The sequence below is a fragment of the Roseovarius lutimaris genome, from assembly GCF_900115165.1.
GTDB lineage: Bacteria > Pseudomonadota > Alphaproteobacteria > Rhodobacterales > Rhodobacteraceae > Roseovarius > Roseovarius lutimaris.
In genome coordinates this window covers 57,353-112,169 of record NZ_FOVP01000014.1, presented here as the reverse complement: position 1 = coordinate 112,169, position 54,817 = coordinate 57,353, and the positions used below count along the sequence as shown (strand labels likewise).

The following is a 54,817-nucleotide window of genomic DNA, read 5'->3' as shown; positions in this document are numbered from 1 at the left end:
CATCGTGGGCTATATGCGGAATATAACCTTGTCTATGACCGTGGCACCAAGTTTGGCCTTGCCACCGGACATGATGCCAATGCGGTTCTGATGAGTCTGCCGCCTTTGGCGAAATGGCTTTGAGCGGGTAAAACGGGGGACGCTGTCCCCCCACCCCCCCTGGGATATTTAGAGCCAGAAGAAACTGCGCTCAGTCTTTTTGCCGATCTGGCAGCTTTTTGGCCCCGCGATCGGCCATCGGCCCGGTGCCATCTTTCCAGCGGCGGTGAATCCAGAACCACTGATCCATGCGGTCGCGCACCTGACGCTCTAACCGGCGGTTGACCTCTTGGGTCATGGTGACCGGATTACTCGGTGGTATCGGCTCTTCAACCAGAATTTCAAAATCAAGCCCGTTTTCCGAGCGTATGCCCCATATGGGCACCAGCGGCGCGTTGAATTTCAGGGCCAGTCCGGCCGTGGCGAGGGACGAGAGCGCCGGTTTGCCGAAGAAATCGAGCGGCACGCCGTCATGGGCGTTGAGATCGGTGAGAATGGCCAGAACCCCGCCGCCGCGCAGGTGCTTGACCATTTGCACCTTGCCGCGCCGCCCCTGTTTGAACATCGGTTGGCTCAGCGCCCCCATCGCCGCAGTGTAGCGGGTGTTGAACCATGTGTTTTTCATTGGGCGGTAAAACACGCCCATTTCGAACCCCTGTTCGATCAGGGCGATGCGGGCGGCGTTGAAGCTTCCGAAATGGCCGGTGACAAAGATGATCGGCTGGCCTTTGGCCCGGGCCGTGCGGATCATGGCAAGGCCGGGACCATAGACCCGTGATTTTCGTGCGCGGGCGATAAACTCTGGGGTGGAAAAAAGCTCTGCCATGTTGCGCCCGGCAGTGTCGGGTACCGCACGCATCAGCCGCCGCACGTCTGCTTCGGCAAGCGCGGGCAGGACATGCGCAAGGTTGTCACGCACACGTTTGTCATAGCCTGCGATCGGTGCGACCATGCGCGCGGTCAGCCAGCCCATGACGGGAATGCGCAGGTGGTACGGCAGAAGTTTTGTCAGCGCGATGGGCGCGTACATGGCTAAGCCGCCAGCGGTATCGGTGATGCGGTCGAGGGTGTCGCTCATGCCGGGGCGCCTTGATGTTGCGGGTCCTGCGTATACCCCTGCGCCCCAAGCATAAGCCGGTCAGGGGGTGCGCGCCAGACCTGTACCGATCATCGCATCGCGGGTGACAAGGTCGGCCAATTCAGCCTCGGTCATCTTGTCGGTGCCAGCCGGGCGGGCGGGAAGCACGATATAGCGCATATCGGCGGTACTGTCGTGTACGCGAATGCGAGTGCTTTCGGGCAGATCAACGCCAAACTCACGCAACACGGCGCGCGGTTCGCGGACGGCGCGGCTTCGGTATTCGCGGGTTTTGTACCAATCGGGTGGCAGGCCCAAAAGATTGCGCGGATAGCAAGAGCACAACGTGCAGACGATAAGGTTATGAACGCTGTCGGTGTTTTCCACTGCAATCAGGTTGAGCGGCCCGATATCGAACCCCATCTCGCGACTGGCCGCGCCGGCATCGGCCAAAAGCCGCGTCTTGAACGCCGGATCGCTCCAGGCGCGGGCAACGACGGCGGCACCATTGGCAGGGCTGCGGGCATCCATCACCTCGATCTGGGCAGTGATTTCCGCCGGGCTAACCCTGGCCTTTTCGATCAAAAGCTCGCGCACCGCAATTTCCATGCGCTGCCAATAGGTGAGCGGTTCATCATTGTCGGCGCGGTAGGGGTGACCAGAAGGGCTTAGGCCGTGGTCGTGATCATGCGCATGGTCGGGATGGTCATGGGGCATCGCTCAGAGCCTTTCGAGCCAGTGTTCGTAAATTTCGGCATCAAGCGTATCGTTGGGGTTTTCCGCCGTTTCACCCCAAAGCTCAGCCATGCGAAAGCGCACCCGGTAAAGCGGCTTTTTTTCGGCGGACAGGCCATAGGCCAGTTGCTCGGGGTTGTGAAAGGCACCAAGCGGGCGCTCGATGACACCCTCCTTGCCGCGCAGATAGACGGGCGCACGCACATGGCCCGGCGGCATCATCGCCCTGACACGCACCCGCTCAGCCATTTTGCGCCTCGCCATATGTCGGTCCGCGCGCGGCGATCTCTTCCATCCGGGTGCCAAGCTCTTCCAGGGTGTAAATCCCGGCCTCGATAAGGTTCTGATTTACCGCCGCGATCCAGCGTTCGTAATAGCTGTGCTTTTCAAAGGCGTCCTCACCCATGTCCTCAAGCGCGCGGCGCAACCCGTCCACGGTGAAGAGCCCCTTGGAGCCGCACAAAACCATCAGCGCATCGACGCGCTTTTCCCAGAGGGCAAAATCATGCCCCTCCATCGGAACAGGCCCTGCGTCCTGTCCGCCCATATCATGCCAGCGGCGTCCATCTGTATCACTCATGGGATGGATCGTAGAGGCCATGTGCGCGCCTGTCCAGCGTGTTTGATCTGATCTAATCCTCCTCCTCATCGCTGTCCTCATCCGCCACCACGAGGGAAATTTCGCCCCCGGCTTCCAGGGTGCGAATGGCGTTGACCACCGCTATCATCGCCTCTTCTCCGTCACGCCCTTTTACGCGGCCAAGCTCTTGCATTTCTTCGCGGATCGCTTCGGCCATGCGCTTGCTCATATTCTCCAGAATGAAATCGGCGACAGCCGCCAGATCCCCTGCCGAGGCCGCCGCAAGCGCCGTCACCAGAACCGGCTGATCAACCTCGCGCATCACACGTGGGATATCGACGGCTTTGACCCTCTCGGGGATATGGACAAAGGTAAAGATGGCGCGCCGCACAAGGGTGGCAAAATCCTGATCGGTCTCATCGAGCCCGACCAGCACATCGTCGCGCGTGGCCGCAGGCGACGAATTCAAGATCGCGCCAACCCGCTCGACCGCGCCCTGATCAAAGGCGGTTTCGGGGGCATCATGCAACTGTGCCGCAAGCGCCAGCCCGATTCGATCCACCGCCGCCGGGCTGACCGATCCGGTTTGCGACACCGCATAGGTAATCCGGCGCGCCTTGTCGCCCGGCAGCTTGCCAAGCAATTCGGCGGCGCGGGCCACATCCAGTTTCGACAATATCACCGCCGCCACCTCGGCGCTTTCACTTTCGATCATCGGAATCAATGCTTTCAACTCGGCCTGCCGGATCAATTCCCACGGGTCGCCGTATTGGCGCACGCCGGCCTCCTTGCGCAGCCTCGCGGCGGTCTGCGGACTGATTCTCCCATCAAGGGCCGTCAGAGCCCCGGCCATGCCGCGCGGAAAGGTAAGGCCCATGCCTTCCAGTTCCTGTGCAAACTCGGCCACAACATCGGCCAGGGTCGATCGGTCAACATAGCGCATCGACCCCAATTGCGTCGTAAGCTGCGCCTGCAAAGCTTCCGGCAAATCGGTCAAGGGCACATCCGCGCCTTCGTTCAATAAAAACCGTACGATAATCGCGGCCTTCTGACGGCGCGACAGATGGGCGCTTGCACCTGCCTGCGGTGACACGGATATGCGCGCCAATGGTGTGGAATTGCTCATGCCGCCCCCTTATCCAAAGCCTTTCCGGATCATAGGGCGGCAAGAGTGAAGAAATATCTAAGCGTCCAAGGTTTTTGCAGGCCTGTTTCTTCTGGCCCTAAATATCCCCGCGCGGAGCGCATCCCGGACCACCCAAAGGCGCGCGGGCAAACAGAAAACGCTGCCGTTTCTCCATGCGCCAATCCTGAAAACAGCGCGCGCGTCAGCGCGCACCGCTTTTTCAAACGGATCAGACGCGGGGTTACCGCTTGCGGTCGCGGCGGCTGCTCATCGGTTGAAAGGCAACGCCGACATGGGCTTCGCAATAGGGCTTTCCCGCTTGCACCGGCAGGCCGCAGAACCAGAAATCCGGCGTTGCAGGGTCGCCCACCGGCCACTTGCAGGTCCGCTCGGTCAGCTCCATCAAGCTCAGGCGCTTGGCCTTCTTTTCGACTTCGCTCACCTTGGCAAGGGCCGCAGGGTCGATCTCATTGGCCGAGGGTTGTGGCGGCAGGGGCTGACCTGCGGGAATAATCGCCTTGATCCGGCTCACCGGCGCGGGCGCAGGGGCTGCTTCGGCGACGGTTTCGGGTTTCGGCGCGGGCTTTGGCGCCGGTTTCGGGGCGGCGGGTTTGGCCTTGGCCTCGGGCGCGGCTTTCGCCTTGGCGTCAGAGGCGGCACTTGCGGTGGTGGCGGCTGCCCCACCCGACCCGTTGCGGTTCGACAGGCCCAGACGATGTACCTTGCCGATCACCGCATTTCGGGTCACGCCGCCTAGCTCTTTTGCGATCTGGCTGGCCGACTGACCCTCCCCCCACATCTTTTTCAACACTTCAACGCGTTCGTCGTTCCAGGACATCGGGGCTTCCTCATGTCAAAAGGCGGCCCGGGTCAATGGCCCGCCGCCTTGCAAATTCGATCAAGGGCCTATTCTAATCACTGGCGGCTGAGTTACAAGGCATCGAATCGATCCGCAGGCCGTCAATTTCGGCCTGTGCAGGCCGAAAGCGGGGTCGCCCCGGAAGGATCGGCCGCACGCGCCGCCAGAAATGAGGAGACCGAGATGACGCAGGCACGCGACCAGAACCACCCAGCAGAGCCTTTGACAATGGGCACACGGCGCTTTGGCCGGGTCAACTGGCTTGGGCTGGCAACATTGGCCGAACGCGAGGTGCGCCGCTTTCTGGCGGTCTGGACCCAGACCTTGCTGGCGCCGCTGGTCACCGCCGGTCTGTTCCTGCTGATCTTCAGCATCGCCATCGGCCCGCGCCGGGGCGATGTGATGGGGGTAAGCTTTACCACCTTCATCGCGCCGGGCATCCTGATGATGACCGTCATTCAGAACGCGTTTGCCAATGCCTCATCCTCGATCGTGATTTCCAAGGTGCAGGGCAATATCGTCGACACCCTGATGCCACCGCTGAGCGGCGGCGAACTTGTGCTGGGCTATCTTGCGGGCGGCACCGGGCGGGGCCTGTTGGTGGCCTTTGCCATAGGGCTTGGCCTGCTGGTGTTTCTTGGCATCGGGGTCGAGCATCCACTCTGGGCCCTGGCCTTTGTCTTTCTTGGCGCGGCCTTCATGAGCGGCGTGGGCATTATTGCGGGCATCTACGCGGACAAGTTCGATCAGATGGCGGCGATCACCAATTTCATCGTCACGCCGCTCGCGTTCCTGTCGGGTACATTCTACTCGGTCGATGCCTTGCCGCCGGTGCTTAACACCGTCACCCATTTCAACCCGATCTTCTATCTGATCGACGGCGCGCGTTATGGGGTGATCGGCGTTTCTGACAGCTCACCTGTGCTTGGCCTTGCCGTTGGCGTCGCATCCACGTTGGCGGTCTGCCTTGTGGCCTGGCGGATGCTGGCGACCGGCTATCGCCTCAAGGCCTGAGCCTAGCGACAGATCTGTTCGGCACGCTTTGCATAGGCCGCATAGGAACGCCAGAATCGCTCGTCGCCCGGGCGATCCGATTGGCGGACTTCCTGGGCCGAGTGCGGATCGCGATAAAATTTCACCGCACGGCGCTGCTGCGAGCCGGTCAGCGTGTCATTCGCCACCGCCTGAATACAGCCACAGAGCGCGCGCGAGCGGGCCTTGCGGTCTGATTGCTCACAGGCCGTGCTGATTGGACCAAAGGCCATAGGCGCGACGCGCGGCACGCTGCGGGTGTCGCCCTTGAATCCGTTTGCGCCGCCGCAGCCCGTCAACAAGAGGATCATGCCAAGGGTTGGAAGTCGTGTCATCGCCTGTGCCTCTTGTCTGCCCGTGGCCCTGATGGCCTTTGAGTCTTTGAAAGGGATCAATGCCGCATCGGGCGGGGTTTTTCAATTCACAACATGACCGCAGTCTGCGACAGATGTATCATTCGACCGTTCAACCTAGCCCATGCAACAAAGAAGTGCCTGCCCGATGGATTTCAACCTCTCGACTGTTTTCTTTCTGTTTTTTCTGGTGATGATCCTGCAACCGATCCTGACCGGGCGGGTGTTCGCGCTGCGCCGGGCGCAGGCGATCCGCACAATCGAGCGCAAGCGGGGATCGCGGGTGATCACCATGATTCACCGACAGGAAAGGCGAAGCCTGTTCGGCTTCAGCATGTCCAGCCAGATCGGGCTTGAGGATGCGCAAAGCATCATCTCTGCGATCAAGGCCACCCCGGACGAGACACCGATTGATATTGTGCTGCACACGCCCGGTGGGCTTGTGATCGCCTCGATGCAAATCGCCCGCGCGATTGAGGCGCATCCCGCCAAGGTCACGGTTTTCGTGCCGATCTATGCGATGTCGGGCGGCACGCTGATGGCTCTGGCCGCCGATGAAATCGTGATGGGCGAGTTTTCGATGCTGGGCCCGATTGACCCACAGATCATGGGGATTTCCGCCGCCTCGATCATCGCCGCGCGCGATGCCAAGCCGATTGAACACGTCTCGGATGTCGCCCTTGTGCTGGCCGATGTGAGCGACAAGGCCACCGCCCAGGTGAAACGCGGCGCAGTCGAGATCATGACCCCACGCATGGAGCGCAACAAGGCCGAGGCTCTGGCCGACACGCTGACCTCTGGCCAATGGACCCATGATTATGCGCTGACCCCGACCGAAGCCACTGATCTCGGCCTGCCGATCACTGTTGGCCTGCCGCAAAGCGTGCTTGATCTGATGACGCTTTACCCCTCGCCGGTCAAACAGTCTGCGGTGGAATTCCTGCCGTTTGATCCGCCGGGGCGGCGGATGGGCTAGGGCGGGGGGGCAAAATGCGTAGGGTGGGTGAAACCCACGCTCTTGCCCTTGGCCGCCTTGACGGGCGTGGGTTTCACCCACCCTACGAAACCACATCAGATCGCTATGGTCCGCTTTAAGGTTGAAACCGGATCACTTCGCGGCCTTGCGCCGTGGTGCTGCGATAGACGATCTGGGCGGGCAGGCGTAGGCTCAGGGCCTTGCTTGCATGCTGCGCTGTCCAGGGGGCTCCGGTGTCGAGACAGGTTGCATCCACGCCGGTATAATCCGCGCGCGCCCGCACGCGGCGCAATCCGCTCAGATCCTTCAACACGGTCTTGCCGCCTTGCCGGGCGCTGCTCCGGCGCAGGATTTCGTGGCCCAGCGGCGCAGTCCTGTCCACCTGTCCCGGAAGGTCAGACCATACCCCACAGAGATGCGCGTTCCCGTTCACCGAGACCATTTCGGCGGCCAGGCGAACCCCTCCACCAGAGCTATAGCGCCCCTCGGCCACAGTCGGCCCCGGCGCAAGGCGCAGAAGGTGGCTGTTGCGCGTCAGGAACGGCACCAGTTCGAGCCCCTGGCCCATGGCTCCTGCGCCGGTCTGGCGAAAGGTAATGTTGCGATCGCTGCCGCCGCCAGCGCTATGGCTGATCTGCTGGCGCGGCAAGAAGACCTCGGGGACACGCCCCGCGCGCCATGGCAGGTCGGTCAGCACACAGCGCGCGGGCGCGCCAGCATAATCCAGTCGCGGCGCGGTTTGTGGCATGAAGCCAAGATCCTGGTAGATCCGCTGCCCTTTGACATAGACGCTGGCGAGCTGCACGATGTTGCGGGCGGTGCCCGAGGTATAGCTCGACTGGCGTTCACTTTGCGCCCATGTGCCGCAAAGCGCGGTGCGGCCGTCCTTGGGCCGCAACTCGGCGGCGATGGTGAGGCCGCCGCCCGAAGAATAGCTGCCATGGCTGAGCGTGACCCGGTCGCTCAGGGTGTTCTGGGCCTGCGCCGCACCGGCAAGGCCAAGGATCAGAGATAAAGCAAACGGGCGTAGCATGGCGGGTCTCCGGGGCTGTATGGGCATAGCCTAACAGGCCCCGGAGCAAGGCTCAATTCACGGCTGCGCGCAGTGGCATGGGATTGCCATCAGACGGCCACCTGCAAAAGCTGATCTTCAATCATCCGGTCGGCAATCGGCGCGGGGCTGAGGCCCTCGCCTTTGGCACGGTTCAGGATCTGCGTCATGGTGGCTTGCATCGCGTCAAGGCGTTCGGCGACCCAAGGCCCGCTGTCGGTGATCCGCAGGATCTCGGCTGCGACATTGATGATCCCGCCGCCATTGGCCACGTAATCGGGCAGATAGAGAATGCCGCGCGCATGCAGGGCATCGCCGTCCTCGGGCATCGCAAGCTGATTATTGGCGGCGCCGACCACGAGGCGCGCGCGAATCTCGGGAATGGTGCGGGCGTTCAGAATGCCACCAACCGCGCAGGGGGCGAAAATATCAGCCTCGGTGGCGTGTATCTGTTCAGGAGCCACGGCGCATGCCCCGAACTCGCTGACGGCGTTGGCCACGCGCCCCGCATTCATGTCCGCCACGCTCAGGTGCGCGCCAGCCTCGTGCAAAAGCCGACACAAATGCCAGCCGACATGGCCAAGCCCCTGAACCGCCACATGGCGACTGCGCAAATCATCGCTGCCAAACACCTCTGCGGCACCGGCGCGCATGGCGTTGAACACGCCCTTTGCTGTGATCGGCGAGGGATCGCCGCTGGCGTGCTGACCGTGATCAAGACCGGCGACAAAGCGCGTCTCGCGGGCAATTTCCGCCATATCGTCGGGCGCCATGCCCATATCCTCGGCAGTCCAGTAACGGCCCTGCAAGGCCTCGATCGCCCGGCCCATGGCGCGCAGCAATGCGGGGGTCTTGTCGCGGGCCGGATCGCCCATGATCACCGCCTTGCCACCGCCCAAGGGCAGGCCCGCAGCGGCATTCTTGTAACTCATCCCGCGCGACAGATTGAGAACATCGTCAATCGCCGCAGCGTCCCCGTCATAGACCCGCATCCGCAGGCCCCCCGCCGCCGGCCCAAGCCGGGTGGAATGCAGCGCGATAAACCCGCGCAGGCCGGTTTCAGGATCGTCGACCCGGTACAGTTCTTCGTGGCTTGTTGACGCAAGGCGTGTGAGCATGGTGGTATCCTCCTGCGATATAACGTAAGGGCTGGCCTGCGCGAAAAAACAGCAAAATCAGGTCACATCTGGGTGACCTTTAGGTGAAACCCCTAACGAGAGCCGAGGTTTTAGGGAAATGGACAAGATTGACCGCCAGATCATCGCCGCCCTGCAACGCGATGGACGACTCAAACTGGCCGATCTGTCGGCGCAGGTGGGGCTTTCGACGACACCATTGGCCCGGCGTATTGCCCGGCTTGAATCCTCTGGGATGATCACCGGTTATGCAGCGCGCGTCGATCAGGACAAGCTTGGCCTGCCGCTCAACGTGTTTATCTTTGTCGAGCTGGAGAATCACACCCGCGACGCCATTTCCAAGTTCGAAACCTGGTTGCGCCGCTTTGATGAGGTGATGGAATGCTATCTGATGACCGGCACGCGGGATGTTCTTATCCGGGTGGTGGCCGCCGACCTTGCCGGGTTTGACCGGTTTCTGGAGGATGGCTTGATGCAGACGCCGGGAATCCGATCAATGCGGTCAAGTTTTGCCTTGCGCACGATGATCCGCCGCGATGCCTTGCCCGAGGTCTGAGATCATGGCGCAGACATTTGATATCGTGGTCATCGGCGCGGGCCCGGCCGGCGGGGCGGCAGCCTTTACGGCGGCAAGGGCGGGCTTGCGCGTGGCGCTGATTGATCGCAAGGCCTTTCCGCGCGACAAGCTCTGTGGCGGATTGGTCACCGGGCGCGCGCGCCGCCATTATGCCGAGATTTTCGGCCATGAGATGCCGTTTGGGCCCGAGGACCGCAAGACCACTGTCGATTTCCGGTTTCGCGGCGCGCCGATGGGCGTGATCAGCGATGCGCCCGCGCTTTGCGCGACAATGCGGCGCGATATGGATGCGATGATCTGCGCGCAGGCGCTTGGCACGGGGGCGGTAGATTTCACCGGGGTGAGCGTCGCCGAGATTGACGTGAAGGCCAAGGCCCTGACCCTCAAGGATGGGCGGCGGATCGGGTTTGACGTGCTGATCGGGGCCGATGGCGCCAATAGCCAGGTGGCCAAGGCGCTGTTCGGGCAGGCGTTTGATCGCGCCGAGGTCGGTTTTGGCCTTGAGATCGAGGCCGGGGGCGACCACGTGGACCCAAGCGCGCCCATTCGCATCGACCTTGCCGCGGCGAAATGGGGCTATGGCTGGTCTTTTCCCAAGCGCTGTTCGACCACCATCGGGGTGGGCGGATTGCTGGCGAAAAATCCGGATATGAAGGTTGCCATGGCCGAGTATTGCGCGCTCTTGGGGGTTGAGGCCGAGACCCGCAGCTTTAAGGGGCAGTTCCTGCCATTCGGCGATTTCCGCAAGGTGCCGGGGCAGGGGGCGGTATTGCTGGCAGGCGATGCGGCCGGGCTTGTCGACCCGATCACCGGCGAGGGCATCGGCTATGCGTTGCACAGCGGCCAGCTTGCGGCAGAGGCCGGGATCGAGGCGCTGAAGCGCGCGCGCCCTGAGACAGCACTGGCGCTCTATCGCCGTCACCTGCGCCCCATTCACCGCGCGCTGCGCATGGCGCGGATGATCCGGCCGGTGATCTTTTTACCCGCCATGGAGGCCGGATTTGCCCGCGCCTTTCGGCGATCCTCGACGCTTCGGATGCAATACCTGCGTCTGATGGCGGGCGAGGTAGAATATGGCGATATCCTTGCGCGGGTCATCCTGCGTTTGCCGCGTCTTACGGTGCTGGCGATCCGCGCCAGGTTTTGAGGGCAGCGTTGCGAGGCAAGGACAGGATGGGAGACGCTGTCCCCCAAACCGCGTTATAAATGGGGGAAGCTGTCCCCCAAACCCCCTGGGATTATGTGTTTGTCATTGCCCCTGATTCCTTGTGTGGGATGGTGAGGGCGGTCGGTTTTCCGGGTGGCCATCCGGTGAGCTGGTGGCGGGCGGGCGCCCCCTAGGAAGACCTGAAGCTGGTGGCTTTACGGTCGTAAAATATCTCGCCACTCGCCGCGCCATATGTCCGGCCATCCGAACGGTAGAAGGGCCTTCGCGGCCGCACATAATCAAGGATCAGGATACTAACATGAGCATTTCAACTCAATACGCGCCAAAGCGCATCATTGCATTCGAAGTTTCCAAAGCCAGTCTGACGGTGCATTTGATGCCGGAAGATCAGAAAATAGTGATCGCCAACACCCCAAAAACGATCAACAAGCTGCTTCGAAAATTCGACAATCAGGAAACACCCTTCGCCATTTGCGAAGCCTCGGGTGGCTACGAGCGGCATGTCCTGGCCTGCTGCGCTGCCGCCAACTTGCCGGTGCATCGCGCGCATGGCACCAGGACGCGCAATTTCGCGCGGTTTCCGGGCCTGGTATCGAAGACAGATTCCATCGACGCGCGGATGCTGGCTCTGTTCGCGCAGAAGTCGGATGGGCTGCCTCTCTGGGAGCCAACCGATCCGCAAGCTGAAGAACTCCGAGCTTTGCGCCGCCGTCGCGATGATCTGGCGAAGATCACGCGGATTGAGCAGAACCGGCTTGAACATGCGGCAGTCAAAACGGTGCGTCTTTCGCTGCAACGGCATGTCCGGTCCATGACGTGAGAGATGACAGGGCTGGACAAACAGATCGCGGAGCTGGTTGCCGCCACCCCCGCATTCAAACGCAAGGCCGAGCTGATGCAATCTATCAAGGGGATCGGTCCCAAGACAGCATCGGCCTGTCTGGCCTACCTGCCGGAACTTGGGTCGTTAACCAAAGGCGAGGCCGCAGCGATTGTTGGGCTGTCCCCATATGCAAAGGATTCTGGCACCTATCAGGGTCGTCGCCATGTCGCAGGCGGTCGAAAGGATGTGCGAGCCAGTCTTTACATGGCAGCACTGTCGGCTCTACGCAGCAACCCGGCGATCCGTGACTTAGCCGCCAAACTGAAAGCGCGCGGAAAGCCGTCAAAGGTGATCCTCACCGCCATCATGCGCAAGCTCATCGTGATCATGAACGCGGTTCTCAAGGAAGGGCGGGCGTCAAATCGCTACGGCGCAGCATAAATCAACCGCCGCCATTCGCTGCGGGCTCGATGAACTGGTAAGATGCGGACAATGCTGACCTTGGGTTTTTCTTCTTCGCTGACGCAGCATCGCTTTGCAAACGCGGCGAGATCGTCGCTGCGTCGCAGCTCAAATCGCGGAAGCGGTCATTTAAGTTGGCACAATGAAGTCAAATCCAAACCGTACTTCGCTAGCGCGGTTTTAATGGTATCGATAGACAGGACGAAGCGGACCTATGCAATCGCAGCTATTGCTTACGCAGCATCCGCCCGCGCCGAGCGGTTGAAGCTGCAGTACCGCTTGCGATGCCAGACAGGTCATTCAATGCGATGGAAAGGCTTCACGGCAGAAAGTTAACATCACTGCCGAAAAACGCCACGCTCTGTTTCTCGGGTACTTACGCTCTTCAGGATCGCACACTTTGCAGAATACTGGTCGCCAAAAATACGAGTGCTGCGACGCAGACGATGGATGGTCCCGCTGGCGTGTCGAGCGCATAGGCTGCGTGCAAGCCGATCACAGCAGACGCACTTCCGATACCCGCCGCGGTGAAGGCCATCTGCTCAGGTGTGCGCGATAGAGGGCGGGCGGCGGCTGCGGGAATGATCAGCATGGCGGCGATCAGCAACACGCCCACCACCTTGATTGCTACAGCCACAGTGATGGCGAGCGATAATGTCAGGATCAATTGTTCGCGCTTCGGGTCGATCCCGCTGGCATAGGCAAGTTCCGCGCTGATGGTGGAGGTGAGCAGCGCAGACCAGCGCCAGCCGATCAATCCGACGACGAGCGCCGCACCGCCCCAAATCACGGCCAGATCGCCGCGTGACACGGCCAGGATATCTCCGAAGAGGTAGGCCATGAGGTCAATACGAATGCCGGACAGGAAAGAGACTGCGACCAGCCCGAAGGCCAGCGCGGAATGCGCCAGCACGCCCAGAAGCGTGTCCATTGCATAGCCCCGCCCGGTCAGCAACGTGACGGTCAGCGCCATCGCCAACGCAACGGCCACCGCACCAGCAAAGACGGATATCTGAAGCGCCAGTGACAAGGCCACCCCAAGAATGGCGGCATGGGCTGTGGCGTCGCCGAAATAGGCCATACGCCGCCAGACCACGAAACTGCCCAAGGGGGCCGCCGCAAGGGCCACGCCGACACCTGCCAGCGCAGCGCGTGTCATGAAATCATCCAGCATTATTCGGCCGCCTCAGTCTCTTTGTCCTGCGGCGCATGGTTGTGCGTGCAGGTTTCATCATGTGTATGGTTATGCTCGTGCCGATACAGGGCCAGCGCGCCCCCGGTACCTGTGCCGAAAAGCGCGCGGTATTCCGGCGCGGCAGAGACGATTTCGGGCGCGCCTTCGCAACAGACGTGACCATTGAGGCAGATCACCCGGTCCGAAGCGGCCATAACCACATGCAATTCGTGGCTGATCATCAGGATGGCGCATCCGGTTTTTTGACGAACCTCCTCGATCTGAAGGTAGAAGGCGGCGGAACCGGGCTGGTCCAGCCCTTGTGTCGCCTCGTCCAGCAATAGCAGGTCCGGCTCGTTGATGAGCGCGCGCGCCAGAAGCACCCGTTGGAACTGCCCCCCCGACAATGCGGACATCTGGCGGTGGGACAGGCCAGGCACACCAGCCTTTTCTAACGCAGTCGCGCAGGCCGCGCGCGTGGTGCCGCCAGGAAGGCGGAGAAACCGTTCTACCGTGATTGGCAGGGTCGGATCAATGTGAAGCTTCTGCGGGACATAACCGATACGCAGCCCGGATTTGCGCGTGATCAGCCCTGATTGCGGTCGTTCCGCGCCGATGAGCAATTTCAAAAGTGTGGTCTTGCCGGATCCGTTCGGCCCGACGATGGTCACGATCTCGCCCGGCTCTACCGCCAGGGACACGTCACGCAAAACCATGTTCGCGCCATAGCTGACACTGATATTCTCCGCCGCGATCAGGCTCATGCGTCAGCCTTATCCACACAAACGGGACAGATGCCTTCAGCCTCGACAACGGTCCGCTCTATCTTGAAACCTGTGGCGCGCGCCGCCTCTCCAAGGGCTCCGCGCGCTGGCGAAGATTGTGCCTCGGCCACCGAATCGCAAAGTCGGCAGATCATGAACGCAGGGGAGTGCTTGGCCCCAGGGTGGGCGCAGGCGATAAAGGCATTAAGGCGTTCGATCTTGTGCGCAAAACCGTTGGCGACGAGGAATTCAAGTGCCCGGTAAGCCACGGGCGGTTGCGAGCCGAACCCTGCATCGCGCAACCTGTCGAGCATTTCATAGGCCCCAAGGGCGCGATGCTCTTGCAAGAGGATTTCCAGTGCCTTGCGGCGGACCGGTGTGAAACGCAGACCTTCCGCCAAACAATGCGCTTCGGCGGCTGAAAGACCCGCAGTCATGCAGGACCCATGATCGTGTTTTTCGAACCCGATCGGATCGCTGGGCACAGGTTTTCCTGCTTGGGCAGCACTTGTCATGTTATCTCATTTCCTATACCCAAAATGTAACGTTATATAATCACATGGAGTAAGATATGTCCAGAAACCTCATTCCCTTGTCTGTTGCCGCAACCCTGCTTGGCGGTACAGCTATGGCCGATGTACCAAGCGTGGCTGCAGATATCGCCCCTGTGCATTCGCTCGTGGCGCGCGTGATGCAGGGGGTGGGCGAGCCATCCTTGATCGTGGCGCCTGGGGCAAGCCCGCACGAATATAGCCTTCGCCCATCAGAGGCGGCCGCGTTGCAGGAGGCCGATCTGGTGTTCTGGATCGGCCCCGACCTGACGCCCTGGATGGCAGATGCGATCGACACATTGACCAGCGACGCGAACGTTACGGAACTGCTAGAGGTTGACGGCGCAACGGTGCTTCCGTTCCGGGAAAATGCCTTGTTTGAAGCACATGCTCATGACGATCATGCGGATGGCGATGATCATGACGACCACGACGATCATGACCATGAAGAACACGCTGACGGCGATGACCATGATGAGCATGACCACGAGGAACATGCCGAAGAAGCGGGGCATGATGATCACGACCACGAAGACCATGCCGAAGCTGACGGGCATGAAGGGCACGACCATGGCGAGCACGACTCACACGCCTGGTTGTCGCCTGACAATGGCGCAGTCTGGCTGAATGCCATTGCGGCACAACTTTCCGCTGCTGACCCGGACAATGCGGGCGCTTACTTCGCCAATGCAGCCGCAGGCCGTGAGGAGCTGGCCACGCTGAGTGCCGAAATCAACGCAATCCTCGATCCGGTGAGGGACCGCAACTTTATTGTCTTCCATGACGCCTATCAGTATTTTGAGACAGCGTTCGATTTTCCCGCCTCGGGCGCGATTTCTGTGTCCGACGCCTCCGACCCCAGCCCGGCCCGTATTGCCGAGATTCAGGCACGAGTGGCAGAACAGGGTGTGACTTGTGTTTTGTCGGAGCCACAATTCAGTCCGGGCATCGTGGCCGCGGTGATGGAAGGCTCTGAAGCAAACACCGGGGTTCTCGATCCCTTGGGCTCTGACCTGGAACCGGGGCAGGACCTTTATGGCAACGTCCTGCGTAGCCTTGCCACGGCGCTTGCCGACTGTCTCTAGACGCTTTGACCGCGTGCCGCCGAGTTTCTTTTGTGGCACGCGGACGGCCATTTGTTCTGTGTTGTGAGGCCTGGCCGGGCCAAGCCGCGATTGGCGGCCCTAGGCGCTGATCGCGGCAAGATCGGCCTCGGTGATCGCCGCGACCGGCACATGGATCACAAACCCGCGCCGGACCATATCGAGACCAAGGATCGTGATCTGGGTCGCTGGACCCGGACAAGCGGGGTCATCACAGGGAACCTCGGCAACTGAAACAAGCGCATGGTTTCCAAGGGGCATCCGTTCGCGAACCATGCGTTTGACGCGCTGGACGTGCCACAGCATCGCTGCCCTGTCGCGCATACCCGCAGCGAGGCTCACAGTAGCGTTGGATTGGGCGCATCGCCATAGACGGCGACTGGATCAAACGTTTTCGCGCTTTCCGTGAACATCAACGGGTCTCCCGCGTTTTCTACGGTTGGGATCGCTCTGTAGAAACATGACCGATAGCCGACATGGCAGGACGCACCCGCGCCCCCAATCTCGACCCGAAGCCAGATCGCGTCCTGGTCATCGTCGATCCGCGCCTCTACCACATTTTGGACAAGACCCGAGGTGGCTCCCTTGCGCCACATCACTTGTCGTGAGCGGCTGAAGTAATGCGCTTCGCCGGTTTCCAGCGTTCGGCGCAGCGCTTCGGCGTTCATCCAGCCCAGCATCAGAACCTCGTGGCTGGTTGCATCGGTGGTGACGCAGGGAACGAGCCCGTCCACACCGAATTTCGGTGCAAGCATGCATCCCTCTTCGACCTGTTCGAGCGATTGGCGCGGGTGAAAAGAGATGCTCGACATGATTTGATCCTCTTGCGGAATATTATGATATAACGTAACAAACATAAATTGCTGATCGGATCAAGATCGAACAGAGGGGACGTCTTTATGGAGCGCGAAGATGACAGGGTGCCTGTTACCTTGCTGACCGGTTTTTTAGGTGCTGGCAAGACGACTCTCTTGAACCATTTGATCCGCGATCCGGACGCGGGGCGCATTGCCGTTGTGATGAACGAATTCGGGGATGTCGGTCTTGATCATGACCTGATCGAGGAGGCGACCGAGGAAACCGTGCTCATGCAGTCGGGTTGCCTGTGCTGCTCGATCCGCGGCGATCTGGCGAAAACGATGGCATCGCTCATGGCGCGTCGCAAGCGCGGGGAGTTGGCGTTTGATCGTGTCGTGATCGAGACCACCGGGATCGCGGATCCGGGGCCGATCCATCATACCCTGATCGTCGATGACCTGATCGCGCCCCATTACCGGATGGACGGGATCGTGACGCTGGCCGATGCCGCAAACGGCCCGCGCACGCTTGATGCGCAATTCGAGGCGGTGAACCAAGTGGCCATGGCTGATTTGCTGGTCATCACAAAAACCGATCTTGTCTCAACCTCGCAGCTTGATCGCCTCACGGACCGACTGCACGGTATCAATAGCACGGCGCGGGTCGTGCTTGGTGATCAGGGGCGGATCGCCCCTGGTAGCCTTTTCAACCTTACGGCCATGCGCGAGGGCGTGACATCAGATGAGCTTTCGGATTGGCTTGGTGTGTCCAGTTCCAAGCCTGACCCATTGGCGGGCCTTTCAGGCCTGGCCCCCAAAACGCCTGCGGCTCAACCCATGGCCAGCCTTGGAGCCCATGCGCATCACGACAGCCGCATCGGCTCTGCCTCCATCGAAGTGGCCGAGCCAATCCCGGCTGACGTCTTTGACTTCTGGCTTGATACGCTGATCGCACTCAAGGGTCCGGATATATTGAGAATAAAGGGTATCGTTCACGTAGAGGGCATCGACTGGCCCTTCGTGTTTCACGGTGTACAACATATTTTCGACGCCCCTGTGCCGCTGAAATCCTGGTCTGGCAAAGACACGACAAGCCGCGTCGTGGTCATTGCGCGCGATATCGACAAAAGCCACCTGAGGGGCAGTCTGGAGACGTTGCGGATGCGACCGCAAGAAACGCGCGCCGACGGTAGTCTTGTGCACACCACAGAGATGCCATTCTGACTCATGCAGCGTGCATTCAACTCCATGATCCGCCCAATGCTCTGGCTGCTCCCGCCCAGTACCAGTGCCCATTTGGCCCGAGCCAGGCTGGTCAAGTCGCTGGGGGCGCAGTCATGATTGCGCATAGGGACTTAGAGAAATGCGGGTTCTGCGAACCGAATTCGATGTTCCCACCTACCCAAAACCATTGATGAATGAGGTCCCCATGAAAGATACAGACTCCCGCCTTCCCGTAACTGTCCTGTCCGGCTTCCTTGGGGCTGGCAAGACCACGCTTCTCAATCGCGTTCTCAACAACAGGGACGGACGGCGGGTCGCAGTGATCGTCAACGACATGTCTGAGGTGAACATCGATGCGGATCTGGTCCGCGCTGACACCGAACTAAGTCGCAGGGACGAAACACTGGTGGAGATGTCGAACGGCTGCATCTGCTGCACCCTGCGCGATGACCTGCTTGATGAGGTGCGCAAGCTGGCTGGCGAGGGGCGGTTTGACTATCTGTTGATCGAATCCACCGGGATCTCCGAGCCGCTGCCCGTCGCCGCCACCTTCGATTTCCGCGATGAATTCGGCGACAGCCTGTCGGATGTGGCCCGTCTCGATACGATGGTCACGGTGGTGGATGCCGTGAACCTTCTGAACGATTACGCCAGCCACGATTTCCTGCGCGACCGCGGCGAAACGATGGGCGAGGAAGACGAACGCACCCTTGTGCATCTGCTGACTGACCAGATCGAATTTGCCGATGTCGTGATCCTGAACAAAGTCGATGATGCAGGCCCCGATAAGGTCGACGCAGCGCGCAAGATTATCAGAAGCCTAAATGCGGATGCACAGGTCATCGAGACCAACCAGTCGCGCGTCGCGGCCGAAAAGATCCTCGACACAGGCCTCTTTGATTTCGATCAGGCCCATGAGCACCCGATGTGGGCAAAGGAACTCTACGGCTTTGCCGACCACGTGCCCGAGACCGAGGAATACGGCGTGGCCTCCTATGTGTATCGCGCCAAGGCCCCGTTTATCCCCGAGAAAATCCTCGCCGTACTGAACGGAGACATGCCCAGCGTTATCAGGGCCAAGGGGCATTTCTGGATCGCAACCCGACCCGAATGGGTGGCGGAATTTTCGCTTGCGGGATCGTTGTCGAGCGTCAAACCTATCGGGACCTGGTGGGCGAACGTACCCCGGGAACGGTGGCCCGAACATGTCACGGCATCCGATTACATCAAACAACACTGGGCGGAGCCTTGGGGCGACCGGCGGCAGGAACTGGTCTTTATCGGCGCGGGCATTGACTGGGCGGTTCTCAAGGCAAAACTGGATACCTGCGTGGTGCCCGCTGTCCTGGCGGCCGGACCGGACGCCTTGCCGCTAGACCTGCCCGATCCGTTCCCAGGTTGGCGCCATGTCGAGGACGCTGCATGAATTTGGTCAGAAGAACCGTCAAGGATGCGGCTATCGGGGTTGGCATGGCAGATGATCCAGCTGACCTGGGCACTTTCGTGCAGCCCGGATGTGCCGCTGCAATCTGGCGTCGGAAAATGCCCCCTGACGTGGAAGTCTGGTTGGATGGCATTGACAGCGAAGGTTTACCACGGGCGCGGGTTATCCTCCCGCTGCACGCCGTTGGTGAGGCCGTGCAGCACCTCTTTGATATGGCCAATCTGCCTGACGGGTCAGAACGTGACTGGCTTCAGCAGGACATTGTCGGGTTGGCCGACATGTTTTCGGACCTGATGAAGGCAAGGTTCTTGCGGCTTCGGTTGGACGTGGTAACCACCAATGCCTGCCGCAAGTTCCACGTCGACGCCATTACCGCGCGGCTTGTGTGCACCTATCGGGGCACCGGAACGCAATACGGGATATCGTCCGACGGGGCTGACCCGCAACGCTTCTTCACGGTTCAGACTGGCTCACCCATCCTGTTGCGCGGAACGCTTTGGCCCGCTGAGCCGTCCTCCGGTTTGCTGCATCGCTCACCGCCCATCGAAGGCACGGGCGAAACCCGGCTGGTCCTCGTGCTCGATCCCGTGACTGATCCGGAAGATGAAATATGAGCGGAAATCTTGGACAAAGCAGTCTGCGTCACAAACGTCGGTCTGGTGATCCCATGTCGGCCTATGATGGCTTGCCCGCCCCGCTGAGACAGTGGCTATCAGTCGCCGCCTTACCCTGGTCGCCTGCATCGGCGCGACGCTTGTGGTCGACATTGCGCTCCAAGGGCCTGACGCAAGAGGAAATACTTAAGTCGCTGAACAAGGCCGAGGTTAAAACACTTGCCCGAGATCGGCACTCGACACTCTTTGATTTCAATCTGCAGAACTGAAACGCTTATGAAGAGTTGCCATCGGTGCAGCCGCAACGAAGGTCGAGTTTTTCCGCGACCTGAAAGTTGATCACGTGAATTTCGCCGCGCGGAGCATTAGCGTCCATTTCCCCGCTGCCACGCAGCGTTCAAACTTGCGCAGATGCAAAGAAATTTGTGTCGCGAGCGCGCGCAGCGAGGAATTAAGACTTCTGCTGTGGGCTCTCTCGTTGAATCCGCCGCGCGAAAGACGAACGACTGCTCTGCTGAAATCGCATGGGCAAAAAGCGTTCCGATTTTTGGCGTTTACACGCTTTTTGCCCATGCTTTCGTTGCTACCAGGTGTCGACCGAAGCAACACGGTAGATATTTAGAGCCAGAAGAAACACAAGTGCGCGTCTTCGGGCCCTTTGGGCCGGGTTACAGGGCGGCGTGGAAGAGAGCGGTCAGGTTCTCTTCGGTCAAGGTGACAGGGTTGCCGCCACAGCTTGGGTCGGTAATTGCGCCGGCCACCAGATCGGGGATCGCTTCGGCGGTGACGCCAAGATCAGAGAGGTGGCGCGGGATGCCAAGGCTGTCGTTGAATTCCTGCACGAAGCTGCGAAAGCCATCGAAGCCGCCGGAAATGCCAAGATAACCCGTCGCGCGGTCAAACCGTTCGGCGATTACATCGGCGTTGAGGTCAAGCACCGCAGGCATGCAGACCGCATTGGTGGTGCCGTGGTGGGTGTTGAAGACGGCGCCGATGGGGTGGCTCATGGCGTGGATCGCGCCAAGGCCTTTCTGAAACGCGGTGGCGCCCATGGCGGCGGCGCTCATCATTTGGGCGCGGGCCTCGATATCGGTACCATCACTATAGGCGCGCGGCAGGTAGTTGATGACAAGGCGCATGCCCTCAAGCGCAATGCCTTGGCTCATCGGGTGGTAATGCGGGCTTGAAAATGCCTCGACGCAATGGGCGAAGGCGTCAAGCCCGGTGCCGGCGGTGATGAATTTCGGCATGCCGACGGTTAGTTCGGGATCGCAGATCACCACGGCGGGCAGGACCTTGGGGTGAAAGATGATCTTTTTCACATGGGTCACGGAATTGGTGATCACCGATGCGCGCCCGACCTCTGATCCGGTGCCCGCAGTGGTGGGCACGGCGATGATTGGCGCGATGGCATCGCTGTTGGCGCGGGTCCACCAATCGCCGACATCCTCGTAATCCCAGACCGGCCGGGTTTGTCCGGCCATGAAAGCGACCATCTTGCCCAGATCGAGCCCCGAACCGCCGCCAAAGGCGATTACCCCGTCATGGTCGCCCGCCTTATAGGCGGCGACACCGGCGGCAAGGTTGATCTCGTTCGGGTTTGGATCGACCTCGGAAAATATCGCGCGGCCAAGGTCGGCGGCCTCCATGATGTCAAGCGTGGCCTGGGTGACGGGCAGGTTGGCCAAGCCTTTGTCTGTCACCAGCAGCGGGCGTTTGATCCCAGCCTGCGCACAGGCAGCGGGCAGTTCCTTGATCCGGCCAGCGCCGAATTTCATTGTGGTCGGATAGGACCAGTTTCCTGTCAGGCTCATTGTGTCACCTTCTTGAGATGGTAGGATTTGGGACGTGTCAGATTGTGATAGCCGATCACCGACAGGCCACCGCCGCGACCGGTATTCTTGCAACCCGTCCAGCACAGGCCCGGATCAAGGTAATCGGCGCGATTGAGAAAAATGGTGCCGGTCTCGATCTGATCACCCACCCTCTGTGCGCGCGCAACATCGGCGGTCCAGAGGCTGGCGGTCAGGCCGAATTCGCTATCGTTCATCAGGGCAATGGCCTCGGTGTCGTCTTTGACCGGCATGATCCCCACAACCGGGCCAAAGCTTTCGTCGCGCATGACGCGCATGTCGTGGTTCACATCGGTCAAAATCTGCGGCGTGAGATAGGCGGCGCCATCATCGCCCGGCATCGCCGGGATATGCGCCACAGCCCCCATTTTCAGCGCCTCGGCGATCTGCCCGCGCACCTCGGTTGCAAAGCGCACATTGGCCATCGGGCCGATTGTGGTTTCTGCGTCCAGAGGGTTGCCAAGGGTATAGCCCTTCACAATCGCCACGGCCTTTTCGACAAAGGCGTCATAAAGACTCTCGTGGACATAAATCCGCTCGATCCCGCAACAGCATTGCCCCGAATTGAACATCGCCCCGTCAATCAGCGTGTCGACAGCGGCGTCAAGATCGGCGTCCTGCATGACATAGCCGGGATCCTTGCCACCCAGCTCCAGCCCAAGACCGGTAAAGGTGCCTGCCGCCGCACGCTCCATCGCGCGCCCGCCACCAACCGAGCCGGTGAAATTGACGAAATCAAAGGCGCGGGCGGCGATCAGGGTGGATGTGGTGTCGTGATCCAGAAACACGTTCTGAAAGACATCCTCTGGCACCCCTGCGGCGTGAAAGGCGCGTGCCATCCGCTCGCCCGCCAACAGCGTTTGCGTGGCGTGCTTGAGGATCATCGTATTCCCGGCAATAAGCGCCGGCGCCACGGTATTGATCGCGGTCATATAGGGGTAATTCCACGGCGCTACGACAAACACCACGCCATGCGGGACGCGTTTGATATAACGCAAAAACGTCTCATCCTCGCCCACGGCGATATCGGCCAGCGCGTCCCTGGCAATGGCGGCCATATGGCTGGCGCGCTCGTTGAAGCCGCCAAATTCGCCGCCATAGCGGATCGGCCGCCCCATCATATGCGCCAGTTCCGGCACGATCTCGTCGTTCATCTCGCCAACGGCGGCGACGCCTGCCATCACCAGATCTATCCGCTCCTGCAAGGGGCGCGCGGCCCATGCGACCTGTGCCGCGCGGGCGCGCGTGGCGACTTCCTGCGCCGCCTCAACACTCAAAACCTCGCGGGTGGCAAAGACCGATCCGTCGATGGGTGAGATACATTTCAATGTCTGCATGATTGCATCCTTGGTCACGGGCAAGCGCACTCGCCCTGTTTCTTCTTGGCAAAAATACTCAAGTCCAACGGCGTGGCTGTTACGCCCGTTCAAACCCGCGCGCCACCTCGTAATCGGTCACAACGCGGTCAAAATCCTCGATCTCGACTTCGGCGGCACGGGCGTAGTGGTCGATCACATCGTCGCCAAAGGCCGCGCGCAGCATGTCAGACCCTTTGAGCGTCACATAGGCGTCGCGCAGCGTTTGCGGGATCAGCCCGGTATCGCCCGCATAGGCGTCGCCCACCGTGGGCGGGGCCAGGTCAAGCGCATCCTCGATGCCCTTGATGCCGGCCGCCAATTGCGCCGCCATCGCGAGGTAGGGGTTCAGGTCAGACCCACCAACCCGGCACTCGACGCGCACCGCCTTGCTGCCTTCACCGCAGAGGCGGAAACCGGCGGTGCGATTGTCCACTGACCAGATCGTGCGTGTCGGCGCGAATGTGCCCTTTTGAAAGCGCTTGTAGCTGTTGATATAGGGCGCAAGAAAATAGGTGTAATCGGGCGCGTATTTCAGCAATCCGGCCATGTAATGCTTCATCAGTTGGCTCATGCCAAGGCTGTCGTTCGGGTCATGAAACGCCGGTTTTCCGTCTTTCCACAAAGACTGATGCACGTGGCTGGACGAACCGACGCGGCTGTGATCCCATTTTGGCAGAAAACTTGCCGCGTGCCCTTGCTGCCAGGCGATTTCCTTGATCGCGTGCTTGGCGATGGTGTGATAATCGGCGGTATCGAGGGCGGGCGCGTATTTGATGTTAAGCTCTTCCTGACCGGCCTCGGCCTCGCCCTTGGAATTCTCGATCGGCAGGCCCGCGTTCCAGAGATGATTGCGCACCGGGCGCATCACGTGTTCTTCCTTGGTGGTCTGGAAGATGTTGTAATCCTCGTTATAACCCGAGATCGGCACCAGATCGCGATAGCCCGATTTGCGCAACTCATCAAAGCTTTGCTCGAAGAGGAAAAACTCCAGCTCGGTCGCCATCATCGCGTCAAAGCCAAGCGCCTCAAGCCGCTTGAGCTGTGTCTTGAGCATGGCGCGCGGCGAATGCGGCACGTCCTCTTGGGTGTGGTGATCAAGCACATCGCAAAGCACCAGAACCGTGCCCTCAAGCCAGGGCATCGGGCGCAGGGTGCTCAGATCCGGCTTCATCACGTAATCGCCATAACCCTTTTCCCAGCTGGTCGAGGCAAAGCCCTCGGGGGTGGTCATCTCAAGATCGGTGGCCAACAGGTAGTTGCAGCAATGGGTTTCTTCCCAGGCGCTGGCAATGAAATGGCCCGCGTGAAACCGCTTGCCCATCAGGCGGCCCTGCATATCGACAAGGCAGGCCAGAACGGTATCCACTTCGCCGGCGGCAACTTGGGTTTTTAGGGTCTCGAAACTCAGCGGGCCTGACATGGGGAATTTCCTGTGTGATTGAAGGCATAACAATTGGTGCGCCCCGGCACGGCACCGCGCCGGGGCAAGGGGCTTAGCCGAAGGTATAGGGCGGGCCAGCCTTGCTTGTAACGTCGTTATAGTCGCGGAAGATCTTGACGATTTTCGCGTGGACTTCGCCTTCTTGGGCGATTTCATCCCAGAACGTGACGGCTGCCTCTTCGACGGTCTTCCATTCTTCCTGCGGGATCGAGCGCAGCTTGAGCTGATCCCCAGTCGAGCGCAGGCGCGCCTCACCGCCCCAGTACCACTGGTTGCGATAGGTGTGGCTGGCCTCGATCCCGGCCATGACAACGGCCTTGAGATGCTCTGGCAAGTCGGCCCACATTTTCTGGTTCACATAGAACGACCCGATCCAGGCGCCCGAGATGTTGTTGGTCAGGAAATAGTCGGTCACATTGGCCCAGCCGACGGTATAATCCTCTGTGATGCCCGACCATGCCATGCCGTCAAGCTCGCCGGTTTGCACCGCGACTTCGGCATCCTCATAGGGGATCGACACCGGCACCACGCCGAATTGCGACAGGAACCGCCCCGCAGTGGGGAAGGTGTAAAGCTTGAGCCCATCAAGATCGGCCAGCGATGTGATCTCTTTCTTGGTGTTGAAGTTACAGGGGTCTTGCCCCGCAGCCGAGAGCCATGTCACGCCGACTTTCTCGTATTCCGAGCGCCAGATATCGGCCAGCCCGTATTGGTCAAACAGCACCGGCACATCAAGTGCGTGCTTGGTGGCCAGCGGGAAGTAGCCGCCAAAGACCTGAAGCGGCGTCGGGGACGCCATTGAATCGTCGTCTGAGTGGACCCCGTCGATGGTGCCGCGCTGAAGCGCCTGGAAAAGCTCACCGGTGGGCACGATCTGATCGGCATAATAAAGCTCGATCTCCATCTCGCCATTGGCGGCGTTGTTGATGAAGTCGATGGCCGGTTTGGTCACAAACTCACCCAAGGCCGCACCGGCATAGGTTTGAAAGCGCCATTTGATCGGGGCCTGGGCGTGGACAATGGCCGGGCTGGCCAATGTTGCGGCGCCGCCCAGTGTCGCGGCGCGAAGGAATGAACGTCTGGTGGTGGTCATTGATCTCTCCTTGGTTGGTTATCTTCATGCTCCGTTGGCGGAGTTCTTGGGGTTATTTCCCGTACACGTAATTCGGCAGCCAGAGCGCGATCTGCGGGAAGATGATCACCATCGCCAGCGCAAAGGTCATCACAAGCACAAAGGGTATGATCGAGCGATAGATATCCCGGATCGAAATCTCGGGCGGGGCCATCGCGCGCATCAAAAACAGGTTATAGCCAAACGGCGGCGTCATATAAGCAATCTGACAGGTGATCGTATAGAGTACACCATACCACACCAGATCGAACCCCATCGAACCGACCAGCGGCACGTAAAGCGGCGCCACGATGACAAGCATTGCAGTGTCATCGAGAAAGGTGCCCATCAGGATAAAGCTAAGCTGCATCAGGATCAGGATCGTCCAGGGGCCAAACCCGAGTTGTTCGGTAAAGAGATGATCAATCGCCTTGACCGCGCCAAGCCCGTCAAAAATCGCGCCAAAGCCCAAGGCGGCAAGAATAATCCACATGAACATGCAGGAAATCGCCAGGGTCGAGCGCACCGAGGTCTCGAAAACCTCGCGGGTCATCCGCCCCTTGATCACCGCCGCGACAAAGGCCGCCATCGCGCCAATCGCCGAGCTTTCGACAAGCGAGGTATAGCCTTTGACAAAGGGCACCATCATCACCGCGAAAATCACGAGCGGCAAAAGCCCGGCGCGCAGCAGGCGCAGCTTTTCGGCCAAGGGCACGTCGCGTTCTTCGGGCGGCAGGACCGGGCCAAGCTCTGGCTGTATCCGGCAGCGTACATAGATATAGATGATGAACATCGTCGCCATCATCAGCCCCGGAATGACACCCGCGAGCCAGAGTTGCCCAACCGGTTGGCGTGCGATCATCGCGTAAAGCACCAGCACCACCGAGGGTGGCACAAGGATGCCGAGGCTTGATCCCGCCTGAATTACGCCGGTCACCATGATCTTGTCATAGCCGCGTTTCAAAAGCTCGGGCAGGGCAATGGTCGCGCCAATCGCCATGCCCGCCACCGACAGGCCGTTCATCGCTGAAATAAGCACCATCAACCCGATGGTGCCGATGGCCAGACCGCCGCGCACCGGGCCCATCCAGACGTGAAACATCTTGTAAAGGTCATCAGCGATTTTGCTTTCCGACAGCACATAGCCCATGAAAATGAACATCGGCAGCGTCAGAAGCGGATACCATTTCATCAGCTTCATAGCGGCGGAAAACGGCATATCCGCCCCGCCCGTCCCCCAGAGCATCAGCCCGGCAAAGGCCCCGACAAAGCCGATGGCGCCAAATACCCGCTGGCCGGTCAGAAGCATCAGCATCATCGAGCTGAACATCAAAATGGCGATCATTTCATAGGACATCAGAGCGCCTCTTCACGGATACGGCCGATGTCGCGGAAAAATTCGGCTAGGGATTGCAGCAGCATCAGGAAAACCCCGATGCACAGGATGGTCTTGACCGGCCAGATATATGGGCGCCAGGCGGTCGGGCTGCGCTCCATAAAGCCGATTTTCTCGGTGGCGGCGCTTGGGCCTTGGGTGACAAAGGTCACGAAAAGATCCCAGAAAAAGGCAAAGGGTTCGGTGCCAAAATAGCCAAGGGAATAGGCGGTCGAGCTAATCGCGCCGTATAAAAGCATGCCGAGATAAAACAGCAGAAACAACACGGTAAAGGCGTCAAACCAAGCCCGTTGCCGGACCGACCAGCCGCCATAGAACAAATCCATCCGCACGTTCGATCCTAGCTGAATCGAATAGGGGCCGCCAAGCACGTAATAGGCGACCATCACGAATTGTGCGGTTTCAAGCGTCCAGTGCGACGGCGTGAAAAACGCCTTGGAAAACGACGACCAGAGCAACACCCCGATCAGCGCAAAGATGAGGTACATCGCAAAGCGCCCGATAAAGCGGTTCATCGCGTCAATCGAGCGGATATAGGACAGGATAAATCTAGGCATGCGTCCCTCCGGGGGCTTGCTGATCAAGCGTTGCCATCGCCGGGCGCAAGAGCGTCAAAAGCTCGTCGATCATTGCGTGTTGCGCCTCTGCGCCAACCAAAAGTTCGTTGCGGATTTCGATCATCACATTCGCCAGGCCCTGCGCAATTCCGTGCAGCTTGAGCGAATGGGTCACACCATCCTCTGGCCCATAAGGATCGTTGCGCCGGATCACGCGGGTGGGCAATCTGTGTGCCTCGCTCAGCATCGCATCGGCCAGACGGCTATCGCTGTCGTGCAAGATCCCGATCTCGCAATCACGCGGCTTGCCGTAATAAAGCGGCGTAAAGCTGTGGATGGTGATCAGATGCGTAACAAGACCGGCCGCCTTGCGCGTGGCGGTCAGGGCGCTGACGGCATTACAAAACGGGGTATAGACGGCGTCCACACGCTCACGTCGGGCGGCCTCGCTCAGATCGCGATTGCCGGGCACCTCGATCACTTCGGATCGCTCGGGCATCGCGCTTGGCGCCTCGGGCGGGCGGTTACAGTCGTAGACCAGCCGCGACACGGTCGAGGCGATCAGCGGCGCATCAAGCGCGCGCATCAGGCCAAGCGCCACATCGCGCGCGCCCGGATCCCAGGCCGCATGGCTTGTCCGGTCACTCTCTTTTAGGCCAAGGCCATGATAACGCGCGGGAATATGGTTTGAGGCATGTTCGCACAGGATCAGGGCCGCACCGCGACCTTGTGGGTTCAATACCTCAACAGCGTCAGAATCATCCCTTTCCGGATTGGCTTGCATTTTGTCCCCACTGGCATTTGTAAAGATGTTTTCACGAGGCAATATTTATGTCAATATGTTTTCAGCCTCGCTGCGGTGATTGTCTTGCCGCGCCGCGCTATGATGAACAACCTGCCTCAAAGGACGGCATCCAAAACAGGATTTGTGATGTGACCACGACACCGGCCCAGCCCACAGCAACGGTGCGCGAACTGATCCGTGATCATTACAGCGCGCTCACCCAATCCGAGCGTAAATTTGCGCAGGCCTTGCTTGACAGCTATCCGGCGGCGGGGCTGGCCTCGATCACTATCGTGGCGGCGAATGCAGGTGTTTCGACCCCGACCGTGGCGCGGATGGTGCAAAAGCTGGGCTTCAAGGGCTATCCGCAATTTCATCAGGCCTTGCTGAAAGAGCTTGAGGCCAAGGTTTCGGGGCCCACCCAACGCCGCGCCAATTGGGCAAGCGAGGCGCCGGCCACGCATCACCTCAACCGGTTTGCCCAGGCGGTGACCCAGAACATCGAACAGACCTTTGCCAATATCGACAGCGACCGCTTTGATCGGGCGGCGCGCGATCTCGCCGATACATCGGGGCGGCTTTACGTGGTGGGCGGGCGCATCACGCGGGCGCTTGCCGATTATGCATTTACCCATTTTCAGGCGGTGCGCGAGCGGGTTACGCATATGACGGCCTCATCGGCGACATGGCCGCACTATGTGCTCGATATGGCCGAGGGCGACACGCTTTTGATGTTCGATATCCGGCGCTATGAAACCAACCTCTTGCGGCTGGCCGAGCTTGCGACGGCGCGCGGTGTGCGGGTTATCCTGATCACCGATCAATGGGTCAGCCCGATTGCCGATCTGGCACGCCATACCTTCAATTGCTGGGTCGAAATCCCCTCGGCGTGGGATTCGAATGTTTCGACGATGATGTTGCTTGAGGCGTTGATCGCCGCCGCACAGGAAGAACGCTGGCCCGCCACGCGTGAGCGTTACGAGCGACTTGACGAGCTGTTCAACGCGACCCGTCTGTTTCAGAAATAGCGGCCAGACCGGCCTGCATATCCGCCTGAAGCGCGCTGACATGGCCTGCCAGATGCGCACAAAACGCCGCCGCGATCACCGATTGCGGGCTGTGCGCGGGCGTCAGGATCGACACTTTGCTGGTGATTTTTGGCGCAAAGCGGCGAAACCGGATCGTGCCCGCGCTGTTGCTTTGAAGATGGGTGTGGGCGGTGATCATATCGCAGATCATGGCGCATAACCCGGCCTCGACAAAGCGAAGCCCGGGTAGAAATGTCTGCAACTCAAAGCGCCGTTGAAAGGTGCAATCGGCCGCCTCGAAGGCGCGACAGGTCTGGGCATAGGTGGTGTGCTCGGCAAACAACGTGGCGAGCGCGGCGCCATCAAGATCGCGCGCGGTTACGCAATCGCGCGCCGCCAATGGATCGCCCGCAGGCAGGGCACAGACGCATTCCATATCGAAATCCTGTTGCCTGATCGAGGCGCGCGGCATCGGCGCCTCGGCAAAGCCCACATCGAATTGCTGCGAGGCGATCAGATCTTCGATCACGGTCGACGAGCGCATCATCAGCGATACTTCGATCCCCGGCTTGTAACGCAGGAAATCGGTCAGGACCATCGGCATGAAAAAACCCGACGCCGCCGGATGACAGGCAATCCGCAATCGCCCGGCCGACAGATTGCCGATGCCGCCGAGGGTGCGTTTGGTCTGATCCAGCCGGTCGAGAATATCCTCGCATTCCTCAAGGAAAAACTGCGCCTCGGGCGTCGGGGTAAGCTTGCCATGCTCGCGCAAGAATAGGGCAAAGCCCAACTCATCCTCTAGCCCGGCGATCATGGAACTGACGGCGGGTTGCGTGCGCCCCAGTGTGCGCGCCGCGCCGCTGATTGACCCCGAACGGATCACCTCGCGGAAGGTATGAAGCTGGCGAAAAGTGAGGTTCATGGCAGGGGTATAAGCCTAATCTATGGATTGAACGTTTTTTCCAATTTGATTTTATATGCCGCCGGGCGTCAAGCTATTGCTGAATGACCGGTCGAGTCGTCGGGGGAATTATGGACAGGTTTTCGAAATATCTGCTGACCGCATTGATCTGCGTGGTGGCCCTTGGCCAGTTCGTGCAGGTGATCACGCGCTATGTGCTGCAAATTCCGGTGATGGGGCTTGAGGAAACCATGCTTTATCCGACGCTTTGGCTTTATATTCTGGGCGCGGTCAATGCCTCGCGTGAAAACACCCATATCCGCGCCAATGTTCTGGAAATATTCGTCAAGACGGCTCGCGGCCATACCATTCTGGCGATTGTCGGCGAGATCATAAGCCTTGTTGTCGGGCTTTGGTTGCTAAGCTGGGCCTGGGATTACACGCGCTATGCCTGGCGGGTCTGGCGCGAAAGCCCGACGCTTTATATTCCGACGTTTTATTCCGACGTGGCGCTGTTTGTCGGGTTGGCGCTGATGATGGTCTATACCGCCTGGCACCTTCTGACCCATATCCGCGCATTGACCAAAGGATCGGCCCAATGATCGAAGTTGCTCTTCTGGCCATCGCCGTTCTGGTGCTGTTCCTGACGCTTGGCGTGCCGCTGCCCTATTGTTTTGGCGGCGCGTTGATGGCGATGTATTTCATCGGCGACGTGACCATGAAGGGCAATATGCTCTGGGGGTTTCAGCAGCTTAGCAACCCGGTCCTGCTTGCCATCCCTCTGTTTGTTCTTGCCGGTACGATCATGTCGGAAAGCGGCATCGCCGCCTCTTTGCTGCGCTTCGTGAGCGCCTTTATCGGTCATGTTCGCGGCGGGCTTGGCGTGGTGGCGGCAGTGTCTTGCGCGGTGATCGGTGCGATTTCCGGCTCTGGTCTGACCGGGATCGCGGCGATTGGTCCGCTGCTCATTCCCGAGATGGAAAAGCGCGGCTATCCGCGTGAATATGCCACTGCGCTGATCGCCAATTCGTCGATCCTTGGCCTGTTGATCCCGCCATCGGTGACGATGATCGTCTATGGCTGGGTCACCGATACTTCGATCCTGGCCTGTTTTCTGGCGACGCTTGGGCCGGGCCTTTTGATCATGTTCAATTTCTCGGTCGTGAATCTCTGGATGAGCCGCAAGTTCAACCTTATCCTGGACGACAAGCCGAGCTTTTCCGAGCTGAGCACCCAGGTGGCGCAACGCGGCTTTCACGCCTTTCCGGCGCTTTTGATGCCAGTGATCATTCTTGGCGGCATCTATGGCGGCATCATGACCCCGACCGAGGCTGCCGCCGTGTCGGTGATCTATGCGGTGCCGGTTGGCTTTTTGATCTACAAGGGTCTGAGGTGGGAGAATTTCCTGAGTGCAGGCCAGGAGGCCGCGACCGCCGTGGGCGCAATCATGCTGATGATCCTGTTCTCGATGATCCTGAGCCAGATTTTCGTGATGGAGGCGATCCCGCAGGCGCTTGTAAGTTCGATCTTCTCGCTGACCGACGACAAGGTTTTGCTGCTGATCCTGATCAACATCCTGCTGTTTCTGGTCGGCATGGTGGTCAATGACGTCACCGCCATCATCCTGATCGCGCCGCTTTTGTTGCCGCTGATGAATGCGATTGGCGTCAGCCCGGTACAGTTCGCCGCGATCATGGGCGTCAATACCGCCATGGGTGGGGTCACGCCGCCCTATGCCTCGATCCTTTATCTCGGGGCGCGGATCGGCAAGGTCAAGGTGACCAAGGTGATCCCGCCTGCCATGCTCTTGATCGTGACGGGCTATGTGCCGGTCGTCTTTCTCACGTCGCTTTGGCCGGACCTGTCGCTCTACCTGCCGCGACTGTTTGGCTATGCCCCGTAATCACAAAAAACCCTGAACACCCAACAAGGAGATACTGAAATGAAACACTTTATGCTTGGCACGGCGACCGCCGCCCTTCTGGCCCTTGGCAGCATCGCCTCGGCGGCCGACCTTAAGATGAGCCACGTGCGCCCGCAGGACACCACCATCGACGTCGAGTTGCGCGCATTTGCCGATAAGGTCGCTGCGGCCACCGGCGGTGACGTCAAGATCAGCCTGTTCCCGGCCTCTGCGCTTGGCGATTATACCTCGGTGCAGGAACGCATCAGCGTCGGCGCCATCGACATGGCCACCCAGCCCGCCGCAACGGCGGCTGATCGCAAGATGCAGATCAGTTCTTTTCCGTTTCTGGCCGCCAACTGGGCGCAGGCGCGTGAGATTTACGGCCCCGGCGGCGTTGTGCGCAACGTCATGGGCGAGCTTTATGCCAAGCAGGACATCACCATGCTGGCGGCCTATCCGGTTTATTTCGGCGGTATTGCCCTCAACACCGACGCGGTGCATCCCGGCGATCCCTCGCCCAACGGCATCAAGGTACGCGTGCCCGGCATCAAGTCGTTCCAGCTGACCGGTGAGGCGCTTGGCTATATCCCGTCGCCAATCCCGTTCTCCGAGGCCTTCACCGCCATTCAGACCGGCGTTGTCGATGGCGTTATCGGGTCGGGTGCCGAGGGCTATTACGCCTCGTTCCGTGATGTGACCAAAACCTATATCCCCGCCAATACCCATTTCGAGGTCTGGTATATGATCATCTCGAACGAAAGCCTGGCCGAGCTTGACGCCGAGGATCAGGCCGCGCTCAAGGCCGAGGCCGAAGCGTTCGAGGCGACCCGCTGGACCGTGGCCGAGGCCGATCAGGGCAAGAACGAACAGCGCCTTGCCGATGATCTTGGCACCACTGTGGTCGAACTGTCCGATGAACAGCTTGCCGCCATGGCCGCCAAGGTACGTGCCGATGTCTGGCCGGTTGTGCTTGAGGATGTCGGCGTTGAATGGGGCCAGGGCATTCTTGATCAAATCGGCAAGTAAGGCCGCTGTCACGACAGTAAAACAGAGCTATCCGGGGGATTTCCCCCGGACCACCCCCCGAGCCAAAGGACATCAGTATGGAGGCGGATTATACCATCATCGGCGGCGGCGTTGTCGGCCTGTCGGTGGCCTGGGGCCTTTTGAACAAGGGCCGCCGGGTGATTGTTCTGGATGGCGATGACGGATCGTTTCGTGCCAGCCGGGGTAATTTCGGCCTTGTCTGGGTGCAATCCAAAGGCATGGCACAACCCCGCTACGCCCGCTGGTCACAGACCTCTGCCGCCGCATGGCGCGGGTTTGCCGACACGCTTGGCGATGCAACCGGGCGCGATGTCGGGCTGGAACAGAACGGCGGTTATGACCTGCATTTCTCGGAAGAGACCCTTGCGGCGCGGGTCAGGGATTACGAGGGGTTGAAGTCCAAACTTGGCGGCGATTACCCCTACGAGGTGCTGGGTCATAACGCCCTGCGCAAGCAAGAACCGGCCATTGGCCCCAAGGTGGTCGGCGCGATCCTGCATCATCAAGACGGGCATGCCAATCCGCTGCGCCTTTTGAAGGCGTTGGCCGATGACGTGCGCCGCCGGGGCGGGCAGGTTTTGACCGGCAAGATGGTCACCGATGTGACCAAGGCCGATATCTTTACCGTAACCTGCGCCGATGGCACGGTGGTGAAATCCGCCAAGGTGATCCTCTCCGCCGGGCTTGGCGCGATGACGCTTGGCCCCAAACTTGGGTTTATCGCCCCGATCCGGGCACAGCGCGGGCAGGTTCTGATCACCGAAAAACTTCCAAAAATGATCAACCGCCCCTCGCTTGTCGCGCGGCAGGTCGATGAGGGCGGTATTCAGATCGGCGCCACCAATGAAGAGGTGGGCCTTGATGACCGCGTGACGCAGCCGGGCCTGTCGGGCCTTGCCGCCGAAGCGATTGCCGCCTTTCCCGCCCTTGCGCGCGCCCAGCTTGTGCGCAGCTGGGGGGCGCTTCGGGTGTTGTCGCCGGATGGTTTGCCGATTTATCAGCAAAGTGAAACCATGCCGGGGGCGTACCTTGTCACCTGTCACAGCGGCATCACCCTTGCCGCAGCACATGCGACGCTTTTGCCGGAATGGCTTGAGGGCACTGAAAAGGCCCCTGATCTGGAGGTGTTCAGTGAACAACGCTTTGCCGTTTGAGGATCTTGAGGCGGGCCGCGCGCGTGTCGCGGTGAGCTTTGGAGGACAGGACCTGCACCTGCCCGAGGGGGCCAACCTTGCCGCTGCCCTGCTTGGGGCCGGGATCACGACCTTTCGCCATACGCCTGCGTCTGGTGCGCCGCGCGGCCCGTTTTGCATGATGGGGGCCTGCTTCGACTGTCTTGTCGAGGTCGATGGCGTGACCCGTCAGGCCTGCATGATGGAGGTCAGTGACGGGCTGGTTCTGGACATGCCGCAAGCGGGGGAAAGGTGATGGCGCGGGTCGATCTTGCGATTATCGGGGCTGGTCCTGCGGGCATGGCGGCGGCGCAATTGGCGGCGGGCAAGGGCCTGTCGGTCTGCATTCTGGATGAACAGCCACGCGCCGGCGGACAGATTTACCGCGATGTTGACCGGGTTGCGCCGCTGCGCGGTGACCTTCTGGGCAAGGAGTACATCGAAGGGCGTGCCCTGACCGCCGGGCTTGGCGCGCCGGGGATCACCCATCTGGCGGGGGCCGTGGTCTGGGCCATCGAGGAGGGCCCGCGCCTTGCCTACACGCAGGATGGCAAGGGCGCGCTGATTGACGCACGTCATGTGTTGCTGGCCACTGGCGCGCTTGAGCGACCGATGCCGCTGCCGGGTTGGACCTTGCCGGGGGTGATGACGGCGGGCGCGGGGCAGATCCTGCTCAAGCAATCGGGGGTTATGGCGCGGCGCGCAGTGCTGGTCGGCTCTGGCCCTCTGCTTTATCTGATCGCGGCCCAGATGGTGCGTGCGGGCACGCCGCCGCTGGCCATGGTCGAGACCCAGACACGCGGCGATTTCACGGGGGCGTTGCGCCATATTGGCGGGGCGCTGCGCGGCTGGCGCTATCTGCTCAAGGGGCTTGGGTTGCTCAACGAAATCCGCCGCGCCGGGGTGGTGCGCCATACGGGGGCGCATGGCATTGCGATCACCGGCGAGGGGCGTGCCGAAGCGGTCGAATTTACCGCCTTTGGCAGGGCGCATCGCATCGCTTGCGACACGGTATTTCTGCACCACGGGGTGGTGCCCAATACCCAGGCTGCGCGGTCTGTCGGGGTGGCGCATTGCTGGAACACGCAGCAACGGTGTTTCGTGCCAGAGCTTGATGGCTGGGGCGCCACCTCGGTCGGATGTCTTCATATCGCGGGGGATGGCGCGGGGATCGGCGGCGCAAAGGTGGCGGCGCTTGCCGGGCGTCTGGCGGCGCTCGATATTGCCGCTCGTCTTGAGGCGATCGACGCGACTGCGCGCGATACCGAAGGCGCGTCATTGCGCCGCGCGATGCTATCCGAGCTTGCGGCGCGCCCGTTTCTTGATGCAGCCTATCCGCCGCTGCCAGAAGCGCTTGCGCCGGCCGACAAGACAATCATATGTCGGTGTGAAGAGGTGACGGCAGGGGATATTCGCGGCTATGCAAGGCTTGGCTGTATCGGCCCGAATCAGACCAAGGCCTTTGGCCGTGCGGGGATGGGCCCCTGTCAGGGGCGTTATTGCGGGCTAAGCGTGACGCAGATTTTGGCCAAGGAAAATAGCCAGAGCCACGACGCGACCGGATACTATCGCATTCGCCCGCCGCTCAAGCCGGTGACGCTTGGCGAATTGGCGGCGATGGACGATGCGCCGGAGGCGGCAGAATAACCTAGCCGGTCGTGTCAACCGATTGCCCGGCGATCAGATGGGTGATCTCTGCCGCGGCCTGCGCCACCGCCGCGCCGAACTCGGCGATCTGGGCGTCGGAAAACCGACTGCTGGGGCCCGAGATCGAGACCCCGGCGCAAGGCTCGCCCCGGTCATTGAAAATCGCGCTGCCGATGCAGGACATGCCGTCGTAGCGCTCATTGCGATCAAACGACCAGCCCCGCGCGCGGGTTTTTGCCAGATCGTCAAACAGAGCCTTTGGGGTGACATGGGTCTGCTCGGTAAACCCCTTTAGGCCGGCGCCCTTGAGCAGGGACAAAAGCCGATCCTTGGGCAGGGCGGCCATAATCGCCTTGCCGGTGCCCGAGGCATGCATTGGCGTGCGCGATCCGGGCGGAAAGAACGCGCGGATCGGGTTCTGGGTCTCGACCTGGCCGATAAACACCACCTCGGCGCCATCGCGTACCGCAAGATTGGCGGTTTCGCCGGTCTGTTCCATCAGGCGGCGCATCACCGGGCGCCCGACATCCGACAGGTTGGTGCGCTTGAGAAAGGCAACCCCGGTGCGATAGGCCTCGATGCCGATGCTCCAATCCTGACGCTCGTCGTCAAAGCGCACGAAATCGCGCTTTTGCAGGGTGGTCAGAATGCGGTGCGTGGTGGCGGTCGGAATGCCAAGCGCCAGCGACAGATCGGTCAGCGTCGCGCGGTCCTCGCGCGCAACGGCAACCAGCACGCTGAGCGCGCGATCCAGCGATTGCATGGTTCCGGCCGAGCTTTCGCCAAACTGGGATTTGGGGCGACCACGGGCGCGTTTGGGGGGTGTCATGGCGCGGGTTCCTTCGGTAGACATTTGCATGCAATTAAAAAATATTTTCATTAATAATAATAGGGGAAATGTGGAAAAAGAAAAATGACCGTAAAACAAAGGATTGCGTATTTTATTTTAATAATGAAAAATGCTTTCAAGAAAATTGCAGAAAATCGAATCCTGCGGCACTATAGGTCATCACCGAAAAAGGATGACGGCTATGTCAGATCAAAATCCAGTCTTTATTCCGGGCCCCACCAACATGCCCGACCGGCTGCGCCGTGCGATGCAGGTGCAGACCCAGGATCACCGCTCGCCCGCGTTTGTCGAGACGCTGACGCCTGTGCTTGAGGGCTGTAAAACGGTTTTTCGCACGACAACCGGCACCATCATCACCTTTCCCGCCAGCGGCACCGGCGGCTGGGAGGCGGCGATTTCCAACACGCTCAGCCCCGGCGATACGGTTCTTGTGGCGCGCTATGGCATGTTCAGCCATCGCTGGATTGATATGTGCCAACGGCACGGGTTGAACGTGCAAATCATCGAATGCCCCTGGGGGAGCGGTGCGCCCGCCGACAAGTTTCAGGAGGCGTTGAGCGCCGACGCCGATCACGCCATCAAGGCGGTTCTGGTCACCCATAACGAGACCGCAACCGGCGTGAAATCCGATATTGCCGCCGTGCGCCGCGCGATGAACACCGCCAACCACCCGGCGATGATGTTTGTCGATTGCGTCAGCTCGCTTGGCTCGATGGAATTCCGCATGGATGACTGGGGCGTGGATATCGCGGTATCGGGCTCGCAAAAGGGGTTCATGCTGGCCACCGGCATGGCAATCCTTGCCGTCAGCCCCAAGGCGATTGCTGCGATGGACACCGCCAAACTGCCGCGCACCTTCTTTGATTTCCGCGACATGATGAGCGCCAACGCAGGCGGCGGATACCCCTATACGCCGCCGTTGCAGTTGATCTATGGCATGGCTGAAAGCCTCAAGATGCTGTTCGAGGAAGGGCTTGAAAACGTCTATGCCCGCCATCACCGTCTGGCGACCGGCGTGCGCCGTGCGGTTGATGCCTGGGGGCTCAGGCTGGTGGCGCAAAGCCCTGAGCTTTACTCTGATACGGTCAGCGCGGTGTTCGTGCCCGAGGGCTTTGACAGCAACGCCCTGATCGAGCATGTTTTTGCCACCTATGGTGTCAGCTTTGGCATCGGCATGGGCGAGATGAACGGCCGGGCGTTTCGGATCGGCCATCTTGGAAGCCTGACCGACACGATGGTTCTGTCGGGTCTTGCAACCATTGAAATGGCGATGGCCGATCTAGGCTACCCCGTTAAGCTTGGCAGTGGGGTTGTCGCCGCGCAGGAGTATTTCCGCGCCACCACCAAACCCGCCCTGGCCAAGGCGGCCTGAAGGAGAGACCGGAATGCTTGATATCAAAACGGCCAGCGAATTGACGATCGGCGACATGCTGGCGGCGCGCGAGCGGATCGCGCCCTATGTTCACCGCACGCCGGTTCTGACCTCGTCCTATCTCAATGATCTGACCGGGGCAGAGCTGTTCTTCAAATGCGAGAACTTTCAAAAGGCCGGAGCGTTCAAGGTGCGCGGCGCGTCGAACGCGGTCTTTGGTCTTAGCGACGAGATGGCCAAACGCGGCGTCGCCACCCATAGTTCGGGCAATCACGCGCTTAGCCTGAGCTATGCCGCCGGGCGTCGTGGTATCCCGTGCCATGTGGTGATGCCACGCACCGCGCCCGAGGCGAAAAAGGCCGCCGTGCGCGGCTATGGCGGCATCATCACCGAATGCGAACCCTCGACCACAAGCCGCGAAGAGGTGTTTGCCCGGGTTCAGGCCGAAACCGGCGCCGAATTCGTGCATCCCTATAACGATGTGCGGGTGATCGCGGGGCAGGCGACCTGTTCGGCGGAACTTCTGGAACAGACCGAGGGCCTAGACGCGGTGGTCGCGCCGATTGGCGGCGGTGGCATGGTGTCGGGCACCTGTCTGACGCTGTCGAACCTCGCGCCGGGCGTGAGAATCTATGCCGCAGAGCCCGAACAGGCCGATGACGCCTATCGCAGCTTCAAGGCCGGTCATATCATCGCCGATGATGCGCCGGTGACGGTGGCCGATGGGCTCAAGGTGCCGCTCAAGGAAAACACCTGGCATTTCGTGTCCCATGACGTGACCGATATCCTGACCGCCAGCGAGCAGGAAATCATCGACGCGATGAAGCTGACCTGGCAGCGCATGAAGATCGTGATCGAGGCAAGCTGCGCCGTGCCGCTGGCCACGATCCTGAAGAACCGCGAGACCTTTGCCGGCAAACGTGTCGGCGTGATTATCACCGGTGGCAATGTCGATCTCGACACGCTTCCCTGGATCAAGTGAGGATACTGAAATGAACAAGCCTGTGACATTTGACGATCTCGAAGTCGGCTTTGACGTGCCTGCCCTGCCGGGCATGGACGAGGCCGATATCCAGACCCCCTGCCTTGTGCTGGATCTGGACGCGCTTGAGCGCAACATCAAGAAAATGGGCGATTTCGCCAAATCCCACGGTATGCGCCACCGGGTGCATGGCAAGATGCACAAATCGGTCGATGTGGCCCTGTTGCAGGAACGCCTTGGCGGGTCGTGCGGGGTCTGCTGTCAGAAGGTGTCAGAGGCCGAGGTGTTCGCCCGTGGCGGCATCAAGGATGTGCTGGTCTCCAACCAGGTGACGCAACCAGAAAAGATCGACCGGCTTGCCCGCATGCCCAAACTGGGCGCGCGCACCATTTGCTGTGTCGATGATCTCGACAATGTCGCCGACCTTTCGGCGGCGGCGCAAAAGCATGGCACGCAAATCGAATGCCTTGTCGAGATCGACGTTGGCGCGGGGCGCTGTGGCGTGCAATACGGGCAGCCAGTGGTTGAGCTTGCCAAAGCGATCGAGGCCGCGCCGGGCCTGAAATATGCCGGCATCCAAGCCTATCAGGGCGCGATGCAGCATATGGACAGCTACGAGGATCGCAAAGCCAAGACCGATATCGCCATTCAGCAAGTGTCCGATACGCTTGACCTTCTAAAGGCCGAAGGAATCGAGAGCGATATCGTTGGCGGCGGCGGCACCGGGTCGTATTACTTCGAGAGCGCTTCGAATGTGTTCAACGAATTGCAATGCGGGTCCTATGCCTTCATGGATGCCGATTACGGTCGTATCCTCGACAAGGACGGCAACCGGATTGACCGTGGCGAGTGGGAAAATGCGTTGTTCATCCTGACCTCTGTCATGAGCCATGCCAAACCCGACAAGGCGATTGTCGATGCTGGCCTCAAGGCACAGTCGGTCGATAGCGGCCTGCCGACCGTTTATGGCCGGACGGACGTGGAATATGTCAAATGCTCGGATGAGCATGGCGTTGTCGCCGACCCCAAGGGCGTGCTCAAGGTCAATGACAAGCTCAAACTGGTGCCGGGTCACTGCGATCCGACCTGCAACGTGCATGACTGGTATGTCGGTGTGCGGGGTGGCAAGGTTGAAACCCTCTGGCCGGTCTCGGCGCGCGGCAAGGCGTACTAAGTCCTCGACCGCAGACTACAAGGGCGGCCCGCTTGGTGTGGGCCGCCCCTTTCAAACCATAAGACTGTTGGAGATGAACGAGATGAGCGCCAATACCGATGACGGGCTGCTGATTGTCAGCGAAGAGATTTGCGAACAGGTCATTCGCCGGCCCGATGCCTTTTCGGCCGTCGAGGCCGTGTTCGGCGCCATGGCGCGCGGTGATGCCTATAACTTTCCGGTGGTCCGCGAGGCGATTGGCCATGCCGATGCGTTGTACGGCTTCAAGTCGGGCTTTGATCGCGCGGGCATGGTTCTTGGCGTCAAGGCGGGCGGCTATTGGCCGGGCAATATGGCCAAGGGGCTGACCAATCATCAATCGACGGTCTGTCTGTTTGATCCTGACACCGGGCGGCTTGTGGCGCTTGTCGGCGGCAACTACCTGACGGCGCTGCGCACGGCGGCCTCCTCTGCGGTGTCGATCGCCCATCTGGCGCGCAAGGATGCGAAGGTTTTGGGCATGGTCGGCGCCGGCCATCAATCGACGTTTCAGTTGCGTGCCGCCGTTGAGCAGCGCGATTTCGAGCGTGTCGTCGCCTGGAATCCGCATCCCGACATGCTGCCGCGTCTGGCGGCGGTGGCCGAAGAACTTGGCCTTGCCTTCGAGGCGGTCACGCCCGAGGGCCTTGGCGCGCAGGCCGATGTGATCATCACAATCACAAGCGCGTTTGAGCCGCTGATCATGGCCGATTGGATCAAGCCGGGCACACATATCGCCTGTATGGGCACCGATACCAAAGGCAAGCAGGAGGTCGATCCGGCGCTGTTCAAATCGGCCACGGTCTTTGCCGATGAGATCGCGCAATCCATCACCATCGGCGAGGCCCAGCATGCGGTGGCCAGCGGGCTTATCGGCGAGGGTGACCTGACGGCGATTGGCGAGGTGATCAACGCCACCCATCCGGGCCGCAGCAGCGATGACGAGATCACGCTTTTTGACGGCACCGGCGTCGGCCTACAGGATCTGGCGGTGGCCTCGGTCGCGGCGCGGCTTGCGCGCGAACAGGGGCTGGTCACTCCGGTCGCGCTTTGACGGTCAGGGGGGCGCTGTGCCGCCCCCCTGTGCCGGTCCCGTGGCCAGCTCAAACGCGCGCAGGCTGTCGCGGAAGATTTCCATGAATTCCAGCGTGATCATCGAGGGATGCTTGTGCAACGGGCGCACCAATGCCAGACGGTGCGGCACTGCGGGCGCAAAGGCACGAAACGCCAGTCCGCGCCCGGCGTAACCGGCGGCATCCAGCTCGCTGATGATCGACAGGCCGACACGGCGCAAAACCAGCTCGCAGGCGGCGGTGAACTGTCGCGTCTCGACAATCGAATTGATCTCGACTCCCTCAGACAGGAACACCTCGTTCAACTCGCGGAAAAAGGCGGAATCGCGTCGGGTGTGGATAAGCCGCTGATCGGCAAGATCGGCGGGGGTGATCACCTCGCGCGCCAAAAGCGGATGATCCTCGGGCATCACGCAGACCGAGCGGACCGATATCGTTTCGCTGGTGACCGCCGGATGAGCATCAAAACTGTCGGTGATGGCGAAATCATATTGCTCGCCGACGATCCATTCCAGAATGCGTTCGGGGCGGTCGGGCTCTATTGTAGCGGTAACGCCGGGGCGCTCTGCCAGAAACCGCGCCAGAACCCCGGGCAGATGGCTTGTGGCAAAGCCCGGCAAGCAGGCAATGCGCAGATGCCCGGCCTTGCGGTCGTTCAAATGGCGGCTCACCTCGCCGATATGATCAAGCATTTCCAGAAGCCGGTGAATATCGGGCAGCAAAAACCGCGCCTCTTGCGTCGGGATAAGGCGCCCGTTGCGACGGTCAAAAAGCTGAAAGCCGACCTCGGAGGCAAGATCGGACAGCAGACGGCTGACGGCAGGTTGCGAGATGCCCAGCCCTTCGGCGGCGCGGGTCATTGACCCGGTCTCGGCAACGCATTCAAGCGCTTCCAGCTGTCTGAGGCGCAGGCGAGCGGGCATAGGCGACCTTTCCCTGTCTCGGGAAAGTATATGACAATAATATGATATTATAAATAGGCAAGAAAAAGCTGTATTGTATTATGCTTGTTTCCGTGTAGCGTATTCCCTATTCGAACACCGCGGCGGACGGCACAGCGCGGTCCGCCATGTCACCTGGGAGGAAAACATGCAAAAGACTGCCTTTGGCGCATTGCTCGCCGGAACCACGATGTTGTCGCCAATGGCGGCGATGGCCGAGACCGAGATTGAATTGTGGCATGCCTTCACCGGGCGCCTGGGCGAATTGGTCGCCGCGCAGGTCGAGAGCTTTAACAACGGCCAAAGCGATTATACCGTAGTGGCCACCCATAAGGGCAACTATTCGGAAACCCTGAACGCCGGCATCGCCGCCTTTCGCGCCGGTGAACAGCCGCAGATCCTGATGGTGTTCGAGGTCGGCACCGCCACGATGATGGCGGCCGAGGGTGCGATCAAGCCGATCTATCAGGTCATGTCCGAGGCCGATGCCGAGTTTGACCAGGATGCCTTTATCGGCGCGGTCAAAGGCTATTATACCACCGCGAACGGGGAAATGCTGTCGCTGCCGTTCAACTCGTCCACGCCGGTTCTCTGGGTCAATCGCGACGCGCTGGATGGTGCAGGCATCGACCCCGATACCGACCTCTCCACCTGGCAGAATGTCGATGCGGTGCTGGACAAGCTGAAAGACGCGGGCCACGACTGCCCGCTGACCACCGCCTGGCAGAGCTGGATTCACCTTGAAAACCTCTCGGCCTATCATGACGTGCCTTTCGCCACCAAGGATAACGGCTTTGCCGGGCTCGATACCGAGCTAGCCCTGAACGGGCCGGTTCAGGTTCAGCATATCTCGCAGATGGGCGAATGGGCCGATGAGGGCAAATTCATCTATGCCGGTCGCCGCAACGAGGGCGGCGCCAATTTCCGCGCTGGCGAATGCGCGCTCTTTACCGAAAGCTCTGCCGGATATGCCGGGATCAAAGCCGAGGCGCAGTTTGACTTCGACGTGCGTCCCTTGCCCTATTGGGAGGGCGTCAAAGGCGCGCCGCAGAACACTATCATCGGCGGGGCGTCGCTCTGGGTGATGGCGGGCCATGACGCCGAGGAGTATGAGGGCGTCGCGGCGTTCCTGAACTTCCTGTCGTCGGTCGATGTTCAGGCGAAATGGCATCAGGATACCGGATACCTGCCGATCACGATTGCGGCCGGCGAAAAGACCCGCGCCGACGGGTTTTATGACGCCAATCCCGGCACCGATGTGGCGGTGATCCAGATGACCGCGAAACAACCGACGGCGAATTCAAAGGGGCTTCGGCTTGGCTCATTCGATCAGATTCGCGGCATCATCGACGAAGAGCTAGAGGCGGTCTGGTCCGGTGACAAGGACGCCCAGGCGGCGCTTGACAGTGCGGTCACGCGCGGCAATCAGTTGCTGCGCCGGTTCGAGCAGGCCAACCGCTAGGCCGGTTGCGATCGGGCCGGACGCGTTGCCCCGGCCCGTTTGACCCAAGGGGCAGATCATGGAAAAACGCGTCACCTTCAAAGGCTGGCTTTTGCCGCTCTGCCTGATTGCGCCGCAGGTGGTCATCTCGGCGGTGTTTTTCTTTTACCCGGCGGGGCAGGCGGTGTGGCAATCGCTTTTCATCCCCGACCCGTTCGGCCTGTCGTCGCGGTTCGTGGGGCTTGGCAATTTCGAATACCTTCTGGGCGATCCCTATTACCGAAGTGCATTTGTGACCACGGCGATCTTTTCGACGCTGGTCACGCTGACCGCGATGGTGCCGGCGCTGTTCCTCGCGGTGCTGGCGGATCGACTGGTGAATTCGGCGGGGGTTTATCGCACGCTGTTGATCTGGCCCTATGCGGTGGCCCCGGCGGTGGCGGGGGTGCTCTGGCTGTTCATGTTCAACACCCGCGTCGGCGTGGTGGCTTGGTATCTGGGGCAATTGGGTTATGACTGGAATCACGTGTTGAACCAGGGCGAGGCGATGGGCCTTGTGGTCGTCGCCTCAAGCTGGGGGCGGATCAGCTATAACTTTTTGTTCTTCTTTGCAGCGCTTCAGGCGGTGCCGCGTTCGATCATCGAGGCGGCGGCAATTGACGGCGCGCGGTTCTGGCGCCGGTTCTTTACCATCGTCCTGCCGCTGCTGTCGCCAACCACGTTTTTCCTCTTGGTGGTCAACGTGGTCTATGCGTTTTTCGAGACCTTCGGCGTCATTCACACCATCACCGGCGGCGGGCCGCAACAAGCGACCACGATCCTTGTCTACAAGGTGTTCTCCGACGGTTTCGTCGGTCAGGATCTGGGGTCGTCTGCCGCGCAATCGGTGATCTTGCTGGTGGTTGTCGGATTGCTGACCGTGGTACAGTTCAAATACATCGAAAAGCGGGTGCATTACTGATGGCGCGCGAGATTACAGGCATGGTCGAGCGGCGCGGTATGGGCCTTTGGCTGACGCATCTGTTGATGATCATTGGGGTGCTGGTGATCTTCTTTCCGATCTGGCTTGCCTTTGTCGCCTCGACCGTGACCCAGCCCGAGATCGTGCAGCCGCCAATGCCGCTCTGGCCTGGCGATCGGTTCGTTGAAAACTACACTGCCGCGCTTTTCTCGGGGGTGAATGTGCCGGTGCTGACGATGTTGGCCAACTCGATGGTGATGGCCATCGGAATCGCGGTGGGCAAGATCATCATCTCGCTTCTGTCGGCTTTTGCGATTGTCTATTTCCGCTTTCCGGGGCGCAACATCTTCTTCTGGCTGATCTTCCTCACCCTCATGCTGCCGGTCGAGGTGCGCATCGTGCCGACCTATGAGGTGATCGCAGGCTTTGGCATGCTCAATAGCTATTCCGGCCTGATCTTTCCGCTGATCGCCTCGGCGACGGCGACCTTTCTGTTCCGGCAATTCTTTCTGACCGTGCCCGATGAATTGGCCGAGGCGGCGCGGGTCGATGGCGCAGGCGCGATGCGGTTTTTCTGGGATATCCTTTTGCCGATGAGCCGCACCAACGTGGCGGCGCTGTTTGTGATCCTGTTTATCTATGGCTGGAACCAGTACCTCTGGCCGCTTCTGATCACCACCGATCCGTCGATGAACACCATCGTGATGGGCATCAAGCAGATGTTCCCGTCGGGCGACGATGTGGCCGATTGGCCGGTGATCATGGCCACCTCGATTTTGGCGATGGTGCCGCCGGTGGTGGTGGTCATTTCAATGCAGAAACTGTTTATCCGCGGGCTTGTGGACAGCGAGAAGTAACACAATGGCAACTGTAGACCTCGACAATATCAAGAAACGCTTTGGCGCAACCGAGGTGATCAAGGGCGTCAGCCTGAGCGTGCAGGACGGCGAATTTGTCGTGATCGTCGGGCCCTCGGGCTGTGGCAAGTCCACGCTTTTACGGATGGTCGCCGGGCTTGAGACGATCAGCGAGGGTGAATTGCGGATCAATGGCACACGCGCCAATGACCTTGAACCGATGGATCGCGATATTGCCATGGTGTTTCAAAATTACGCGCTTTACCCGCATATGAGCGTGGCGCAGAACATGGGCTATGGCCTCAAGATCGCGGGGCTGCCCAAGCCCGAGATTGCCGCCAAGGTCGCCGAGGCGGCCAGGCTTTTGCAGCTGACCGAATTGCTGGATCGCAAGCCCAAACAGCTTTCGGGCGGGCAACGGCAAAGGGTGGCGATGGGGCGCGCCATCGTACGTGCGCCGTCGGTCTTTCTGTTTGACGAGCCGCTCTCGAATCTTGACGCCAAGCTTCGGGTGCAGATGCGCCTTGAAATCAAGGAGCTGCAATCGAAACTCGGTATCACCTCGCTTTACGTGACCCATGATCAGGTCGAGGCGATGACCATGGCCGACCGGATGATCGTGATGAATGGCGGGGTGGCCGAACAGATCGGCACGCCGCTGGACGTCTATGAGCGCCCCGAGACGCTTTTTGCGGCGCAGTTCATCGGCAGCCCCTCGATGAATGTGATTGCGGCTGAGGCGCATGAGGGCGCCCTGCATTTTGGTGGCGTCACCTTGCCCGCCCCGACAGGGATCACGGGGCCGGTCATGCTCGGGCTACGCCCCGAGCATCTGTCGCCAAATCCTGACGGACCTGTTGAAATGCAGGTGATGCTGGCCGAACCGCTTGGCGCGAACACGCTTTTGCATGGCAAGCTGGCCTCGGGGGCGGGCTTTACCGCAAGCCTGCCGGGCGTTCACCGGGTCATGCCGGGCGAGGCATCGCTGCGCCTGTCGATTGAGCCGCAGAATCTGCATCTTTTCGATGCAGAGACCGGGCGGCGGATTGGCTAATCTGCCTTGGCGTCTTCCGCGGCTTCGATTTTTTCGCGCATTGCATCGCTTTCAAACGTCGCCCAGGGCCGGTCTGTGCCGGTGGGCGGCAGATCGCTTGCCTTATGGTTGAGATGCAGATGCGTCTTGGCGATAAAGTTGCCGGTGACCGGCGCGGTCAGGAACAGGAACAGCGTGATCATCAGCTCGTGAAACGAAAAATTCCCGTTGATGAAATGCATGTAGAGCATCGAGGCGACAAGCGCCCCGCCAACCCCAAGGGTCGTGGCCTTGGTCGGCGCATGCAGGCGCATCATCGGGTCTGGCAGCTTGATAAGCCCGAAAGAGCCGACCAGCCCGAAAATGCCGCTGATCACCAGACAGACCGAAACCAGAATTTCTATGATCATTGTCCTGCCCCCTTATTCGATAATGTCGCCACGCAGCATGAAGCGCGTGAAGGACACGGTTGAGATAAAGCCGGTCATGGCAATGATCATCGAGGCTTCGAAATAGACGGTCGTGCCTTCGAGGATGCCAAACAGGGCCAAAAGCGCGATGGCATTCACCACCAACGTATCAAGCGCCAGGATGCGGTCGCCGGGGCCGGGGGCCTGAATGATGCGATAGATGTTCATCAACAGGGCCAGCCCGTAACAGGAAAAGGCAAACAGGAGGGCATATTCGATCATTCGAAAATCTCCTTCAGGCGCCGTTCATAGCGGCTCTTGATGTCGTCGCGCACCGCGTCGGGATCGGGGGCATCGAGGCAATGGACCAAAAGGCTCCGGCCATCCGCCGACAGATCGCTGGACACGGTGCCGGGGGTCATGGTGATCGTGCCCGCCAGCACGGTAATCGCCTCGGGGGTGCGCAGATCAAGCGGGATGCTGATCCAGGCGGGTTTGATATTGGCGTTGGCCTTGAACAGGACGATATAGGCGACCTGCACATTGGCGACGATGATATCCCAGATCACCAGAAGCACATAGCCGATGATGCGCGGCACACTCGTAAGGCGCGGGCTGTTGGGCCAATAGGGCGAGGTGATGACCGGAATGATCAGCCCGAGGATCGTTCCCAACAGAAGATTCCCAAGCGTCAGCTTGTTCACCAGCATCTGCCAGACAACGATCAGCGTCAGGGTTAGCAAGGGATGGGGCAGTATCTTGCGCAGCATCGTTCGCCCTCCGTCAGCGTTGGCCAAGAACGGCGTTGATATAACCGCTCGGGGTGTGAATCTGATCCGCCGTGGCCTCGGTATAATGCGTCACCGGGCCTGCAAAGACCGACAGGGCAATAATCCCCGCCAGCATGGTAAAGCTCGCCACCAGCGGCAGGGCCGGTGTCGGCGTGGCGGCGACTGGTGCGGCATCGGCGTCTTCGGGTACTGGCTCGGGCGTGGTGGTTTTCCAGAAGATAGCGCTGCCGGCCTGGGCAAAGCCCAAAATGCCCACAAGCGAGGTGACCAGGATTACCGACCAGATAAGCCAGACCTCAGGCATGTCGCGTACCGCATCCATGATCAAGAGCTTGCCGATAAAGCCCGACAGCGGCGGCATCCCGGCGCTTGCAATCGCTGAGGCGAAGAACAGTGCCGCAATGATCCCGTGTTGCGCCATGCGCGGGGCGGGCGTCATCGCGCCACGGGCCTCGCCCCGTTGGGAACGCACCAGATCGACCACCAGAAACAACAGCGCGCCGGCGAATGTCGAGTGGATCATGTAATAGATTGCCGCCGCCGTGGTCTCGGGGCGAAAGCCCGAGATCGCAATCAACAGTGTGCCCATGGATGCAATCGCCGCAAAGGCCGCAAGCCGCCCAAGCCGCCGTGCGCCCAGAATGCCGATCATCCCCACCGCCAGCGTCACCAGCGCCGCGAAAAGGATCAGCGGCGGGATGATATCCGCCGTTGCGTCATGCTCGGGCCCGAAAACAAGCGTGTACATACGCAGGATCGCATAGGCGCCGACCTTGGTCATAATCGCAAACAGCGCCGCCACCGGGGCCGGGGCTTCGGCATAGGTTTCCGGTAACCAGAAATGCAGCGGCAAAAGCGCGGCCTTGATGGCAAAGACCAGCAAGAGCAGCACCGCGCCAACCCGCAACAGGCCACTCTCGCCCACCGGAATTTCCGCCGCCCGCTCGGCCAGATCGGCCATGTTAAGCGTGCCGGTCACCGCATAAAGCGTGCCAAGAGCGAACAGGAACAGGGTTGAGCCAAGGAGGTTGTAGATCACATATTGAACGCCCGCACGAAGCCGCCGCTGCCCGCCGCCATGGATCATCAACCCATATGAGGCAATCAGCAGCACCTCGAAAAATACGAAGAGGTTAAAGGCATCGCCGGTCAGGAAAGCGCCGAAAATGCCCATAAGCTGAAACTGGAACAGGGCGTGGAAATTGTTGCCACGCTGATCCCAGCCGCTGCCGATGGCGTAAAGTAACACCACCAATGCAAGCGCCGCCGTGATAAGCACCATCAGCGCCGACAGGCGGTCAAGCACAAGAACGATGCCAAAGGGCGCGGGCCAGTTGCCAAGCTCGTAGACCTCGATGCTGCCGGTTGCGGCAACTGCCGTCAGGCCAAGCGCAATCGCCAAAAGCGCGCCACAGCTTGCCAGCGAAAAGATCCGTTGCAATTGCGGGTGAAAGCGCACTGTCAGTGTGATGATAGAGGCCATGACGGCCGGCAGAACAACAGGCGCGATAATCCAGTGGTTCATGCGTCGCCCTCCTGCTCTGCGGGGGTGTCACGCGTGATATTGACCGTATCACTGCGCGACGACAGGTATGAGCCAAGCGCCATGATCACGATGACCGCTGTCATCCCGAAGGAAATCACAATCGCCGTTAGCACAAGCGCCTGCGGCAGAGGGTCGGTATAGGTTTCGACCCCGTCGCGCAGCACCGGCGGTGCATTAACCGCCAGACGCCCGGTCGCGAACAGAAACAGGTTCACCGCATAGCTAAGCAGTGAAATACCTATGATCACCGGAAAACTGCGCAGCCGCAGCATGAGGTAGATGCCCGCCGCGCTGAGCGCGCCAATTGCGCTTGCCAGTAGCATTTCCATGTTACGCGTTCCCCTCGTCCGTGCCGTCTGCATCCGCGCGGGCCGGGTTGATATCCATCGGGAAGATGTTGACCGTCTCACCGGTGCGACGTGCCATGCTCGACAGGCTGTTGAGCGCAAGCATCACGGCGCCGACCACGGTCAGGAACACGCCGGTGTCAAACGCCATCGCAGTGGCCCATTCGAATTTCTCGATCGGCGGAAGGGTGATATACCCATAGGCGCTTGTCAGGAACGGTTTGCCCGCAAGCCATGCGCCAAGGCCGGTCACGCTGGCGACCAGAACCCCGACACCAATGGTGGCGTGATAGGTCACACGCTGGCGCGCCTCGGCCCAGGCAAAGCCCGAGGCCATGTATTGCATCAGGAACGCAATCGCGACGATCAGCCCGGCAATAAATCCGCCACCCGGTTCGTTATGGCCGCGCAGAAAGATAAAGGCGCCGACCATAAGGGCGATGGGCATCATCACCCGCGTCGCCACCACCATCATTAGGGGATGACGATCGCCTGCCTCGCGGTATTTTCTCTTGTCCCAATTCGCGAGCCAGCGCCCGCCACGCCCCTTGAGAACGGTATCGGTGAGCGCAAAAATCACCAGTGCGGCAATCCCCAGCACGATGATCTCGCCGTAGGTATCAAAGCCCCGGAAATCCACCAGGATCACGTTGACCACATTGGTGCCGCCGCCGCCCTTGTAGGAATTGGCGAGGTGAAAGGCCGAGATGCTTTCAAAAGCGAAATCGCTGATCAGGATGGCATAGGTCAGACCGGTGACCGCAACCCCGCCCGCGACAGCGATGAGAGCATCGCGCATCCGGCGCGCCGGGTGGCTTTCAACCGGTGTGGTGCGGGGGATGAAATTCAACGCCAGCAACAACAGGATGATCGTCACCACCTCAACCGAAATCTGCGTCAGGGCAAGATCGGGCGCCGAGAAATAGACAAAGCCAAGTGACACGATCAGCCCGACAATCCCCATCAGAACCAGCGCCAGAAAGCGGCTGCGATGGAAGGCCACAAGGCCAATCGTCGCCACGATCAGCAACATCCAGCCAATCGCTGGCACCGCCGCAATCGGCAGCATCTCGCGGCTTGCCGACAGGGTTTCACCGCTCGACCAGGCCAGCCAGCCTGCCGCCAGAACAGTGACCGTAAAGGTGGCGCCATTGCGCGTCAGGGCGCCATTGTGGACGCCACTGGTAAAGGCGCGGCTTGCACGGGTGGCGGCGCGGGTGATGGCGTCAAACATGGTTTTCGCTTCGGGGCGCGGCGTTGCCAGCCAAAGCCGCATCAGCGGCGCATGCAGGGCCAAAAGGATCGCACCGCCAAGAACCGCAGCCCCGGACATGAACAGCGCGGGCGTGATGCCATGCCAGATCTTCAGGTGAAACTCGGGCAAAGTGCCGCCAATCACGGCCCCCGCACTGGCGCGCACAAGCGGCTCTGCCAGGAAAGGCGCAAGGCCGATGGCCACGACCAGCACCACAAGAAAGGCCGGGGCCGCCCACATGCCAAAGCCGGGATCATGCGGCTTGGACGGGTAATCGTCGCGCTGCGGACCCCAGAATACATGCACGATATAGCGAAATGAATAGGCCACCGAAAACAGCGCGCCCAGGGTCGCCAGCACCGGCACGATCCAGTGATTGCCCTGCCAGATCGTGTGCGAGGCCTCTTCAAGCATCATTTCCTTGGACAGGAAGCCATTCAAAAGCGGGATGCCCGCCATCGACAGCGCCGCGAAGGTGACGATCACAAAGGTGATGGGCATCAGATGGCGCAGACCGCCAAGGCGTTTGATATCGCGGGTGTGGGTCTCGTGATCGACAATGCCGGCTGTCATGAACAGCGCGGCCTTGAAGGTGGCGTGATTGATGATGTGAAACACCGCCGCGACGGCGGCCATCTTGGTGCCAAAGCCAAGCAGCATGGTGATCAGGCCAAGGTGGCTTACGGTGGAGAAGGCCAAAAGCGCCTTGAGGTCATCCTTGAACAGGGCGATCTTGGCGCCGATCAGCATGGTGATCAGGCCTGTCGTGGCGACAATATAAAACCACTCGGGCGTGCCCGCCAGAACCGGCCACATCCGCGCCATCAGAAACAGCCCGGCCTTTACCATCGTCGCCGAATGCAGATAGGCCGAAACCGGCGTCGGCGCGGCCATGGCATGCGGCAGCCAGAAGTGAAACGGGAATTGCGCCGATTTGGTGAAACAGCCCACAAGGATCAGCAGAAGCGCCGGCAGGTACATCGGATCGGCCTGAATGATGTCCTTTTGTGTCAGAATCACGCTCAGGTCATAGCTTCCGACGATATTGCCGAGGATCAGCATGCCCGCGATCATCGCCAGCCCACCGGTGCCGGTCACGACAAGCGCCATGCGCGCGCCCTGACGGCCCTCTGGTAGGTGCTTCCAATAGCCGATCAACAGGAAGGACGACAGCGAGGTAAGTTCCCAGAAAACAAGCAAAAGCAGGATGTTGTCGGACAGAACAATGCCAACCATCGCGCCCTGGAACAGCAGAAGGTAGGTGTAAAACTGCCCCATCGGATCTTCGCGCGAGAGGTAGAACCGCGCATAGAGGATGATCAAAAGGCCGATGCCAAGGATCAGACCGGCAAACAAAAGACCCAAGCCATCGAGCATGAAATTGACGTTCAGGCCCAGCTTGGGCAGCCAGGGCAGTTGAAACTGAAGCACCTCGCCATGCAGGACGGCGGGCGCGCAGAGCAACAACAACACAAGGGCAAGAATGGTCGGGGCCGCGGTGAAGGCAGCGCAGGTGTTACGCCCGGCCTGAATCATCAGCCCCGGAAACAAAGCGCCCAAAAACGGCAGGGCCGCAATAATCGGCAGAAAGCTCCCGGCGGTGTCCATTTGTGTCGTGCCCCTGTTCCGTCCATCCCTGTCAACCGGGCCAGTCAGAGCGCCACTTGGGTGGGCACATTGCCAGACTGTTTCAGTCGATAATTGGTAATATACGGCGGGCTTTGGGCGCTACAACCCGATTCCGGTCGATTTTGCGGAAGCGGCGCCAAAAGCGGCCCTTGGGGGCGGTCTTTCAGGGGGCGGGCCGCGCGCCAATCCCGTTTAAAAAACCTCGATAGCCAGAGCGCGCCGCGCCGCCATATCGGCCGAGGTGGGCACACGCGCCGGATCAAGCAGGGATTCAAGCGGCCAGGGCCGGACCATATCAAGCAAGAGCGCCGCCGCCTGTCCCGTGTCGCCGATCAAGACCTCGCCGCGCGCGACGCCGAGGTCAAGCTCGTCCTTGATGATCTGGTGATCGAGCGCAAAAATACGGTCGACAAGATCGCGGCCGACATCGGGTGTCACCGGCGTTTCCGCGATAATCAGCCGCAGCACCGCAAGCGGAAGGCCAAAGTCTTGTTGGCGCGGGCGTTGCGACAGCAATCTTTCAAGGCGCGCGGCAACCGGCAGATCGCGGTCATGGGCGGGAAGGGGGCGGATGAAATCACCGCCCACCCTGTGCAGGTAGGCCCGCAAAAGCGCGGCGCGGCTTGGGAACACCGAATAAAGTGTGCGCTTGGACATGCCCGCGCGCGCCGCAAGGCAGGCCATGGTCGCCCCGTCGAGCCCGGCGTCGTTGTAGATTGATTCGAGAGCGGCAAAGACCTCGGCGCGGCGGGCCTCGGCGGTTTGGGTGACGGGTCTTCCGCGCCCGCATTTGTCCGCCCGTTCCGCATTTTCGCGGGTTTGACTCATTTTTTACTCCGTTTCACGCGCTTTTGTCAGGGACAGGCTTGCCTTTCGAAAACGCGTCATATTTACGGTACTGAGCGGTTTTGTAAATGCCTGACCGCCTTCGCTGCACTGCTTAATCATGAAAGGGGTCACCATGCCTTCTGTCTCGCGTTTCTTCGTGTCGTTGGTGGCCTCGCTGGCGCTTGCCCCGATGGTGGGGCTTGCCCAGCAGTCGCAGGGCCCGACATCGGTCACAGTGGTAACCGTGCAGCCGCAAAGCGTGACTCTGACCTCGACGTTGCCGGGCCGGGTTGCGGCCTCGGCCGAGGCGGAAGTGCGTCCACAGGTCAATGGCATCATCACCGAACGGATGTTTGAAGAGGGCGCCGATGTCGATGTGAACGCACCGCTCTACCAGATTGACACCGTCACCTATGAGGCCAGCGTGCGACAGGCCCGCGCCACCGTGGCGCAGGCCGAGGCCCAGTTGCGCGCCGCCGAACGCGAGGCGGTACGCCTTCAAGAGCTTCAGGCGCGCAACGTTGCCAGCGAACAGGCGCTGGACGAGGCGACAGCGACCCGCGATTCGGCCGCTGCCGGGCTTGAGCTTGCGCAGGCGCAGTTGAATTCCGCCGAAATCGAGCTGTCGCGCACCACCATCCGGGCGCGGCTTTCGGGGCGGATTGGCCTGTCACAGACAAGTCAGGGCGCCCTTGTAACCGCCAGTCAGGCCGAGCCGCTGGCGGTGATCCGCAGGATCGACCCGGTTTATGTGGATGTGACGCAATCGGCCGCCGATCTGTTGCGCTGGCGGCGCGGAGAAACCGAGCGCGCCCTTGCCGGGGCCGATGGCACGGTGCGCCTCAAACTGGCGGATGGCTCGATCTATGGCGAAACCGGCCAGTTGAAGGCCGCAGAGCCGAATGTTGATCCGCTCACCGGGGTTGTCACCCTGCGGATGCAGTTTTCCAATCCCGATATGCTTTTGTTGCCGGGCATGTATGTGCAGGTCGATCTGCCGGTCGAGGTGGCCGAAAACGTGTTTCTAGTGCCGCAAGAGGGCGTGATCCGCGACCGGCGCGGGCGCCCGCTTGCCTGGGTGGTCAACGGTGATGGCGTGGTCGAGCAACGCGAGATTACCATCCTTCAGGACCGCGGCAGCGACTGGGTTGTCGACAGCGGCCTTGAGGCGGGCGAGCAGGTCATCGTGGCGGGGTTTCAGAAAACCGCGCCGGGGGCAACCGTTGCCCCGCAAGAGCGCGCCGCCACAAGCGCGCCCTCTGAATAATCCAAAGGCTGAGGGACGCGTAACATGGCACGTTTTTTCATTGATCGCCCTGTCTTTGCATGGGTCATTTCAATCCTGTTGATGGGGATCGGCGCCTTGTCCATCGGCGTGTTGCCGGTCGCGCAATACCCCCAGATCGCGCCGCCCTCGGTGACGATTGCGGCGAATTACC

60 protein-coding genes (2 of these 60 cut by a window edge) are annotated in these 54,817 nt (G+C 60.6%); 29 read left to right on the top strand and 31 right to left on the bottom strand.

All coding sequences use genetic code 11. From position 1 onward, the window contains the following. Positions 1-123, top strand: partial view of an oxygen-dependent coproporphyrinogen oxidase gene (hemF, locus tag BMZ91_RS13305; RefSeq protein ID WP_092839713.1) — the final stretch only. 768 nt of this gene lie to the left of the window's left edge; only the last 123 of its 891 coding nucleotides appear in the window; its start codon lies off the left edge, out of view; it ends in the stop codon at positions 121-123. Positions 124-190: 67 nt separating this feature from the next. Here the strand turns inward: hemF and BMZ91_RS13300 are convergent, their stop codons facing one another. From BMZ91_RS13300 to BMZ91_RS13275, 6 genes are all read right to left on the bottom strand, one after another. Next, complete coding sequence (locus tag BMZ91_RS13300) at positions 191-1,117, bottom strand: lysophospholipid acyltransferase family protein (RefSeq protein ID WP_092839710.1); 927 nt, start codon at positions 1,115-1,117, stop codon at positions 191-193. Between the two features lie 60 nt (positions 1,118-1,177). Beyond that, positions 1,178-1,834, bottom strand: coding sequence for a nitrile hydratase subunit alpha (gene nthA / locus BMZ91_RS13295; RefSeq protein WP_092839707.1), 657 nt, complete (start codon positions 1,832-1,834; stop codon positions 1,178-1,180). Between the two features lie 3 nt (positions 1,835-1,837). Beyond that, complete coding sequence (locus BMZ91_RS22020; protein ID WP_342741952.1) at positions 1,838-2,101, bottom strand: SH3-like domain-containing protein; 264 nt, start codon at positions 2,099-2,101, stop codon at positions 1,838-1,840. Continuing rightward, a complete protein-coding gene (locus tag BMZ91_RS22015) occupies positions 2,094-2,432 on the bottom strand; it encodes a ScnB-like protein (protein WP_342741950.1) in 339 nt (112 codons plus the stop codon). Before BMZ91_RS22015 ends, BMZ91_RS22020 begins: the two co-directional genes overlap by 8 nt. Before the next feature lie 52 nt (positions 2,433-2,484). Beyond that, entirely contained in the window at positions 2,485-3,558 is a 1,074-nt protein-coding gene (locus BMZ91_RS13280) for a flagellar motor switch protein FliG (RefSeq protein WP_092839701.1), read from the bottom strand. Between the two features lie 241 nt (positions 3,559-3,799). Continuing rightward, entirely contained in the window at positions 3,800-4,396 is a 597-nt protein-coding gene (locus BMZ91_RS13275) for a GcrA family cell cycle regulator (RefSeq protein ID WP_092839698.1), read from the bottom strand. 204 nt (positions 4,397-4,600) lie between these two features. On the opposite strand from BMZ91_RS13275, the gene BMZ91_RS13270 reads away from it, so the two are divergent. Next, positions 4,601-5,431 (top strand): ABC transporter permease, encoded by an 831-nt coding sequence (locus tag BMZ91_RS13270; RefSeq protein WP_425441576.1) that lies wholly within the window; start codon positions 4,601-4,603, stop codon positions 5,429-5,431. 2 nt (positions 5,432-5,433) lie between these two features. Here BMZ91_RS13270 and BMZ91_RS13265 read toward each other — a convergent pair whose 3' ends face one another. After that, a complete protein-coding gene (locus BMZ91_RS13265) occupies positions 5,434-5,784 on the bottom strand; it encodes a hypothetical protein (RefSeq protein ID WP_092839824.1) in 351 nt (116 codons plus the stop codon). Between the two features lie 166 nt (positions 5,785-5,950). Here BMZ91_RS13265 and BMZ91_RS13260 point away from each other — a divergent pair, with 166 nt between their 5' ends. Then, positions 5,951-6,778: an SDH family Clp fold serine proteinase gene (locus tag BMZ91_RS13260; RefSeq protein ID WP_092839695.1), complete on the top strand. Its 828-nt coding sequence runs from the start codon at positions 5,951-5,953 to the stop codon at positions 6,776-6,778. A 115-nt stretch (positions 6,779-6,893) separates the two neighbouring features. On the opposite strand, the gene BMZ91_RS13255 is transcribed toward BMZ91_RS13260, so the two are convergent. Both BMZ91_RS13255 and BMZ91_RS13250 read right to left on the bottom strand, forming a co-directional pair. After that, complete coding sequence (locus tag BMZ91_RS13255; protein ID WP_092839691.1) at positions 6,894-7,811, bottom strand: orotidine 5-phosphate decarboxylase; 918 nt, start codon at positions 7,809-7,811, stop codon at positions 6,894-6,896. An 89-nt stretch (positions 7,812-7,900) separates the two neighbouring features. Further along, positions 7,901-8,947, bottom strand: coding sequence for a Leu/Phe/Val dehydrogenase (locus BMZ91_RS13250; protein WP_092839688.1), 1,047 nt, complete (start codon positions 8,945-8,947; stop codon positions 7,901-7,903). 118 nt (positions 8,948-9,065) lie between these two features. On the opposite strand from BMZ91_RS13250, the gene BMZ91_RS13245 reads away from it, so the two are divergent. The 4 genes from BMZ91_RS13245 to BMZ91_RS13230 all read left to right on the top strand — a co-directional run bounded on the left by BMZ91_RS13245 (position 9,066) and on the right by BMZ91_RS13230 (position 11,974). After that, a complete protein-coding gene (locus BMZ91_RS13245) occupies positions 9,066-9,521 on the top strand; it encodes an Lrp/AsnC family transcriptional regulator (protein WP_092839685.1) in 456 nt (151 codons plus the stop codon). Positions 9,522-9,525: 4 nt separating this feature from the next. Further along, positions 9,526-10,689 carry an NAD(P)/FAD-dependent oxidoreductase gene (locus BMZ91_RS13240; protein ID WP_092839682.1) on the top strand — a complete coding sequence of 388 codons (1,164 nt, stop codon included), beginning with the start codon at positions 9,526-9,528 and terminating at the stop codon, positions 10,687-10,689. Between the two features lie 319 nt (positions 10,690-11,008). Next, positions 11,009-11,530, top strand: coding sequence for an IS110 family transposase (locus BMZ91_RS13235; protein WP_092839679.1), 522 nt, complete (start codon positions 11,009-11,011; stop codon positions 11,528-11,530). A gap of 3 nt (positions 11,531-11,533) precedes the next feature. Beyond that, positions 11,534-11,974 carry a transposase gene (locus tag BMZ91_RS13230; protein ID WP_092839676.1) on the top strand — a complete coding sequence of 147 codons (441 nt, stop codon included), beginning with the start codon at positions 11,534-11,536 and terminating at the stop codon, positions 11,972-11,974. Between the two features lie 406 nt (positions 11,975-12,380). On the opposite strand, the gene BMZ91_RS13225 is transcribed toward BMZ91_RS13230, so the two are convergent. Genes BMZ91_RS13225 through BMZ91_RS13215 form a run of 3 tightly spaced genes read right to left on the bottom strand, consistent with a single transcriptional unit; the run spans position 12,381 to position 14,448 of the window. Next, positions 12,381-13,169 carry a metal ABC transporter permease gene (locus BMZ91_RS13225; protein ID WP_092839673.1) on the bottom strand — a complete coding sequence of 263 codons (789 nt, stop codon included), beginning with the start codon at positions 13,167-13,169 and terminating at the stop codon, positions 12,381-12,383. Next, complete coding sequence (locus BMZ91_RS13220) at positions 13,169-13,933, bottom strand: ATP-binding cassette domain-containing protein (RefSeq protein ID WP_092839670.1); 765 nt, start codon at positions 13,931-13,933, stop codon at positions 13,169-13,171. The genes BMZ91_RS13225 and BMZ91_RS13220 overlap by 1 nt, the downstream gene beginning before the upstream one ends. Then, positions 13,930-14,448 (bottom strand): helix-turn-helix domain-containing protein, encoded by a 519-nt coding sequence (locus BMZ91_RS13215; protein ID WP_092839667.1) that lies wholly within the window; start codon positions 14,446-14,448, stop codon positions 13,930-13,932. The genes BMZ91_RS13220 and BMZ91_RS13215 overlap by 4 nt, the downstream gene beginning before the upstream one ends. A gap of 56 nt (positions 14,449-14,504) precedes the next feature. Between BMZ91_RS13215 and BMZ91_RS13210 the strand changes: the two genes are divergently transcribed. Beyond that, complete coding sequence (locus BMZ91_RS13210) at positions 14,505-15,569, top strand: zinc ABC transporter substrate-binding protein (protein WP_092839664.1); 1,065 nt, start codon at positions 14,505-14,507, stop codon at positions 15,567-15,569. Positions 15,570-15,668: 99 nt separating this feature from the next. Here the strand turns inward: BMZ91_RS13210 and BMZ91_RS13205 are convergent, their stop codons facing one another. Further along, positions 15,669-15,893 carry a hypothetical protein gene (locus BMZ91_RS13205; protein ID WP_092839661.1) on the bottom strand — a complete coding sequence of 75 codons (225 nt, stop codon included), beginning with the start codon at positions 15,891-15,893 and terminating at the stop codon, positions 15,669-15,671. Positions 15,894-15,925: 32 nt separating this feature from the next. Beyond that, complete coding sequence (gene hisI / locus BMZ91_RS13200; protein ID WP_092839821.1) at positions 15,926-16,399, bottom strand: phosphoribosyl-AMP cyclohydrolase; 474 nt, start codon at positions 16,397-16,399, stop codon at positions 15,926-15,928. An 87-nt stretch (positions 16,400-16,486) separates the two neighbouring features. On the opposite strand from hisI, the gene BMZ91_RS13195 reads away from it, so the two are divergent. The 4 genes from BMZ91_RS13195 (at position 16,487) to BMZ91_RS13180 (ending at position 19,935) form a co-directional block, all read left to right on the top strand. Continuing rightward, entirely contained in the window at positions 16,487-17,608 is a 1,122-nt protein-coding gene (locus BMZ91_RS13195; RefSeq protein WP_092839657.1) for a CobW family GTP-binding protein, read from the top strand. Between the two features lie 205 nt (positions 17,609-17,813). After that, positions 17,814-19,034, top strand: coding sequence for a GTP-binding protein (locus tag BMZ91_RS13190; protein WP_092839818.1), 1,221 nt, complete (start codon positions 17,814-17,816; stop codon positions 19,032-19,034). Continuing rightward, complete coding sequence (locus tag BMZ91_RS13185) at positions 19,031-19,666, top strand: DUF1826 domain-containing protein (protein ID WP_092839654.1); 636 nt, start codon at positions 19,031-19,033, stop codon at positions 19,664-19,666. The genes BMZ91_RS13190 and BMZ91_RS13185 overlap by 4 nt, the downstream gene beginning before the upstream one ends. Beyond that, complete coding sequence (locus BMZ91_RS13180) at positions 19,663-19,935, top strand: DUF6525 family protein (protein ID WP_092839651.1); 273 nt, start codon at positions 19,663-19,665, stop codon at positions 19,933-19,935. Before BMZ91_RS13185 ends, BMZ91_RS13180 begins: the two co-directional genes overlap by 4 nt. Before the next feature lie 399 nt (positions 19,936-20,334). Here BMZ91_RS13180 and BMZ91_RS13175 read toward each other — a convergent pair whose 3' ends face one another. From BMZ91_RS13175 to BMZ91_RS13145, 7 genes are all read right to left on the bottom strand, one after another. Next, entirely contained in the window at positions 20,335-21,480 is a 1,146-nt protein-coding gene (locus BMZ91_RS13175; RefSeq protein WP_092839648.1) for an iron-containing alcohol dehydrogenase, read from the bottom strand. Further along, a complete protein-coding gene (locus BMZ91_RS13170) occupies positions 21,477-22,856 on the bottom strand; it encodes an aldehyde dehydrogenase family protein (protein ID WP_425441575.1) in 1,380 nt (459 codons plus the stop codon). Before BMZ91_RS13170 ends, BMZ91_RS13175 begins: the two co-directional genes overlap by 4 nt. Before the next feature lie 79 nt (positions 22,857-22,935). Further along, positions 22,936-24,297 carry a glutamine synthetase family protein gene (locus tag BMZ91_RS13165; protein WP_092839645.1) on the bottom strand — a complete coding sequence of 454 codons (1,362 nt, stop codon included), beginning with the start codon at positions 24,295-24,297 and terminating at the stop codon, positions 22,936-22,938. A gap of 73 nt (positions 24,298-24,370) precedes the next feature. Further along, complete coding sequence (locus BMZ91_RS13160; RefSeq protein WP_092839641.1) at positions 24,371-25,411, bottom strand: TRAP transporter substrate-binding protein; 1,041 nt, start codon at positions 25,409-25,411, stop codon at positions 24,371-24,373. Between the two features lie 52 nt (positions 25,412-25,463). After that, positions 25,464-26,786 (bottom strand): TRAP transporter large permease, encoded by a 1,323-nt coding sequence (locus tag BMZ91_RS13155; RefSeq protein WP_092839638.1) that lies wholly within the window; start codon positions 26,784-26,786, stop codon positions 25,464-25,466. Continuing rightward, entirely contained in the window at positions 26,786-27,382 is a 597-nt protein-coding gene (locus tag BMZ91_RS13150; protein WP_092839635.1) for a TRAP transporter small permease subunit, read from the bottom strand. Before BMZ91_RS13150 ends, BMZ91_RS13155 begins: the two co-directional genes overlap by 1 nt. After that, positions 27,375-28,166 (bottom strand): N-formylglutamate amidohydrolase, encoded by a 792-nt coding sequence (locus BMZ91_RS13145; RefSeq protein ID WP_092839632.1) that lies wholly within the window; start codon positions 28,164-28,166, stop codon positions 27,375-27,377. Before BMZ91_RS13145 ends, BMZ91_RS13150 begins: the two co-directional genes overlap by 8 nt. A gap of 149 nt (positions 28,167-28,315) precedes the next feature. Here BMZ91_RS13145 and BMZ91_RS13140 point away from each other — a divergent pair, with 149 nt between their 5' ends. Further along, positions 28,316-29,194: a MurR/RpiR family transcriptional regulator gene (locus tag BMZ91_RS13140; protein WP_092839812.1), complete on the top strand. Its 879-nt coding sequence runs from the start codon at positions 28,316-28,318 to the stop codon at positions 29,192-29,194. Here the strand turns inward: BMZ91_RS13140 and BMZ91_RS13135 are convergent. Further along, entirely contained in the window at positions 29,166-30,119 is a 954-nt protein-coding gene (locus BMZ91_RS13135) for a LysR family transcriptional regulator (RefSeq protein WP_092839629.1), read from the bottom strand. The genes BMZ91_RS13140 and BMZ91_RS13135 overlap by 29 nt on opposite strands. A gap of 110 nt (positions 30,120-30,229) precedes the next feature. On the opposite strand from BMZ91_RS13135, the gene BMZ91_RS13130 reads away from it, so the two are divergent. The 6 genes from BMZ91_RS13130 to BMZ91_RS13105 all read left to right on the top strand — a co-directional run bounded on the left by BMZ91_RS13130 (position 30,230) and on the right by BMZ91_RS13105 (position 35,870). Then, a complete protein-coding gene (locus BMZ91_RS13130; protein ID WP_092839626.1) occupies positions 30,230-30,700 on the top strand; it encodes a TRAP transporter small permease in 471 nt (156 codons plus the stop codon). Further along, positions 30,697-32,001 carry a TRAP transporter large permease gene (locus BMZ91_RS13125; RefSeq protein WP_092839624.1) on the top strand — a complete coding sequence of 435 codons (1,305 nt, stop codon included), beginning with the start codon at positions 30,697-30,699 and terminating at the stop codon, positions 31,999-32,001. The genes BMZ91_RS13130 and BMZ91_RS13125 overlap by 4 nt, the downstream gene beginning before the upstream one ends. A gap of 39 nt (positions 32,002-32,040) precedes the next feature. Beyond that, complete coding sequence (gene dctP / locus BMZ91_RS13120) at positions 32,041-33,030, top strand: TRAP transporter substrate-binding protein DctP (protein WP_092839621.1); 990 nt, start codon at positions 32,041-32,043, stop codon at positions 33,028-33,030. Between the two features lie 77 nt (positions 33,031-33,107). Further along, on the top strand, positions 33,108-34,205 hold the full coding sequence (locus BMZ91_RS13115) for an NAD(P)/FAD-dependent oxidoreductase (RefSeq protein ID WP_092839618.1): 1,098 nt from the start codon (positions 33,108-33,110) through the stop codon (positions 34,203-34,205). Then, complete coding sequence (locus BMZ91_RS13110) at positions 34,183-34,479, top strand: (2Fe-2S)-binding protein (RefSeq protein ID WP_245736373.1); 297 nt, start codon at positions 34,183-34,185, stop codon at positions 34,477-34,479. The genes BMZ91_RS13115 and BMZ91_RS13110 overlap by 23 nt, the downstream gene beginning before the upstream one ends. Then, positions 34,479-35,870: an FAD/NAD(P)-dependent oxidoreductase gene (locus tag BMZ91_RS13105; RefSeq protein ID WP_092839612.1), complete on the top strand. Its 1,392-nt coding sequence runs from the start codon at positions 34,479-34,481 to the stop codon at positions 35,868-35,870. The genes BMZ91_RS13110 and BMZ91_RS13105 overlap by 1 nt, the downstream gene beginning before the upstream one ends. A gap of 1 nt (position 35,871) precedes the next feature. On the opposite strand, the gene bhcR is transcribed toward BMZ91_RS13105, so the two are convergent. Beyond that, positions 35,872-36,699 (bottom strand): HTH-type transcriptional regulator BhcR, encoded by an 828-nt coding sequence (bhcR, locus tag BMZ91_RS13100; protein WP_092839809.1) that lies wholly within the window; start codon positions 36,697-36,699, stop codon positions 35,872-35,874. Positions 36,700-36,901: 202 nt separating this feature from the next. Here bhcR and bhcA point away from each other — a divergent pair, with 202 nt between their 5' ends. The 4 genes from bhcA to bhcD all read left to right on the top strand — a co-directional run bounded on the left by bhcA (position 36,902) and on the right by bhcD (position 41,320). Beyond that, the gene (gene bhcA / locus BMZ91_RS13095) at positions 36,902-38,092 is read left to right on the top strand and encodes an L-aspartate--glyoxylate aminotransferase BhcA (protein WP_092839609.1); all 1,191 of its coding nucleotides are present in this window, start codon (positions 36,902-36,904) and stop codon (positions 38,090-38,092) included. A gap of 13 nt (positions 38,093-38,105) precedes the next feature. Further along, positions 38,106-39,074: a beta-hydroxyaspartate dehydratase BhcB gene (gene bhcB / locus BMZ91_RS13090; protein ID WP_092839606.1), complete on the top strand. Its 969-nt coding sequence runs from the start codon at positions 38,106-38,108 to the stop codon at positions 39,072-39,074. Positions 39,075-39,084: 10 nt separating this feature from the next. Further along, positions 39,085-40,248, top strand: a complete 1,164-nt coding sequence (bhcC, locus tag BMZ91_RS13085) for a 3-hydroxy-D-aspartate aldolase BhcC (protein ID WP_092839602.1) — start codon at positions 39,085-39,087, stop codon at positions 40,246-40,248. A 73-nt stretch (positions 40,249-40,321) separates the two neighbouring features. Further along, positions 40,322-41,320, top strand: coding sequence for an iminosuccinate reductase BhcD (gene bhcD, locus BMZ91_RS13080; RefSeq protein WP_092839599.1), 999 nt, complete (start codon positions 40,322-40,324; stop codon positions 41,318-41,320). A 3-nt stretch (positions 41,321-41,323) separates the two neighbouring features. Here the strand turns inward: bhcD and BMZ91_RS13075 are convergent, their stop codons facing one another. Beyond that, positions 41,324-42,262: a LysR substrate-binding domain-containing protein gene (locus tag BMZ91_RS13075; RefSeq protein ID WP_092839596.1), complete on the bottom strand. Its 939-nt coding sequence runs from the start codon at positions 42,260-42,262 to the stop codon at positions 41,324-41,326. A gap of 166 nt (positions 42,263-42,428) precedes the next feature. Between BMZ91_RS13075 and ugpB the strand changes: the two genes are divergently transcribed. From ugpB to BMZ91_RS13055, 4 genes are read left to right on the top strand one after another with little or no spacing between them, the layout of a single operon-like run. Beyond that, positions 42,429-43,742, top strand: coding sequence for a sn-glycerol-3-phosphate ABC transporter substrate-binding protein UgpB (gene ugpB, locus BMZ91_RS13070; protein ID WP_092839593.1), 1,314 nt, complete (start codon positions 42,429-42,431; stop codon positions 43,740-43,742). 58 nt (positions 43,743-43,800) lie between these two features. Beyond that, positions 43,801-44,682, top strand: coding sequence for a sn-glycerol-3-phosphate ABC transporter permease UgpA (gene ugpA / locus BMZ91_RS13065; RefSeq protein WP_092839590.1), 882 nt, complete (start codon positions 43,801-43,803; stop codon positions 44,680-44,682). Positions 44,683-44,702: 20 nt separating this feature from the next. Further along, the gene (ugpE, locus tag BMZ91_RS13060; RefSeq protein ID WP_092839806.1) at positions 44,703-45,539 is read left to right on the top strand and encodes a sn-glycerol-3-phosphate ABC transporter permease UgpE; all 837 of its coding nucleotides are present in this window, start codon (positions 44,703-44,705) and stop codon (positions 45,537-45,539) included. 4 nt (positions 45,540-45,543) lie between these two features. Continuing rightward, the gene (locus tag BMZ91_RS13055; protein WP_092839587.1) at positions 45,544-46,593 is read left to right on the top strand and encodes an ABC transporter ATP-binding protein; all 1,050 of its coding nucleotides are present in this window, start codon (positions 45,544-45,546) and stop codon (positions 46,591-46,593) included. Here the strand turns inward: BMZ91_RS13055 and BMZ91_RS13050 are convergent. The 7 genes from BMZ91_RS13050 to BMZ91_RS13020 all read right to left on the bottom strand — a co-directional run bounded on the left by BMZ91_RS13050 (position 46,590) and on the right by BMZ91_RS13020 (position 53,378). After that, positions 46,590-46,982, bottom strand: a complete 393-nt coding sequence (locus tag BMZ91_RS13050) for a Na+/H+ antiporter subunit G (protein ID WP_092839584.1) — start codon at positions 46,980-46,982, stop codon at positions 46,590-46,592. The genes BMZ91_RS13055 and BMZ91_RS13050 overlap by 4 nt on opposite strands. A 12-nt stretch (positions 46,983-46,994) precedes the next feature. Then, the gene (locus tag BMZ91_RS13045) at positions 46,995-47,264 is read right to left on the bottom strand and encodes a K+/H+ antiporter subunit F (protein WP_092839581.1); all 270 of its coding nucleotides are present in this window, start codon (positions 47,262-47,264) and stop codon (positions 46,995-46,997) included. Next, on the bottom strand, positions 47,261-47,752 hold the full coding sequence (locus tag BMZ91_RS13040; protein WP_092839578.1) for a Na+/H+ antiporter subunit E: 492 nt from the start codon (positions 47,750-47,752) through the stop codon (positions 47,261-47,263). The genes BMZ91_RS13045 and BMZ91_RS13040 overlap by 4 nt, the downstream gene beginning before the upstream one ends. Positions 47,753-47,765: 13 nt before the next feature. Then, positions 47,766-49,298, bottom strand: coding sequence for a monovalent cation/H+ antiporter subunit D (locus BMZ91_RS13035; protein WP_092839575.1), 1,533 nt, complete (start codon positions 49,296-49,298; stop codon positions 47,766-47,768). Then, positions 49,295-49,648 carry a Na+/H+ antiporter subunit C gene (locus BMZ91_RS13030; protein ID WP_092839573.1) on the bottom strand — a complete coding sequence of 118 codons (354 nt, stop codon included), beginning with the start codon at positions 49,646-49,648 and terminating at the stop codon, positions 49,295-49,297. Before BMZ91_RS13030 ends, BMZ91_RS13035 begins: the two co-directional genes overlap by 4 nt. Before the next feature lies 1 nt (position 49,649). Further along, positions 49,650-52,529, bottom strand: a complete 2,880-nt coding sequence (locus BMZ91_RS13025; protein ID WP_092839570.1) for a monovalent cation/H+ antiporter subunit A — start codon at positions 52,527-52,529, stop codon at positions 49,650-49,652. Between the two features lie 213 nt (positions 52,530-52,742). Continuing rightward, positions 52,743-53,378 (bottom strand): TetR/AcrR family transcriptional regulator, encoded by a 636-nt coding sequence (locus BMZ91_RS13020; RefSeq protein ID WP_092839567.1) that lies wholly within the window; start codon positions 53,376-53,378, stop codon positions 52,743-52,745. A 133-nt stretch (positions 53,379-53,511) separates the two neighbouring features. On the opposite strand from BMZ91_RS13020, the gene BMZ91_RS13015 reads away from it, so the two are divergent. Both BMZ91_RS13015 and BMZ91_RS13010 read left to right on the top strand, forming a co-directional pair. After that, on the top strand, positions 53,512-54,645 hold the full coding sequence (locus tag BMZ91_RS13015; protein WP_092839803.1) for an efflux RND transporter periplasmic adaptor subunit: 1,134 nt from the start codon (positions 53,512-53,514) through the stop codon (positions 54,643-54,645). Between the two features lie 24 nt (positions 54,646-54,669). Continuing rightward, a protein-coding gene (locus BMZ91_RS13010; RefSeq protein WP_092839564.1) for an efflux RND transporter permease subunit crosses the window boundary here: on the top strand, positions 54,670-54,817 show its 5' portion. 2,957 nt of this gene lie beyond the right edge of the window; only the first 148 of its 3,105 coding nucleotides appear in the window; its start codon is at positions 54,670-54,672; its stop codon lies beyond the right edge, outside the window.

Coding starts and splice junctions, on each gene's coding strand:
- BMZ91_RS13300 (WP_092839710.1), bottom strand. CDS start 1,117: ATGAGCGACACCCTCGACCGCATCACCGATACCGCTGGCGGCTTAGCC.
- nthA (WP_092839707.1), bottom strand. CDS start 1,834: ATGCCCCATGACCATCCCGACCATGCGCATGATCACGACCACGGCCTA.
- BMZ91_RS22020 (WP_342741952.1), bottom strand. CDS start 2,101: ATGGCTGAGCGGGTGCGTGTCAGGGCGATGATGCCGCCGGGCCATGTG.
- BMZ91_RS22015 (WP_342741950.1), bottom strand. CDS start 2,432: ATGAGTGATACAGATGGACGCCGCTGGCATGATATGGGCGGACAGGAC.
- BMZ91_RS13280 (WP_092839701.1), bottom strand. CDS start 3,558: ATGAGCAATTCCACACCATTGGCGCGCATATCCGTGTCACCGCAGGCA.
- BMZ91_RS13275 (WP_092839698.1), bottom strand. CDS start 4,396: ATGTCCTGGAACGACGAACGCGTTGAAGTGTTGAAAAAGATGTGGGGG.
- BMZ91_RS13270 (WP_425441576.1), top strand. CDS start 4,601: ATGACGCAGGCACGCGACCAGAACCACCCAGCAGAGCCTTTGACAATG.
- BMZ91_RS13265 (WP_092839824.1), bottom strand. CDS start 5,784: ATGACACGACTTCCAACCCTTGGCATGATCCTCTTGTTGACGGGCTGC.
- BMZ91_RS13260 (WP_092839695.1), top strand. CDS start 5,951: ATGGATTTCAACCTCTCGACTGTTTTCTTTCTGTTTTTTCTGGTGATG.
- BMZ91_RS13255 (WP_092839691.1), bottom strand. CDS start 7,811: ATGCTACGCCCGTTTGCTTTATCTCTGATCCTTGGCCTTGCCGGTGCG.
- BMZ91_RS13250 (WP_092839688.1), bottom strand. CDS start 8,947: ATGCTCACACGCCTTGCGTCAACAAGCCACGAAGAACTGTACCGGGTC.
- BMZ91_RS13245 (WP_092839685.1), top strand. CDS start 9,066: ATGGACAAGATTGACCGCCAGATCATCGCCGCCCTGCAACGCGATGGA.
- BMZ91_RS13240 (WP_092839682.1), top strand. CDS start 9,526: ATGGCGCAGACATTTGATATCGTGGTCATCGGCGCGGGCCCGGCCGGC.
- BMZ91_RS13235 (WP_092839679.1), top strand. CDS start 11,009: ATGAGCATTTCAACTCAATACGCGCCAAAGCGCATCATTGCATTCGAA.
- BMZ91_RS13230 (WP_092839676.1), top strand. CDS start 11,534: ATGACAGGGCTGGACAAACAGATCGCGGAGCTGGTTGCCGCCACCCCC.
- BMZ91_RS13225 (WP_092839673.1), bottom strand. CDS start 13,169: ATGCTGGATGATTTCATGACACGCGCTGCGCTGGCAGGTGTCGGCGTG.
- BMZ91_RS13220 (WP_092839670.1), bottom strand. CDS start 13,933: ATGAGCCTGATCGCGGCGGAGAATATCAGTGTCAGCTATGGCGCGAAC.
- BMZ91_RS13215 (WP_092839667.1), bottom strand. CDS start 14,448: ATGACAAGTGCTGCCCAAGCAGGAAAACCTGTGCCCAGCGATCCGATC.
- BMZ91_RS13210 (WP_092839664.1), top strand. CDS start 14,505: ATGTCCAGAAACCTCATTCCCTTGTCTGTTGCCGCAACCCTGCTTGGC.
- BMZ91_RS13205 (WP_092839661.1), bottom strand. CDS start 15,893: ATGCTGTGGCACGTCCAGCGCGTCAAACGCATGGTTCGCGAACGGATG.
- hisI (WP_092839821.1), bottom strand. CDS start 16,399: ATGTCGAGCATCTCTTTTCACCCGCGCCAATCGCTCGAACAGGTCGAA.
- BMZ91_RS13195 (WP_092839657.1), top strand. CDS start 16,487: ATGGAGCGCGAAGATGACAGGGTGCCTGTTACCTTGCTGACCGGTTTT.
- BMZ91_RS13190 (WP_092839818.1), top strand. CDS start 17,814: ATGAAAGATACAGACTCCCGCCTTCCCGTAACTGTCCTGTCCGGCTTC.
- BMZ91_RS13185 (WP_092839654.1), top strand. CDS start 19,031: ATGAATTTGGTCAGAAGAACCGTCAAGGATGCGGCTATCGGGGTTGGC.
- BMZ91_RS13180 (WP_092839651.1), top strand. CDS start 19,663: ATGAGCGGAAATCTTGGACAAAGCAGTCTGCGTCACAAACGTCGGTCT.
- BMZ91_RS13175 (WP_092839648.1), bottom strand. CDS start 21,480: ATGAGCCTGACAGGAAACTGGTCCTATCCGACCACAATGAAATTCGGC.
- BMZ91_RS13170 (WP_425441575.1), bottom strand. CDS start 22,856: ATGCAGACATTGAAATGTATCTCACCCATCGACGGATCGGTCTTTGCC.
- BMZ91_RS13165 (WP_092839645.1), bottom strand. CDS start 24,297: ATGTCAGGCCCGCTGAGTTTCGAGACCCTAAAAACCCAAGTTGCCGCC.
- BMZ91_RS13160 (WP_092839641.1), bottom strand. CDS start 25,411: ATGACCACCACCAGACGTTCATTCCTTCGCGCCGCGACACTGGGCGGC.
- BMZ91_RS13155 (WP_092839638.1), bottom strand. CDS start 26,786: ATGTCCTATGAAATGATCGCCATTTTGATGTTCAGCTCGATGATGCTG.
- BMZ91_RS13150 (WP_092839635.1), bottom strand. CDS start 27,382: ATGCCTAGATTTATCCTGTCCTATATCCGCTCGATTGACGCGATGAAC.
- BMZ91_RS13145 (WP_092839632.1), bottom strand. CDS start 28,166: ATGCAAGCCAATCCGGAAAGGGATGATTCTGACGCTGTTGAGGTATTG.
- BMZ91_RS13135 (WP_092839629.1), bottom strand. CDS start 30,119: ATGAACCTCACTTTTCGCCAGCTTCATACCTTCCGCGAGGTGATCCGT.
- BMZ91_RS13130 (WP_092839626.1), top strand. CDS start 30,230: ATGGACAGGTTTTCGAAATATCTGCTGACCGCATTGATCTGCGTGGTG.
- BMZ91_RS13125 (WP_092839624.1), top strand. CDS start 30,697: ATGATCGAAGTTGCTCTTCTGGCCATCGCCGTTCTGGTGCTGTTCCTG.
- dctP (WP_092839621.1), top strand. CDS start 32,041: ATGAAACACTTTATGCTTGGCACGGCGACCGCCGCCCTTCTGGCCCTT.
- BMZ91_RS13115 (WP_092839618.1), top strand. CDS start 33,108: ATGGAGGCGGATTATACCATCATCGGCGGCGGCGTTGTCGGCCTGTCG.
- BMZ91_RS13105 (WP_092839612.1), top strand. CDS start 34,479: ATGGCGCGGGTCGATCTTGCGATTATCGGGGCTGGTCCTGCGGGCATG.
- bhcR (WP_092839809.1), bottom strand. CDS start 36,699: ATGACACCCCCCAAACGCGCCCGTGGTCGCCCCAAATCCCAGTTTGGC.
- bhcA (WP_092839609.1), top strand. CDS start 36,902: ATGTCAGATCAAAATCCAGTCTTTATTCCGGGCCCCACCAACATGCCC.
- bhcB (WP_092839606.1), top strand. CDS start 38,106: ATGCTTGATATCAAAACGGCCAGCGAATTGACGATCGGCGACATGCTG.
- bhcC (WP_092839602.1), top strand. CDS start 39,085: ATGAACAAGCCTGTGACATTTGACGATCTCGAAGTCGGCTTTGACGTG.
- bhcD (WP_092839599.1), top strand. CDS start 40,322: ATGAACGAGATGAGCGCCAATACCGATGACGGGCTGCTGATTGTCAGC.
- BMZ91_RS13075 (WP_092839596.1), bottom strand. CDS start 42,262: ATGCCCGCTCGCCTGCGCCTCAGACAGCTGGAAGCGCTTGAATGCGTT.
- ugpB (WP_092839593.1), top strand. CDS start 42,429: ATGCAAAAGACTGCCTTTGGCGCATTGCTCGCCGGAACCACGATGTTG.
- ugpA (WP_092839590.1), top strand. CDS start 43,801: ATGGAAAAACGCGTCACCTTCAAAGGCTGGCTTTTGCCGCTCTGCCTG.
- ugpE (WP_092839806.1), top strand. CDS start 44,703: ATGGTCGAGCGGCGCGGTATGGGCCTTTGGCTGACGCATCTGTTGATG.
- BMZ91_RS13055 (WP_092839587.1), top strand. CDS start 45,544: ATGGCAACTGTAGACCTCGACAATATCAAGAAACGCTTTGGCGCAACC.
- BMZ91_RS13050 (WP_092839584.1), bottom strand. CDS start 46,982: ATGATCATAGAAATTCTGGTTTCGGTCTGTCTGGTGATCAGCGGCATT.
- BMZ91_RS13045 (WP_092839581.1), bottom strand. CDS start 47,264: ATGATCGAATATGCCCTCCTGTTTGCCTTTTCCTGTTACGGGCTGGCC.
- BMZ91_RS13040 (WP_092839578.1), bottom strand. CDS start 47,752: ATGCTGCGCAAGATACTGCCCCATCCCTTGCTAACCCTGACGCTGATC.
- BMZ91_RS13035 (WP_092839575.1), bottom strand. CDS start 49,298: ATGAACCACTGGATTATCGCGCCTGTTGTTCTGCCGGCCGTCATGGCC.
- BMZ91_RS13030 (WP_092839573.1), bottom strand. CDS start 49,648: ATGGAAATGCTACTGGCAAGCGCAATTGGCGCGCTCAGCGCGGCGGGC.
- BMZ91_RS13025 (WP_092839570.1), bottom strand. CDS start 52,529: ATGGACACCGCCGGGAGCTTTCTGCCGATTATTGCGGCCCTGCCGTTT.
- BMZ91_RS13020 (WP_092839567.1), bottom strand. CDS start 53,378: ATGAGTCAAACCCGCGAAAATGCGGAACGGGCGGACAAATGCGGGCGC.
- BMZ91_RS13015 (WP_092839803.1), top strand. CDS start 53,512: ATGCCTTCTGTCTCGCGTTTCTTCGTGTCGTTGGTGGCCTCGCTGGCG.